Origin of the sequence: Streptomyces sp. NPDC057877, from assembly GCF_042796855.1 — a bacterium.
Taxonomy (GTDB): Bacteria; Actinomycetota; Actinomycetes; order Streptomycetales; family Streptomycetaceae; genus Streptomyces.
Map to the genome: position 1 here is coordinate 112,636 of NZ_JBHVMS010000007.1, position 43,976 is coordinate 156,611.

Consider the following 43,976-nt stretch of genomic DNA (forward strand, 5'->3'; position numbering starts at 1 on the left):
GAGGGGCGGGCCGTGGGGCTCGCGGTTTTCGGACCGGTACGGCGGGCGCCTCAGCGCAGCGCGGACGGCTCCAGGCCCAGCAGTGCGCCGAGCGCCCGCTCACCGTCCGCCGTCACCCTCACCGCCCGCTCCGAGCCGACCCGTACGCACCACCCGGCGTCCAGCGCGTGGCGGCACAGGGCCGCGCCCGCCGCGCCCGCGAGATGCGGGCGGCGCTCGGTCCAGTCGAGGCAGGCGCGGGCCAGCGGGCGGCGGCCACGGCGGTCGAGGGCGATGCCGGTGGCGTCGAACCACCGCAGGCCCGCGTCCGTCAGCGCGAAGCCGGTGTCCTGCACGAGCAGGCCGCGGGTGGTGAGCGCGTCGGTGACCGCGATGCCGAGCCGTCCGGCCAGGTGGTCGTAGCAGGTGCGGGCGCGGGCCATGGCCGACCCGGCGCTTGACTCCCGCAGGGTGCGCGGCGGTGCCACGGACTCCGGCGCGACCTGCGCGGCGAGTTCCTCGACCAGTTGGGCCACGCGCGCGTCGGCCAGCCGTACGTACCGGTGCCGCCCCTGCCGTTCCTCGGTGAGCAGTCCGCCCGCGACCAGCTTGCCCAGGTGCTCGCTGAGCGTGGAGGGGGCCACGCGCGCGTGCCGGGCCAGTTCACCGGCGGTCCAGGCCCGCCCGTCGAGCAGGGCCAGCAGACAGGCGGCCCGGGTCTCGTCGGCGAGCAGCCCGGCGAGCGCGGCGAGGCCGGGCGCGCGTACGTCCCTGGTGGTCATGGCTCCAGCATGCGACAGCGACACTTCGGCGCCCGCCGAAGCATCCCTAACCGAGCCGCGCGTACTGCTGCGCCAGCCCGTCGAGCAGCGCCGCGAGCCCGGTCTCGAAGGCCCGCTCGTCGACCTTCTCCTGCCGCTCGGCGAGCCGGTGGGCCTGGCCGAGGTGCGGGTAGTCGGCGGGGTCGTAGGCACTGGCGTCGTCCACGAAGCCCCCGGCGAAGGAGCCCAGCGCGGAGCCCATGATGAAGTACCGCATCAGCGCGCCGATCGAGGTGGCCTGCGCCGGTGGCCAGCCCGCCGCGACCATCGCGCCGTAGACCGCGTCGGCGAGGCGCAGCGCGGCGGGGCGGCGGCCGGGGCCGCGGGCCAGCACGGGGACGATGTTGGGGTGGTCGCGCAGGGCGGTCCGGTAGGACAGGGCCCAGTCGTGCAGCGCGGTCCGCCACTCCCGGCCGTCCTCGAACATCGACAGGTCGACCTGGGCGCTCACCGAGTCGGCGACCGCCTCCAGGATCTCGTCCTTGGTGCGGAAGTGGTTGTACAGGGACGGCCCGCTGACGCCCAGTTCGGCGGCGAGACGGCGGGTGGACACGGCCGCCAGGCCCTCGGCGTCCACGAGTTCCCGGGCCGTGTCCACGATCCGGTCGGTGCTGAGCAGGGGCTTGCGCGGTCGGGCCATGGCGCACATAGTAGGGCTGCGCAAGTAAACTAGCAGTGCTAATTTTCGGTTCTCGTGTGAGGTGACCCGGCATGGACCTGGAGCTGAGCGAGGAGCAGACCGCCGTCCGGCGACTGGCCCGGGACTTCGTGGAGCGCGAGATCGCCCCCCATGTCGTCGCCTGGGACCGCGCCGAGGAGGTCGACCGCTCCGTGGTGAAGAAGCTCGGCGAGGTCGGCTTCCTCGGGCTGACCGTCGACGAGGAGTACGGCGGCTCGGGCGGCGACCATCTCGCGTACTGCCTGGTGACCGAGGAACTGGGGCGCGGTGACTCCTCCGTGCGCGGCATCGTCTCCGTCTCCCTCGGCCTGGTCGCCAAGACCATCGCCGCCTGGGGGAGCGAGGAGCACAAGCGCCGCTGGCTGCCCGGGCTCACCTCCGGCGCGTACGTGGGCTGCTTCGGCCTCACCGAGCCGGGCACCGGCTCCGACGCCGGGAACCTGGCCACGCGCGCGGTCCGCGACGGCGACCACTACGTCATCAACGGCACCAAGACGTTCATCACCAACGGCACGTGGGCCGACGTGGTGCTGCTGTTCGCCCGCTCCACCGACGCCCCCGGCCACAAGGGCGTCTCCGCCTTCCTGGTCCCGGCCGACACCCCAGGGCTGACCCGCCGCACCATCCACGGCAAGCTCGGGCTGCGTGGCCAGGCCACCGCCGAGCTGGTCCTGGAGGACGTCCGCGTCCCGGCCGACGCGATGCTGGCGCCCGAGGGCAAGGGCTTCTCGGTCGCCATGTCCGCGCTGGCCAAGGGGCGGATGTCGGTCGCGGCGGGCTGCGTCGGGATAGCGCAGGCCGCGCTGGACGCGGCCGTGAAGTACGCGGCCGAGCGCGAGCAGTTCGGCAAGACCATCGCCCACCACCAGCTCGTCCAGGAGCTGCTCAGCGACATCGCCGTGGACGTCGACGCCGCCCGGCTGCTCACCTGGCGGGTCGCCGACCTGATCGACCGCGGGCTGCCCTTCACCACCGAGGCGTCCAAGGCCAAGCTGTTCGCCTCCGAGGCCGCCGTGCGCGCCGCCAACAACGCCCTCCAGGTCTTCGGCGGCTACGGCTACATCGACGAGTACCCGGCGGGCAAGCTGCTGCGCGACGCCCGCGTGATGACCCTGTACGAGGGCACCAGCCAGATCCAGAAGCTGGTCATCGGGCGGGCGCTCACCGGGGTGTCGGCGTTCTGAGTACCTGCTGAGTATCTCGGCGGATGTGGCGTCGGCCACGTCCGCCGATGCTGTTCCCCATGAGTGACACACCGGTCAAGCAGCAGAGCACGGCCGCCTTCTACGGACAGGCCGTCGCGTCCTTCGGTCTCGCCCTCGCGGCCACCGCGATCGGCATCTACAACCTCAAGGCCGACGCGTGGGTGCGCGGCTTCCTCGGTATCGCCGTGCTCTACCTCGTCACGTCCGCCTTCACCCTCGCCAAGGTGATCCGGGACCGCCAGGAGGCCGGGCAGATCGTGAGCCGGGTCGACCAGGCGCGCCTGGAGAAGCTCCTCGCCGACCACGACCCGTTCGAGAAGCTCTGAGCCGCCGGGTCCTCCCTCCGGCGGCCCCACTAAGCGCCCGCTCACCAGCGGCGGTATGGTGGGGGCCCGGAACGAGAGGGGCGAGTGAGCGATGAGTACGGCGGAGGAGACGGCCGGGGGCGAGGCACAGCCGTGGGGCGAGGTCACCCCGGACGCGGCCCGGCGGCTGTTGATCGCCGCGGTGGAGGCCTTCGCCGAGCGTGGCTACCACGCCACGACCACCCGCGACATCGCGGGCCGGGCCGGAATGAGCCCGGCGGCGCTCTACATCCACTACAAGACCAAAGAGGAGCTGCTGCACCGCATCAGCCGCATCGGCCATGAGAAGGCCCTGGAGATCCTGCGGACGGCGGCGCGTGGCGAGGGCGGCCCCACCGAGCGCCTCGCCGACGCCGTCAGCTCCTTCGTCCGCTGGCATGCCGGGGGCCGCACCACCGCACGGGTCGTGCAGTACGAACTCGACTCCCTCGGCCCCGACGCCCGCGCCGAGATCCTCGGGCTGCGGCGCCGGGTCGACGCGGAGGTGCGCCAGATCATCGAGGAGGGCGTGCGGTCCGGCGAGTTCGACGTGATCGACGTCAAGGGCACCACGCTCGCGGTGCTCTCGCTCTGCATCGACGTCGCCCGCTGGTTCAGCCTGGACGGTCCCCGTACCCCGGAGGAGGTCGGCGCGCTCTACGCCGACCTCGTGCTGCGGATGGTGGGCGTCATGGACGCGACGCCCGCCCCGCGTCAGACGTAGTACCGGGACACCGACTCCGCGACGCAGACCGGCTTGTCGCCGCCCTCGCGCTCCACGGTGAAGGCGATGGTCACCTGGACGCCGCCCGCGACATCGTCGACTCCGGTGATCGTCGCGGTGGCGCGCAGCCGGGAGCCGACCGGGACGGGGGCGGGGAAGCGGACCTTGTTGGTGCCGTAGTTGACGCCCATCTTCACGCCCTCGACGCCGATCAGCTGCGGGCCGAAGAGGGGCAGCAGGGAGAGGGTCAGATAGCCGTGCGCGATCGTGGTCCCGAAGGGGCCCTTGGCGGCCTTCTCCGGGTCCACGTGGATCCACTGGTGGTCGCCGGTCGCCTCCGCGAACAGGTCGATCCGCTTCTGGTCGACCTCCAGCCAGTCGGTGTACCCCAGCTGCTCGCCCACCGCCGCCTTCAGCTCGTCGGTCGTCGCGAAGATCCTCGGCTGTGCCATGTCCCGGCCTCCAGAAAACTCATCCCTAAGCGACTGCTTAGCATGGTCGGGTTCCGGACGTCTGTCAACGGACCGGTAGGGTCGGAGGAGTGCCGCAGATTCCAGAGAAGATCCATGAGCTGACCGTCGGCCAGCTCGCCGCGCGCAGCGGCGCGGCGGTCTCCGCCCTGCACTTCTACGAGTCCAAGGGCCTGATCACCAGCCGCCGGACCTCGGGCAACCAGCGCCGGTACTCGCGTGACGCGCTGCGCCGGGTGGCCTTCGTGCGGGCCGCGCAGCGCGTCGGCATCCCGCTGGCCACCATCGGCGAGGCGCTCGCCGAACTCCCCGAGGGCCGCACGCCCACCCGCGAGGACTGGGCGCGGCTCTCCGAGGCCTGGCGCTCCGAACTCGACGAGCGCATCCAGCAGCTCAGCCGACTGCGCGACCACCTCACCGACTGCATCGGATGCGGCTGTCTCTCCCTCGACACCTGCGTGCTGTCCAACCCGGACGACATCTACGGCGAACGCCGGGGAGCGGGCTCCCGCCTCCTCGTCGAACACCACGGCACGCCGGTCCGGAAGCGCTCACCGTAGGAGCCCGCGCCAAGTTACCCGTGCGTTCCGCACACCGGAGTGATGACAGCGGTGACTGTCCAGGGGCCCGCGCCCCGTGACAGCGTCGTCGTCGTCACCCACCGGTCGGAGGGAGCGGGCGTGAACAAGGGCTATGCCGTGTACTGCGACGCGGACCCGTACTTCTACGATGCTCCGCACCGCACGGCATCCGGTCCCGGCACCGGTCGGTCCCGGTACGCCGCGGCCTCGCTCCCCGTCCCGGAAGGCTGGCAGCGGCACGAGAGCGGCGACTGGCTCGCCCTGCGGCCGGTGGACGCCGACCTGCCGGACCAGGGCTGGAAGATCCATGTCTCCGCCTGTCTCGACAACGCCGAGGCGGTGCTGGAGCGGGTGCGGCGCTACTGCCTGGACAGCGGCACCGCGTTCAAGTTCGTACCCAGCCGTTACCTGCTGCACCAGCGCAACGCCAAGTACGCGGACCGGGCGGGCAGCGGCAAGTTCATCACCGTCTACCCGGCGGACGAGACCCGGTTCGAGCACGTCGTGGGGGAGCTGGCGCGGCTGCTGGCCGGGGAGCCCGGGCCGCAGATCCTGAGCGACCTGCGCATCGGCGACGGCCCGGTGCACGTCCGGTACGGCGGCTTCACCCGCCGCGAGTGCCACGACGAGCACGGTGAGCTGCGGCCCGCCGTGACCGGCCCCGACGGAACCCTGGTGCCCGACACACGCGGCCCCGTCTTCCGGACGCCGCACTGGGTGCGCCCGCCCGCGTTCCTGCGCCCGCACCTGGACGCCCGCGCCGCGGTGACCCTGGCCGACCTGCCGTACACCGTCGAGTCGGCGCTGCACTTCTCCAACGGCGGCGGCGTCTATCTCGGCCGCGACACCCGCACCGGCGCCCAGGTGGTGCTGAAGGAGGCCCGCCCGCACGCCGGGCTGGCCGCCGACGGCGCCGACGCGGTGACCCGGCTGGAGCGGGAACGCCGGGCGCTCGAACGGCTGTCGGGCCTGGACTGCACGCCCGAGGTGCTCGACCACCTGGTGGTCGGCGACCACCACTTCCTGGTCCTGGAACACATCGACGGCAAGCCCCTCAACACCTTCTTCGCCCGCCGCCATCCGCTGATCGAGGCGGACCCGGGCGAGGCGCGGCTGGCCGAGTACACCGCCTGGGCGCTCGACATCCACGCGCGCGTGGAGCGCGCCGTCTCGGAGGTGCATGCGCGCGGGGTGGTCTTCAACGACCTGCACCTGTTCAACATCATGGTCCGCGAGGACGGCACCGTCGCCCTGCTGGACTTCGAGGCGGCCCACGCCGTCGGGGAACCGGGCAGGCAGACCGTCGCCAACCCGGGGTTCGTGGCCCCGCCCGGGCGCCGCGGGACCGCCGTGGACCGCTATGCGCTGGCCTGTCTGCGGCTCGCGCTGTTCCTGCCGCTGACCAGCCTGCTCGCCGTGGACCGGCGCAAGGCGGCGCACCTCGCGGACGTGGTGGCGCGTCAGTTCCCGGTCGACCGGGCGCTGCTGGACGCGGCGGTCAAGGAGATCACCGACGGCATGACGGGCACCTCGGCGGCCGGTCCCGTGGTCCCGGTGGCGCCGGGCGACTGGCCGGACAGCCGGGACTCGATGGCCGCGGCGATCCACGCCTCGGCGACCCTCGAACGCACCGACCGCCTCTTCCCCGGTGACATCGCGCAGTTCGGCACGGCGGGCGGCGGCCTGGCGTTCGGGTACGGCGCCGCGGGCGTGCTGTACGCGCTGGCGGCGAGCGGGGCGGGGTGCGCCGAGGACGAGGTGCGGTGGCTGCTTGAGCGGACCGGGAGGCTGCCGTCCGGCATGCCGCCCGGATTCCACGACGGAGTCGCCGGGATCGCCTGGACGCTGGAGTACCTCGGGCATCGCGACCGGGCCCTGGACCTCGTAGGACCGCTGCTCGACCAGCCCCACGACCGCCTCGCCACCGATCTGCACAGCGGTACCGCGGGCCTGGGCCTGGCCCTGGACTCGCTGGCCGCCGCCACCGGGGACGCCGCGCTCGCCTCGGCGGCCCTGCGCTGCGCCGAGCTGACCGCCCGCGCCGTGTCCGCACCGGCCGGGGGCTCCACCGCGGCCCGGCCGCCCCGCGCGGGACTGCTGCACGGCGCGGCCGGGCGCGCGCTGTTCTTCCTGCGGCTGTACGAACGCACCGGCGACACCGGGCTGCTGGACCTCGCGGGCGACGCGCTGCGCCAGGACCTCGCCCGCTGCGTGCGCGGCGCGGGCGGCGCCCTCCAGGTCGACGAGGGCTGGCGCACCATGCCCTACCTGGGCGCGGGCAGCGTGGGCATCGGCATGGTGCTCGACGACTACCTCGCGCACCGCGACGACGAGGAGCTGGCGCGGGCGCGGGACGAGATCGTCGCCGCGGCGCGGGCGATGTTCTACGCGCAGCCCGGGCTGTACCGGGGCGTGGCCGGGATGCTGCTGTTCCTCGGCCGCACCCGGGCCACCGGCCCCGGCACCGGGCCCGCGGACATCCGCCGCCAGCTCGACGCGCTGTCCTGGCACGCCATGTCCTACCGGGGCCGTCTCGCCTTCCCCGGCGAGCAGATGATGCGGCTGTCGATGGACCTGTCCACCGGTACGGCCGGATGCCTGCTGGCCGTGGCCTCCCTGTACGGCGACCCGCCCGCCGGGCTGCCGTTCCTCCCGCCGCCGTCCGCGCGACGGCGGCCCCAAGAGCCGGTCCCCACCGGGGCCGTGAAATGAGCACCACTGCCGAACGAAGGGAAGATGTCATGAACCTGCTCGAACTGCAGTCACTGGAAACTCCGAAGGAAGAGGCCATGGGCGACGTGGAGTCCGGCAGCCGCGCGAGCCTGCTGCTCTGCGGCGACAGCAGCCTGAGCGTCACGACCTGCAACTGACGCCGAGCGGCCTGCCCGCACCGGGCCGTACCTCTCGGCCCCCGGCGTCCCGGGCCCCAGGCCCGGGACGCCGTCCGTGCGCACGGTGCCTTCGAGCGAAGGGACGACGCGACAGGTGACAGCCCGCGACACCGGACCGGGGCGCGTCCCCCAACTGCTGGTGCTGCTCTGCTCGGCGGCGGCGGCCCTCACCGCCGTGGCCCAGCCGTTCGTCCTCGGCCGCACCCTCGACCTGCTGCTGCGTGACGGCGACGCCGGACCCTGGCTCGCCCTGAGCGCCGCACTGCTCCTCGGTGAACTGCTCCTCGACAGCCTCACCGCACTGTTCACCGGCTACTGCAACGCCGCCTGGACGGCCTTCGTCCGCACCCGCGCCTACGCCGGTCTCCTGCGCGCCGTCCCCGACCGCGCCCGGCCCTACCCGCCCGGAGACGTCGCCACCCGGATCACCCTCAACGCCACCGACGCGGGCGGCGCCCCGGCGGCCCGGGCCGCGCTGGCGGTCTCGCTCGTCACTCCGGTGGGCGCGCTGGTCGTTCTCGCCGTCGTCGACCTGTGGGTGGCCGCGTGCGTGCTCGCCGGGCTGCCCGCCCTGGCGCTGGTCCTGCGCGCCTTCGCCCGCGACACCGGCACCTCGGTGGCGGCGTACCAGCGGGTGCAGGCGCTGATCGCCGCCCGGCTGCTGGAGGCCCTGGGCGGCGCGGCGACCATCGCCGCCGCGGGGACGGCACCGCGCGAACGCGCCCGTGTGCTCGCGCCGCTGCCCGAACTCACCGCCCTGGGCAGCCGGATGTGGGCCCTGCACGGGCGTGCGCTCGCCCGCGGCGGGGTCCTGGTGCCGCTGCTGACCACCGCCGCCACCGCCGTCGGCGGACTGCGCCTGGCGGCGGGCGCCCTGAGCGTGGGCGGCCTGCTCGCCGCCTGCCGCTACGCCCAGCTCGCCGCCGGGATCGGCGGCGCGGCGACCCCGCTGGGCGCGGTCGTGCGCGGTCGCCGGGCACGGGACCGCACCCGCGAGCTGGAACGGCTGCCCGCCCTGCCGTACGGGACGCGGAGCCTGCCCGCCGACGGGCCGGGCGACCTCGAACTGCGCGGGGTGCGGGTGCTGCGCGACGGGCGGACCGTCCTCGGCGTGGACGGCCTGCGGGTGCCCGGCGGCAGCACGGTCGCGGTGGTCGGCCGCAGCGGGGCGGGCAAGTCCCTCCTGGCGGCCGTCGTGGGGCGGCTCGTCGACCCCGACGAGGGCCAGGTGCTGCTCGACGGCGTCCGCGTCGACGAACTGACGCGCGAGGCGCTGCGCACCGAGGTCGCGTTCGCCTTCGAGCGCCCGGTGCTGGACGGGGGCACGGTCGCCGAGGCCGTTGCCGCCGGGCCCCGGTCCCTGACACCCGACCAGGTCCGGGACGCCGTACGCGCCGCGGGCGCCGACACCTTCGTGCGCCGGTTGCCGCACGGCTACGACACCCCGCTGCCGTCGGCCCCCCTGTCCGGGGGCGAGTACCAGCGCCTCGGGCTGGCGCGGGCGTTCGCGCACGCCGGACGGCTGCTGGTCATGGACGACGCGACCTCCAGCCTCGACACCGCCACGGAGTACGCCGTGGACACCGCGCTGCGCCGCGCGGTGCGGCCCGGAACCCGGCTGATCGTGGCCCACCGCCCGGCCGCCGCGGCCCGCGCGGACCTGGTCGTCTGGCTGGAGGACGGCCGGGTACGGGCGGTCGCGCCCCACCACGAGCTGTGGCGGCGGGCACCGTACCGGGCGGTGTTCGGCGCGGAGGAAGCGGCGCGGTGCGGGGACTCTCCTCCTGTCGAGGAAGCGGCGCGGTGCGGGGACTCTCCTCCTGTCGAGGAAGCGGCGCGCTGCGGGGACTCTCCGCCCGTCGAGGAAGCGGCGCCGTGCAGGGACTCTCCGCCCGGCGAGAAAGCGGCGCCCTTCAAGGGCTCCCCGCCCGTCGAGGAAGCGGCGACGCGCGGGGACCTCCCGGCCGCGGAGGCACGGACATGACCGGTGATGCCGCCCGCGAGCCGGACGCCGGGGCCGGGGCGCTGCGCCGGATCGCGCCCCCGGCCCGGCGCTTCCTCACCCGCCGCAAGGCGGTGCTGGCCCGGCTCGCCGTCTGGTCGCTGGCGGAGGCGGGCCAGGCGTTCGTGGTGGGGTACGGCGTCGCGCACGCCGTCGACGAGGGCTTCCTCGCCGGGGACACCCGCCGCGGGCTGCTGTGGCTCGGCGCCGCGGCGGTGGGCGTGCTGCTCGGCGCGCCGGTGATCCGTGGCGTGTTCGCCCAGTTGGCGGGCCTGACGGAGCCGCTGCGCGACGGGCTGGTACGGCGGGTGGTCGACCGTTCCCTGACCCGCGCCCTGAGCGGTCCCGGCGGGACGGACCCGGCGGCGGTGTCCCGGCTGACGAACCAGGTGGAGATCGCCCGCGACAGCTTCGCCGGACTGGTCCTCACCCTGCGCTCGTTCGTCTTCACGGCGGCCGGTGCGCTGCTGGGGCTGCTGTCCCTGCACCCCGCGCTGCTCGTGGTGGTGCTGCCGCCGCTGACGGCGGGGCTGGCGCTGTTCCTGGCCACCCTGCGGCCCATGGCCGCGGCCCAGCGGCGTGCCCTGGCCGCCGACGAGGAACTCGGCGACCACGCCGCCCGGACCCGGGCGGCACTGCGCGACCTCACCGCCTGCGCGACCGGCCCCCGGGCGCAGCGGCGGGGCACGGAACTCGTCACCGTGGCCGCCGCCACCTCCCGCACCCTGGCCCGCTGGAGCGCCGTACGCACCACGGCACTCGGCGTATCCGGTCAACTGCCCGTCCTCGCCCTGCTGTTGTGCGTCCCCTGGCTCCGCGACCGCGGCGTGACGGCGGGCGCGCTGCTGGGCGCCTTCACCTACCTCGTCCAGTCACTGCTGCCCGCCCTGCACACCCTGATGAGCGCGCTGGGGGTGGCGGGGGCGCGGCTGGTGGTGGTCCTGGACCGTATCGCCGTGGGGGAGACCGGGGAGGGGGCGGGTGGCGCGGGGCCGAAGTCCGCGTCCCCGACGGCTCCCGCGCACGTCGCGCCGGTGCGGGAGCGTGACCGGGCGCGTCCCGCGGCCGTCGAGCTTCGGGGGGTGACGCTGGCCTACGGGGCCCGCGCCGAACCCGTGCTCGACGCCCTCGACCTCACGGTCGGCTTCGGTGAGCATCTCGCCGTGGTCGGGCCGAGCGGTATCGGCAAGTCGACGCTGACCCGGCTCGTCGCCGGGACGCTGGCGCCGAGCGGCGGTGAGGTGTGGGTGGCGGGGCGGCCGGTGGCCGGGCGCGCCCCGGCCGAACTGGCCGGTGCGCGCGTGCTGGTGCCCCAGGAGGCGTACGTGTTCACCGGCACCGTGGGCGAGAACCTCACCTACCTCCGTGCGGACGCGCCGTCGCCCGCCGTCGAGGCCGCCGTCCGGGCCCTCGGTCTGGGCCCGCTCGTCGACCGGCTGGGCGGACTCGACGCGCCGGTGCGGCCGGACGACCTCTCGCCGGGCGAGCGGCAGCTCGTCGCGCTGGCGCGCGCCCACTTGTCGCCCGCGCCCCTGCTGCTGCTCGACGAGGCCACCTGCCATCTGGACCCGGCGGCGGAGGCCCGCGCGGAGCGGGCGCTCGCACGGCGGCCGGGGACGCTGCTCGTGGTCGCGCACCGCCTGTCGTCCGCCGTGCGGGCCGACCGCGTCCTGGTCCTGGACGGGGTACGGGCGGACTGCGGCACCCACCGGGAGATGCTGGCCCGCTCCCCGCTCTACCGCGATCTGACGGGCCACTGGAACGACCGGCCGCACACCCCCGCGGCCCGCCCGTGACCCCGGGCCGTCAGGTCCACCCGGCGTTCTGCACGATGCGGATCGCGTCCACCCGGTTGCGCGCCCCCACCTTCCGGATCGCCGTGGCCAGGTAGTTGCGGACGGTGCCCCGCGACAGATGCAGACGGGCCGCGATCTCGGCCACCGGCGACCCCTGCGCGGCCAGCGACAGCACGCTCAGTTCACGGCTCGTGAGCGGCATCCTCGTCCCCTCCAGCAGGGCCACGGTCAGCGGCTCGTCCAGGAACCGCTCACCCTTGGCGACCGTGCGCACCGCCGTGATCAGCCGCTCGGCCGAGGCGTCCTTGTCGACCAGTCCGAGCGCACCGCCCTCGAACGCCCGGCGGAGCACCCCGGGGCGCTCGGGCGTCGTGAGCACGACCAGCCGCTCTCCCCAGCGGGCCCGGAACGGCGCGCCGGGTTCCGCATCCGGCCCCTCCAGGCAGTCTCCGTCGACGACGCACACATCCGTCCGCGAGGCGTCCTGATCCGGTGCGTCGGCACGCGGGGACAGCGACGTGACCTCCAGTCCGTCACCGGATCCGAGCAACTGCACCAGCGCGGACCGCAGTAACCCCTCGTCATGCACCACCAGAACACGAACCATGCCTACCCCCACCCTTTCCCGTGGCTACCATCGCGGCCAGCCGGAAGCGCTCCCAGGGCCACGGGCCATGTGCCCTCATCCGCTCATTCGGAACACCGGGCCCACCGTCCTCGCGGGCCCACCGGAACCAACACGCCGTTCTCACCGCCCCCGACGGGCGCCTGAGCGGCCCCGGGAACGGGGGAGAAAGGCGAAGACACGTCCCCGCCCGACGGCCGCGCACCGGCGGGCCACGGTCGCTCGGTCGGTGCCCGGCCCACGGCCGGGGTGGAGATCCTGGCCACGGCGTTCGGCGGGCGGTGGCGGCGGGTCAGGGGCGCGAGCGGGGGGAAGCGGACCAGGACATCCCGCCGGGGGCTCCCGGCCGGAAACCGTCGTCCGTCAATCTGGCGCGAACTTAGCGGTGCGGGTGAGCCGGTCGTATGCCCCGGTCAGGTGCCAGGCGCTTGGGCAGGTGTCGTCCAGTGCCCGGCCAGGCATCAGGTGCCCGGACGTGTGTGCGGCGCTCAAGCAGGCACCCGGGTAGGTGTGCGGCGCTCAAGCAGGCGCCCGGGCAGACGTCCGGCCAAGCAGGCGCCCAGGCAGGTGTCCGGCGCTCCGCGGGCACCTGGGCCGACCGCCTCACCGCACCCGGCGCCACGGGCTCGGCGCGCCCGCGCGGTGGGGGCGCGGCATCCCCTCGCGCACCCCCGGTGCGTTCCCCGCCTCGGTCTCAGGCGTCTCCCGTCGGGTTCGTGCGGCGTCTCCCGTCGGGTTCGTGCGCGTCCCCCGTCGGGTTCGTGCGGCGTCCCCCGTTCCTTCGTGCCGCATCCGTGGCGCTACGCCGACACCAGCAGGCGGTGTCCGCGCCGCGCGTAGGCCAGGGCCTCCGGGGTGAGCACGGGGCGCGGGACGAGGATTCCGCAGTCCGTGCAGACGGGACCCGAGGACGGGTCGTGATCCAGGTCGTACTTCCAGACGAGCCGCGCCCCGCCGCACACCGGGCAGCCCGAACCGGGTTCGCGCTCCAACGCGGCGATCAGGCGGCGCAGTACTTCGGCCAGCGGCTCACGGGGATGAAGCCGCGGGTCGTCGCACCAGGCGACGCCGAAGCCGCCCCAGGTCATACGGTGCCAGTCGTCCACACTGCCCGGGCTGCGCAGCCCGTCGTGCTTCTCCTTCCTGCGGCGCTCGGCGAACTCGACCTCGTAGGCCAGCCACACCGCGCGCGCCTCCTCCAGTTCCTCCAGTGCGGCCACGAGCCGCGCCGGGTCGGGGGAGCGGTCCTCCGGGCCGAACCCGGCCCGGGAGCAGAGATGGTTCCAGGTCGCCCTGTGTCCATAAGGGGCGAACCGCTCAAGGCACTTGCGCAGTGAGTAGCGCCGCAGCGCCAGATCGCACCGTGGATCGCGTACCTGTCTCGCCAGACTCCGAAAACCGGCCATCGCCCTGCACCTCCGTCACACCTGCACCTGTACTTCGGTCACTTCGGCGTCGTCGTACGGACGTCGCCGAATAGACGTATCGACAACCGATTCGGCTCCCTTCCGATCCATTCGATTCGCGATGACCGCCATAAGCGGCGGCCGTCACCTCAAAAAGTGACGCATGTTCATCTTCAAACGCGGGGATAACCGCCGGTAACATCCGGGCCCACCCCACGTCCGTCAGGAGGTGCCATGCCTCGGCGCACCCCACGTAACGCGCTCGACAGACTGAGAACTCCCCGCGGATTCCACGGGTTCCTGAAGACGGCATCCGTATGCGTTCTCATGACCGGTCTTTTGTCGCCGCTTTCCCGGGCGACGGCCGCCGAACCCGCTGCCCCGCAGGTCGCGGCGGTCGCCGACCACTGCGGCAGCCAGTGCTCCGACATCCTGCCGCCAGGCCAGAACGGCAACGCCACGCTCGCCCAGATCCTCCTCCACCAGGCCTTCGGCACCCGCCCCGCGCACGCCGCCGACCAGCTCGGCCCCTATGCGAACCTGGCCACCGGCTACCCGGCCGTCACCGACGCCACCCTCAACTCCTTCTTCAACGACGCCTCGTTCGGGGTCCCCGCCGACCAGGTCGCCTCCACCGTCCGCCCCGCCGGGCGCACGGACGTCACGATCGTCCGCGACAAGAAGACGGGCGTTCCGCACATAACGGGCACCACCCGCTACGGCACCGAGTTCGGCGCCGGTTACGCCGCCGCGCAGGACCGGCTCTGGCTGATGGACGTCTTCCGCCATGTCGGCCGCGGCCAGCTCACCTCCTTCGCCGGGGGCGCGCCCTCCAACCAGGGCCTGGAACAGGACTTCTGGCGCAACGCCCCGTACACCGAGGCGGACCTCCAGGCGCAGATCGACAGCGCCGCCGCGAAGAACGGCGAGCGCGGACAGCAGGCCCTCGCCGACGTCAAGGCCTACGTCGACGGCATCAACGCCTACATAGACGCCTCCGACTCCGGCCGCTACTTCCCCGGCGAGTACGTCCTCACCGGCCACAAGGACTCCATCACCAACGCCGGGACGATCGAGCGCTTCAAGCCCACCGACCTGGTCGCGCTGGCCTCCGTGATCGGCGCCCTCTTCGGCTCCGGGGGCGGCGGCGAGGTCAACAACGCGCTGTCGCTGCTGGCCGCCCAGTCCAAGTACGGCGTCGAGGAGGGCACCCGGGTGTGGGAGTCCTTCCGGATGCGCAACGACCCCGAGGCCGTCCTCACCGTCCACGACGGCGCCTTCCCGTACGGCACCAAGCCCGCCGCCCCGCAGGGCACCGCCCTGCCCGACCCCGGCTCGGTGGTCCGCGAACCGCTCGTGTACGACCGTACCGGCGCCGCGGCCACCAGCTCGGCGACCGCTGCCTCGACCGGCACCGCCGCGCGGGCGGTCAGTTCGGCCCGGCGCGGGATGTCCAACGCGCTGGTCGTCAGCGGTGAGCACACCGCCAGCGGCCATCCGATCGCCGTGTTCGGCCCGCAGACCGGCTACTTCGCCCCGCAGCTGCTGATGCTCCAGGAGATCCAGGGTCCCGGCATCAGCGCCCGCGGCGCCTCCTTCGCGGGCCTGAGCTTCTACGTCGAACTGGGCCGCGGCCAGGACTACGCGTGGAGCGCGACCACCTCCGGCCAGGACATCATCGACACCTACGCCGTCGAACTGTGCCAGGACGACTACCACTACCTCTACCGGGGCACCTGCACCCCGATGGAGAAGGTCGAGCAGAGGAACGCCTGGAAGCCGACCGTCGCCGACGGCACCGCCGCCGGTTCCTACACGATGCGGGTCTGGCGGACCAAGTACGGCCCCGTCGAGTACCGCGCCACCGTCGGCGGCAAGAAGGTCGCCTACACCTCCCTGCGCTCCTCGTTCCTGCACGAGGCCGACTCGATCATCGGCTTCCAGATGCTGAACGACCCCGACTACGTCAAGGGCCCGGCGGACTTCCAGCGGGCGACCCAGCACATCAACTACACCTTCAACTGGTTCTACGCCGACTCCGAGCACACCGCGTACTACAACAGCGGCGACAACCCGGTGCGCGCGGCCGGGGTGGACGCCGAGTTCCCGGTGTGGGCGCGGTCCGCGTACGAGTGGCGGAACTGGACCCCGGAGACCAACACCGCCTCCTACACCCCGCCCTCCGCGCACCCCAGCTCCACGGACCAGGACTACTACATCTCCTGGAACAACGCCCAGGCCAAGGAGTACGCGGTCGCGCCCTGGGGCAACGGCTCGGTGCACCGCGGCAACCTGCTGGACGACCGGGTGAAACGGCTGGTCGCCCAGGGCGGGGTCACCCGCGCCGCGCTGGTGAAGGCGATGGCGGAGGCCGGACTCGCCGACCTGCGCGCCGAGGACGTGGTGCCGAAGCTGCTCCGGGTGATCAACAGCGCGCCGGTGACCGACCCGGCCGCCGCGGACGCCGTGCAGAAGCTCTCCGCGTGGGTGGCCTCCGGGTCCAAGCGCACGGAGACCTCCGCCGGTTCGAAGCGGTACGCCCACGCGGACGCCATCCGCGTCCTGGACGCCTGGTGGCCGCTGCTGGTGAAGGCCGAGTTCGAACCCGGCCTCGGCAGCGACCTGTTCGGCGCCTTCACCCGCAACCTGCCCGTCGACGAGTCGCCGTCGGCCGCCCACGGCCCGACCGGCGCACACGCCGGAAGCTCCTTCCAGTACGGCTGGTGGAGCTATGTCGACAAGGACATCCGGACCGTCCTCGGGGAACAGGTGCGCGGTCCGCTGGCCCGGACCTACTGCGGTGACGGCACCGTCAGCGGCTGCCGGGACGTCCTGGTCAGCACCCTGAAACAGGCCGCGGGCCGGACCGCCGCCCAGGTCTACCCGGGCGACGAGCACTGCTCGGCCGGTGACCAGTGGTGCGCCGACGCGATCGTCCACCGGGCGCTCGGCGGCATCAACCAGGCCAAGATCGGTTGGCAGAACCGGCCGACGTACCAGCAGGTGGTGGAGTTCACCTCGCACCGGTGAGGTGACCGCGGGCCCGCCCGGCGGGTCATGTCACAGACGCGGGGCGCACCACGCCCATCTGCCGCGTTCTCGTCGTGCGGCCGACTTCCCGCGACCTGATCCGCCGGACAGGCCCGGGGCGGCGGGTCAGGTCACCCGGCCCGCCGCCAGCACCAGCCGGGCCAGTTCCCGGTGCACGATGTCACTGTGCGCGCCGGACGGTGGACCGCCCCGCCGGACCACCGCCGCCGCGTCCACGTTCACACAGCCCGAGCCGGGCAGCCGCCGCTCGAGCGCCTCGGCGAGCGACCACGCGCGCGTGCCCGGCACTTCCCTGATCCCGGCATAGCCGAGGGCACCCCACCGGGCGCCGAGCGCCCGGCCGACGTCGAAGCCCGCGACGACGCCCCGGTCGTCGCCCGCGGTGCGCGAGGCCAGCGGGTAGAAGGTGCCGAGCGCCGCGTCGTGCCGGGAGTGACAGCACACCACCGGGCCGTCGACCCGGTCCTGGCGGCCCGCCAGCGCGCCCTTCGCGCGCGTGTCGTGCGGCAGCCGGGCCGCGAAGGCGTAGTGCGAGAACGCCCCCTGGAGCAGCGTCACCGACTTCACCGTGTCCACCCCGGCGGGCAGCCCGCGCAGCGCGAACGCCACCAGCCGCGCCCCGAAGCTGTGCCCCACCAGGTGCACCCGCACCCCGGGTGCCGCCTCGGCGAGCCGCCCGAGCAGCCGCCCCAGCCCCCGCTCACCGACGGTCCCCGCCCGCCGCTTCATCGCGTGGTACGTCGCCTGCCGCAGCAACTCCCGCGCGCCCTCCCAGGGGTTGGGCAGGCCGAAGGCGGCGCTCCGCCCGTCCGGTGCCTGGACACGGGCGAGCGCCGCCGCGAACTCCTCGCACACCTCGGCGGCCGGGGCGGTGAACATACGGGGTTCGGGAGCGGTGTCCGCACCCGCGTCACCCTCCTCGTCCGCCCCGGGCCCCGCCCCCGCCACCAGCAGCCGCGCCAGCCGCCCGAACTCCTCGAGGCCGTCCCCGTCGCGGGGCCGCCGGTCCAGCAGCCCCGCCACCTGGTCCACCACCGTGGCCCGCTCCGGGAACGTCTCCAGGAGCGCCCGGCGCGTGGCCTTGTCGAGCCCCGGACCCCCGGTCTCCCCGGCGACCGCGGTCGGCGGGAAGTCGGGGATCGGCTCGTCGGAGAACCGCATCGAGGGCCACACCACGCCCACGTACCCGATCCGGGCCTTCGGCGCGAGGGACGGCATCGGCGCGAAGAACTCGCTGTAGAGCCGGGTCGCCGTCGAGCGGTCGTTGTTCCAGCCGTGCGCGAAGACCACCAGGTCCCGTACCCCCCGCGCGGCCACCCCGGCGAGCAGCCGGTCCCGGCGCCGGGCGTCCGGGTCCCCGCCCGCGTCGAAGGTCAGTTCCCAGTACGGCGTCACACTCATCGCCGGATCCGCCATGACCGGACCTCCTCGTCCCCACGGCATCGTCCTGCGACACGCGCGCGTTGACCAGACGCCCGGCTCGCGGTCAGCGGTACAGGAGGTACTCCGCGCGCGTGCGCCGGAACGCCGCCAGCTCCTCCCGCCAGCCCGCCACCACCTCGTCGGTGTCCGCGCCCGCGTCGATCATCGTGCGGACCAGCGTGGAACCGGTGAGCTTGTCGATCCAGTTGTCCGGGCGCCAGGCGAAGCCGCTCCACACCCGCTTGGCGGTGATCAGCAGGCCGATCCCGGTGCGCACCGGGTCGTACGCCGCCCGGTCGTGCACATGGAGCTGCACACCGCCGACCGTCTTGCCCTGGAACTTGGAGAACGTCGGCGCGAAGTACGCCTCCCGGAAGCGCACACCCCGCAGACCGAGTTCGTTGGCGGCGGCGGCCCAGCGCCCGTCGACGCCCTCCGCGCCCAGCAGTTCGAACGGCCTGGTCGTGCCGCGGCCCTCGGAGAGGTTGGTGCCCTCGAAGAGACAGGTGCCCGAGTAGACCAGGGCGGTGTCCGGGGTGGGCATGTTCGGGCTCGGCGGCACCCAGGGGAGCCCGGAGGCGTCGTAGAAGTCCGTGCGGCGCCAGCCGGTCATCCTGACCGTCTCCAGCGGCACCGGGGTCTCCAGGAACTCCCCGTTGAACAGCAGCGCCAGCTCCGCGACCGTCATGCCGTGCGCCTGCGCGATCGGCTTGCGGCCGACGAAGGTGGCGAACTCCGGGTGCAGCACCGGGCCCTCGGCGGACCGGCCGCCGATCGGGTTCGGGCGGTCCAGGACGACGAAGCGCTTGCCCGCGCGGGCGGCGGCCTCCATGCAGTCGTACAGGGTCCAGATGTAGGTGTAGAAGCGGGCGCCCACGTCCTGGATGTCGAAGACGATCGTGTCCACGCCGGACGCGGTGAAGATGTCGGCGAGGGGCTGGCCGCTCTTGAGGTACGTGTCGTAGACCGGGAGGCCGGTCGCGGGGTCGTCGTAGCGGCCCTCGGAGCCGCCTGCCTGGGCGGTGCCGCGGAAGCCGTGTTCCGGGCCGAAGACGGCCCTGAGGTCCACGTGGTCGTTGGCGTGCATGACGTCGACGATGTGGTGGACGTCGCGGGTGATGCCGGTGGGGTTGGTGACGATGCCGGTGCGCTGGCCGCTGAGCTGGGCGTAGTCCTGGCTGGCGAGGTTCTCGAAGCCGGTTCGCTGAGGCCTGTGGGCTTCGGCCGCGGTGGCTGTGGGGGCGGCGAGGGATGCGGTCGCTGTGGCTGCTGCGAGCAGCGTTCGTCTGGACAGGCGCATGAGGGCACGGTAGGGGGTGGTGCGGGTTGTGGGGAGGGTGCGGGTTCGTTGTGGCTTGTCGCGCCCACGCGGCGGAGCCGCACATGTATACAGCCCCGCGCCCCTTTCCGGCGTTGCTCGACCCTTCCTTTTGAACATACCGACTGGTTAGTCTGGCCGTCTCGGGGTCGGGCTCGGCCATGTTGGAGGAGAGCGAATGGTGGATGCCGTGCGGGGTTCCGGAGTCGTCGTCACCGGGGCGGGGGGTGGGATCGGGGCCGCCCTCGCGCGGCGGTTCGCCGCTGAAGGGGCCCGGGTCGTGGTCAACGATCTTGATGCGGGGAAGGCCAAGGCGGTCGCCGCGGAGGTCGGTGGGATCGCCGTGGTCGGGGACGCCTCCGGGATCGTCGAGGAGGCGCGGGACGCGCTCGGTGGCTCCATCGACGTGTACTGCGCCAACGCCGGGGTCGCCTCCGGGGGGACCGAGGCGGCCGAGGAGAGTGTGTGGGCGCTCGCCTGGGACGTGAACGTGATGGCCCACGTGCGCGCGGCGCACGCGCTGCTGCCGGAGTGGCTGGAACGCGGTTCCGGGCGGTTCGTGTCGACCGTCTCCGCCGCCGGGCTGCTCACCATGATCGGTGCCGCGCCCTACAGCGTCACCAAGCACGGGGCGTACGCCTTCGCCGAGTGGCTGTCGCTGACGTACCGGCACCGGGGGGTGAAGGTGCACGCCATCTGTCCGCAGGGCGTGCGCACCGACATGCTGACCGGGAGCGGCAGCGCGGGCGACCTGGTGCTGGCGCCGACCGCGATCGAGCCGGAGGCGGTCGCCGACGCCCTGTTCGCGGGGATCGCCGAGGACCGGTTCCTGATTCTGCCGCACCCCGAGGTCGGCCAGTACTACCAGGCGCGGGCCGCCGAGCCCGAACGCTGGCTGCGCGGGATGAACCGCATCCAGCGCACCTGGGAGGCCGAGCGGTGAGCGGCCCGGCCGACGGGAGCGTCCGGTACGCCGACCGGCCCTGGCTCGCCCTGCTCAACGACGCCCAGCGGGCACCGGTGCACCCCGACGAGTCCCTGGTGCACGCCCTGCGCCGGGTGGTGTGGGAGGCGCCGGAGCGGACCTTCCTCGCCTACTTCGACGGACGCCTCTCCTACCGCGAGGTCGACGAGCTGAGCGACTCCGTGGCCGGGCACCTCGCCGCGCGCGGGCTGGAGCGCGGTGACCGGGTCGCCGTGCTGCTGCAGAACTCGCCGCAGTTCGTGGTGGCCGTGCTGGGCGCCTGGAAGGCGGGCGCGATCGTGGTGCCGGTCAACCCCATGTACAAGGCGGGGGAGGTCGGGCACGTCCTGCGGGACGGGGAGGTCGCCGCGCTGATCTGTGCCGACCGGGCCTGGGAGTCGTATCTGCGCGCCACGGCCGCCGAATCGCCGGTGCGGATCGTGCTCACCGGCAGCGAGCTGGACCACCAGACCGAGGACGACGCGCGGGTGCTCGGCTTCGAGCGGCTGCCGCGGGCCGCCGACGCCGACGATCTCACCGCGGTCGCGCGGGCGGGGCACCCCGCGCCGCCGGGGCGCGACCTCGGGCCCGACGACATCGCGCTGATCAGCTACACGTCCGGCACCAGCGGCGCCCCCAAGGGGGCCACCAACACGCACGGCAACATCATGCACAACGCCGAGCGGCAGCGCGCCGGTCTCGAACTGCCCGCGCCGCCGGTCTACTTCGCGCTGGCGCCGCTGTTCCACATCACCGGCATGGTCTGCCAGTTCGGCGCCTGTCTGAACAGCGCGGGCACGCTGGTGCTGGCCTACCGCTTCGAGGCGGGAGTCGTCCTCGACGCCTTCGCCACGCACCGGCCGCACTACACCGTGGGACCCGCGACCGCCTTCATGGCGCTGGCCGCCCACCCGGACGTCACGCCGGACCACTTCTCCTCCTTCGAGGTGATCTCGTCCGGGGGCGCCCCGCTGCCGCCCGCCCTGGTGGAGAAGTTCCGCGCCGGGTTCGGGCCGTACATCCGCAACGGCTACGGGCTGACCGAGTGCACCGCGCCCTGCGCCGCCGTACCGCCGGGACATGAGGCGCCCGTCGACCCGGCGTCGGGGACGCTGGCGGTGGGGGTGCCGGGGCCCGACACCGTCGTACGCATCGTCGACGAGGACGGGGCCGAGGTGCCGTTCGGGGAGCAGGGCGAGATCGTGGTGCGCGGGCCGCAGGTCGTGCCCGGCTACTGGCGGCGCCCCGACGCGAGCGCCGAGACCTTCCCGGACGGGGAACTGCGCACCGGCGACATCGGCTTCATGGACCCGCGGGGCTGGCTCTACGTCGTCGACCGCAAGAAGGACATGATCAACGCCTCCGGCTTCAAGGTGTGGCCCCGCGAGGTCGAGGACGTGCTCTACACCCACCCGGCGGTGCGCGAGGCGGCCGTCGTCGGGGTGCCGGACGGGTATCGCGGTGAGACCGTCAAGGCCTGCATCAGCCTGCGCCCGGGGGCGGCGGCGGACCCCGCCGAGCTGGCCGCGTACTGCGCGGAGAGACTGGCCGCCTACAAGTACCCGCGGCAGGTCGAGATCCTGCCCGACTTGCCGAAGACGGCTAGTGGGAAGATCCTCCGTCGGGAGTTGCGTTCGCGTTCCCAGGCGAGTCGGTAACACCTCTCACGTCAGTAGGACCACATGGAAAGGCAGGTGGCGGCAGTGCCCAGGACAACCGGAGAGGGAGCCCCAGTTCCACAGCGGCTCCTGGCCGCCGCCACCCGGCTTTTCGCCGAACAGGGCTACGACCGCACCTCGGTGCAGGAGATCGTCGAGGCGGCGGGCGTCACCAAGGGGGCGCTGTACCACTACTTCGGGTCCAAGGACGATCTGCTGCACGAGGTCTACGCGCGCGTGCTGCGCGTCCAGCAGGTGCGCCTCGACGGCTTCGCGCAGGCGGACGAGCCGATCGAGAAGCGGGTGCGGGACGCCGCCGCCGACGTGGTGGTCACCACCATCGAGAACCTCGACGACGCGTCGATCTTCTTCCGCTCCATGCACCACCTCAGCCCGGAGAAGAACAAGCAGGTGCGCGCCGAGCGGCGGCGCTACCACGAACGCTTCCGGGCGCTGATCGAGGAGGGCCAGGAGGCGGGCGTCTTCACCAAGGAGACCCCGGCCGACCTGGTCGTGGACTACCACTTCGGGTCCGTGCACCACCTGTCGACCTGGTACCGCCCGGACGGCCCGCTCAGCCCGCAGCAGGTCGCCGACCACCTGGCCGACCTGCTGCTGCGGGCGCTGCGGCCGTAGCGGTGACAACGATGTGCCCGTAGCCCATGACAACGATGTGCCCGTAGCCGATGACAACGATGTGCAAGGGGCGGTCGCCATGGCGCGCCGCCCCTTACCCATGCCGCTCACAGGTACTTCTTCAGCTCCCGCCGCGCCAGCGACCGCTGGTGCACCTCGTCGGGGCCGTCGGCGAGCATCAGGGTGCGCGCGCCCGCGTACAGCTCGGCCAGCGGGAAGTCCTGGCTGACCCCGCCCGCGCCGTGCAGCTGGATCGCCCGGTCGAGGATGCCCACGACCGTGCGCGGGGTGGCGATCTTGATGGCCTGGATCTCGGTGTGGGCGCCGCGGTTGCCGACCGTGTCCATCATCCACGCCGTCTTCAGCACCAGCAGCCGCAACTGCTCCACGGCCACCCGGGCGTCCGCGATCCAGTTCTGCACCACGCCCTGCTGGGCCAGCGCCTTGCCGAACGCCGTACGGGACACCGCTCGCTGGCACATCAGCTCGATCGCCCGCTCGGCCATGCCGATCAGCCGCATGCAGTGGTGGATGCGGCCGGGACCGAGCCGGGCCTGCGCGATGGCGAAGCCGCCGCCCTCCTCGCCGATCAGGTTCGACACCGGCACGCGCGCGTCCTCGAAGAACACCTCCGCGTGACCGCCGTGGTAGTGGTCCTCGTAGCCGAACACCTGCATGGCCCGCTCCACCCGGACGCCCGGGGTGTCGCGCGGCACCAGCACCATGGACTGCTGACGGCGGATGTCGGGACCGTCCGGGTCCGTCTTGCCCATCACGATGAAGATCTCGCAGCGCGGGTCCATCGCCCCGGAGATGTACCACTTCCGCCCGTTGATGACGTACTCGTCGCCGTCCCGCCGGATGTGCGTGGTGATGTTGGTGGCGTCCGAGGAGGCCACCTCCGGCTCGGTCATCGCGAACGCCGAGCGGATCTCACCGGCGAGCAGCGGCTCCAGCCACCGCTTCCTCTGCTCGTCGTTCCCGAACTGGGCCAGCACCTCCATGTTCCCGGTGTCCGGGGCCGCGCAGTTGGTCGCGGTCGGCGCCAGCTGCGGGGAGCGGCCGGTGATCTCGGCGAGCGGCGCGTACTGGAGGTTCGTCAGCCCGGCGCCGTACTCGGCGTCCGGCAGGAAGAGGTTCCACAGGCCCTGCCGCCGCGCCTCGGCCTTCAGCTCCTCCACCACCGCCGGGGTGTCCCACGGCGACGCCAGCCGGGCCCGCTGCTCGTGCGCGACCGGCTCGGCCGGGTAGACGTACTCGTCCATGAAGGCGAGCAGCTTGGCGCGCAGCTCCTCGGTGCGCGCGTCGAACGCGAAGTCCATGTGCGGTCAGCCTTCCTGGTCGCGGGTCAGAGTGGTCAGGCCGTGCTCGATGAAGACCGGGACCAGGTCGCCGATGCGGTCGAAGCCGCGGCCGACGGTCTGGCCCAGGGTGTAGCGGTAGTGGATGCCCTCCAGGATCACGGCGAGCTTGAACCAGGCGAACGCCGTGTACCAGGAGACCTCGGAGACATCGCGCCCCGAGCGGGCGGCGTAGCGCTCGATCAGCTCGGCGGGGCGCGGGTGGCCGGGGGCCTCGGCGGTGGTGGAGACGGGGGAGTGGGGCATGCCGAGCGGCATGCTGTACATCACCAGCAGCCCCAGGTCGGTCAGCGGGTCGCCGAGGGTGGACATCTCCCAGTCGAGGATCGCCTTGATCCGGTCGTCGGACCCGATGAGCACGTTGTCGAGGCGGTAGTCGCCGTGCACCACCGCCGGGGCGGGGGAGTGCGGCAGGTCGCGGCCGAGGGTGGCGTGCAGTTCGTCGATGCCGGGCAGGTCGCGGTTGCGGGAGGCGTCCAGCTGCTTGCCCCAGCGGCGCAGCTGGCGGTCCAGGAAGCCCTCCGGGCGGCCGAAGTCGCCGAGGCCCACCTCGGCGGGGTCCACGGCGTGCAGGTCGACGAGCGTGTCCACCAGCGACAGCGCCACCGCGCGGGTGCGCTCCGGGCCCAGCGGGGCGAGCTGGTCGGCGGTGCGGTAGGGGGTGCCCTCGACGAACTCCATGACGTAGAACGGCGCTCCGAGCACCTCCTCGTCCTCGCACAGCAGCACCGGCCGGGGCACCGGCACGTTCGTCGGGTGCAGGGCGCTGATGACGCGGTGCTCGCGCCGCATGTCGTGCGCGGTGGCCAGGACGTGGCCCAGCGGGGGGCGCCGGACGACCCACCGGGAGGTCCCGTCGGTGACGTCGTAGGTGAGGTTCGACCGTCCGCCCTCGATCAGCCGGCCGGTCAGGGGGCCGTGCGTCAGGCCGGGCCGCTCGCGGTCGAGCAGGCCGCGCAGCCGGTCGGGATCGAGGCCTGGCGGGTGGTCGGGGCTCATTCGTCGCTCCTACGGACGCGTTGACGGGACGTGACCATGATGCCGACCGGTCGGTATGCCGTCCAGAGGCGGGGCCCAACGTGATCGGTGCCACCGTACGCCGACGGCTCCCCGCGGCAGAGCGGGGAGCCGTCGGCGTACGGGTCGGTCAGTGGTCGTCCCAGTGGTCCGCGTGCTCGGCGTGCCGGTGGCCGTCGTGGAGGTAGTCGACGTGGTCGCCGTGGCGCACGCGCGCGTGCCCGCATCCTTCGCCGTGCCGGTGCTCGTGGCCGCCGTGGGCGGTGTGCCCGCCGGGCTCGCACTCGTCCCAGTGGCCGCCGTGCTCCCGGTGCAGATGGCCGTCGTGCGCGTAGTCGACGTGGTCGCCGTGCGGGACCTCGGTGTGCCCGCAGCCGGGGCCGTGGGCGTGGGAGTGGGCGGTGTGTTCCTGGTGCTGCATCGTGGTCATGGTGCTCACCTTCGGTGCGGGTGCGGTCAGGACGATCCTGGGCCGGGTGCGGCCTGGCCGCCACGCGAACGGCCCGTATCGGGTCGTCCCGGTTGCGTGGCGTCCGGGTACCCCGGAGGGTCGGTGGCATGAAGGCGATCAGCTACAGCCGGTACGGCGGACCCGAGGTGCTGGAGTACGGCGTGCGGCCCGAGCCCAAGGTCGGCCCGGACGCCGTCCTGGTGAAGGTGCGGGCCGCGGGCGTCAACCCCGTCGACTGGAAGTGCCGCGAGGGGTACATGGACGGCCTCCTCGACACCGTCTTCCCCGTCATCCCCGGCTGGGACGTGTCGGGCGTGGTGGTGCGGCCGGGTGTGGCCGTCACCGAGTTCGGCGTCGGGGACGAGGTCATCGGCTACGTCCGCGAGGACTTCCTGTCCCGCGGCACCCTCGCCGAGTACGTCGCCGCCCCCGTGCGCACCCTCGCCCGCAAGCCGCGCAACCTCGGCTTCGAGGAGGCCGCCGGGCTGCCGCTGACCGGCCTCACCGCCTACCAGGTGCTGGTCAAGCGGCTCGAGGTCAAGCGCGGCGAGACGGTGCTCGTGCACGCCGCCGCCGGTGGCGTCGGCTCCCTCGCCGTGCAGCTCGGCCGCCATCTCGGCGCCCGGGTGATCGGCACCGCCAGCGAGGCCAACCACGACTTCGTCCGCGCGCTGGGCGGGGAGCCGGTGACCTACGGCGAGGGGCTCGCGGAGCGGGTGCGCGGACTGGCGCCGGAGGGCGTGGACGCCGCCTTCGACACCGTCGGCGGCGACACGACCAAGGTCTCCGCGAACCTGCTGGCCCCGGAGGGACGGCTGGTCTCCGTCGCCGACCCGGAGGTGGTCGACTACGGCGGCCACTACTACTTCGTCCGCCCCGACGCCGGGGACCTGCGGCACCTCACGGAACTCGCCGAGCAGGGCGCGATCTCCGTCCATGTGTCGCAGACGTATCCCCTGGAGCGCGCGGCCGACGCCTACCGCAGCATCCAGGAAGGGCGGACGCGGGGGAAGCTGGTGGTGACGGTGGACTGGGAGGAGGCGGGGCTCTGAGGGACGTCAGAAAAGCAGCGCCGCCGCACACACCGCCAGCGCCACCGTGCACAGCGCGGCCACCGCGGCGTGCCGGGGGCTGAGCGGGGCCGGGCGGGCGGTCGCGGACAGGGTCCGGATACGGCGGTGCGCGACCAGCAGCAGTCCCAGCCACAGCGCCAGGCACAGGGCCGCGGCCACCGCCCCGACGGCGGTGGAGCCGCCGTTCAGCGAGGTCCGTACGGCGAGGACGGCGGCGACGGTGCCCGCCAGCGTCGTACGCCGCCACGCGAGCCTGGTGCGCTCCGGCTGGAGCCCCGGGTCGCGCGCGTCGGCGGTGGTGCCGCTCACCCTTCCCATCCGACGAGCACGATCACGACCATCGCGAGGGCCACCACCGCCACCACGACGCTGAGCAGCGCCGGGAACCGGGACACCGGCAGGTCCTCGCCCCGGCGCATGGCCCGCTCACAGCGCAGCCAGTGGTTGACCGCGCGCAGCGAGCACAGCACGCCCGCCGCGAGCAGGGCCAGGGCCAGCCCGATCCGCCAGCCCCGGTTGAGGTCCGGCAGGAACTGGTCCACCGCGAACCCGCCGCCGATCAGCGCGAGCGAGGTCCGCAGCCAGGCCAGGAACGTACGCTCGTTCGCGAGCGAGAACCGGTAGTCGGGCGTGGCGCCCTCGTCCCGGATCCGCTCGGGCGCGAACCACAGCCGGACGTTCCGTACGAATGCGATCACGCTCAGGACCCTACCCGCCCGTGGTCCGGGCCCTCAGTCGCCGGTACGCCGCCAGGCCGTCGGGCACCCACTCCCACTGCGGCAGCCGCCGCTCCAGCTCCTCCTCGGGCAGGAAGGCGTGCCAGGCCACCTCCTCCACCTGCGGACTGACCGGCAGGTCGCAGCGGACCTCGTACACCGCCGACCACCAGGCGCGCCCGGCGCCGCCGTCGTAGAGGAACTTGAACAGGAACTCCGGCTCCGGCAGCCCGGACACCCCCAGTTCCTCCTCGGCCTCGCGCAGGGCGGCGTCGTCGTAGGTCTCGCCCGCGCCCACGACACCGCCCACGAACATGTCGTAGAGGGCCGGGAAGACCAGCTTGGTCGCGGTGCGGCGGTGCACGAAGACGTGGCCCCGCGCGTTGCGGGCCTGGATGAAGACACAGCGGTGGCGCAGTCCCTCGGAGTAGACCCGGCCGCGCGGCGCCCGCCCGATGACGCGGTCCTGCTCGTCGACGACGTCGAGGATCTCGTCGGCGGGGTTCGTGGGCGGCGTGGCGTTCATGGGCTCCATCCAACCAGGAGTGGTACAGCCGTTCATCAACTCCCGCTGCTCACAGTCAGGTTGACGCGTGTCATGTCTCGATGGCACTTGACGCTGGGCATGGGGTGGGGGTTGGCTGTGCGTGATCGATCGATGGCGGCCCGGTGACCACGTGGCCCGCCGTCGTCTCCGCAGATGCCGAGCACAGTCCCGAGGCAAGTCCCGAGGTAGTACCGAGGTGCCCCCACCCCCGCCCCTCGGCCGCGGCCGCAGACGCGCGGCCCAGGCCTTCGACGCGGCTCTCGACGACGCCGAACTCGGCGCCGCGCGCACCGCACTCGCCCAGGGCCGGTGGCAGCCCGTCCGCGCACTGCTCGCCCGCACCGGCGACGACTGGGACCGCCGCGGCCACCGCGTCACCGTCCTCGCCCAGGAGCCGTACACCGTCGCCTGGGCGCGTGAGTGGCTGCTCGCCGAACCCGACTCCGCCGACGCCACCGTGCTGCTCGCCGTGGCCCAGGCGGAGCGCGCCCTGCGCGGCAAGGAGAAGCCGGACCGCGCCCGCGAGGCCTGCCGGGCCGCCGCCGCCCTGGCCCCCGCCGACCCGACGCCCCTGCTGGGCCTGCTGATGCTGGAGCGCGCCCTCGGCGGACAGGACGTCGTCGTGCGCACCTTCGAGCAGGTGCGGGCCCGCTACCCCGACCACCACCACGCCCACCACCTGCTGGTCGCCCGCCTCGCCGAACACCGTGCGGACGCCGGGCCCGACCCGCTGCACGAGGCCTACGACTTCGCCGCCTGGGCCGCCGAACAGGCCCCCGCCGACTCGCCGCTGGCGATCCTCCCGGTGATCGCGCACGCCGAGCGCTACCGGGTGCTCGCGGGCGCCGGGTTCGAGCCCGCCGACCCGGTCGCCTCCGGGCACTGGACCGGCCGCCGCGCCCGGCAGGTGATGAAGGCCGCCTTCGACTGGTGGCTGGAGTGGGAGCACGAGGGCCACCCCCGCCGCCTGGTCGACCTCAACTACCTCGCCCACGCCAAGGTCTGCGAGGGCCGCGGCGCCGAGGCCGCCGCCCTGTTCCACCGCATCGGCGACCACCTGACGCCGCAACCCTGGTCCTACCCCGACCGGGACCCCCTCGCCGCCTTCCGTGCCGCCCGCGACCGCGCGCTCGGCACGGCCTGACCCCGCACGTGCCAGGAAAGCCCCACCCCAGCCCCCGACAGCCGCCTCCCGAAAGGACCGACCCCTCATGACGACGGGCAGTTCGAGTACGAGCAGACCCACCGCCGAACGCGACGGCATCAGCACCTTCAAGGGACAGGACCGCGCCCTGCGCGCCGACCGGCTGGGCACCTGGGGCCTGCTGCTGTCGGTGCTCGCCGCGACCGCGCCCCTGATGGTGGTCGCTGGTGTCATGCCCACGACGTTCGGGGTGATGGGCATCGTCGGGCAGCCGCTGCTGTTCGTGATCCTCGCCGCCGTGCTCGCCCTCTTCAGCGTCGGCTACGCCGAGATGAGCCGCCACGTCCACAACGCGGGCGCCTTCTACGCGTACATCTCCCGCGGCCTCGGCGGCACCGCGGGCGCGGGCGCCGCCCTGGTCGCGCTGGTCGCCTACAGCGCCCTCCAGGTCGGCATCTACGGCATCTTCGGCTTCGAGGTGTCCGGACTCTCCGCCACCTACCTGGACACCGAACTGGCCTGGTGGATACCGGCGCTGCTGGCCGCGCTCGCCGTCGGCGCGCTCGGCTGGCTGAAGATCGACCTCAACGCGCGCGTGCTGGGCGTCCTGCTGCTCATCGAGGTCGTCCTCGTCGTCATCTTCGACGTCGCCGCCCTCTCGGACCCGGGCCCCGAGGGCCTGTCCCTGCACGCCTTCAACCCCGACACCCTCACCGGCGCGGGCATCGGCACCGCCCTGTGCTTCTGCGTCGCCGCCTTCCTCGGCTTCGAACAGGCCCCCGTCTACGCCGAGGAGACCAGCCGCCCCGACGTGCTGGTGCCCCGGGTGATGTTCCTCGCCATCGGCGGCATCGCCGTCTTCTACACCATCAGCTGCTGGGCGCTCACCGTCGCCACCGGCCCCGCCGCCATCGTCGGCACCGCCCAGGACCAGAGCGCCGGACTGCTGTTCTTCCTCACCGGCGACCTGCTCGGCGAGACCTTCACCGACGTCCTGCACATCCTGTTCGTGACCGGCATGTTCGCGGCGATGCTCAGCTTCCACAACGTCGTCGCCCGCTACGCCTTCGCGATGGGCCGCGAGGGCCTGCTGCCCGCCGCGTTCGGCCGCACCAGCAGCGCCAGCGGCGCACCCGGCACCGGCTCCCTGCTGCAGACGGTGATCTCCGTCGTGGTGATCGCAGCCTTCGCGGTCACCGACGACGGCCCGGTGGGCGACCCGACCGCGCCCGTGCTGCGGCTGTTCACCTGGATGGGCAACCTGGGCGCGCTCGGCGTGGCCGTCCTGATGGCCATCGCGTCCGTCTCCGTGATCGTCTTCTTCGTCCGGCGCGGCGCCGCGGGCGCCCAGCTGTGGCGGCTGGCCGCCTCCGGACTCGCCCTCGTCGGGCTGCTGTTCATCATCGGCTACACCGTCAGGGACTTCGACGTGCTGATCGGCGCGGGCGGCGACTCCGTCCTGAACTGGCTGCTCCCCGCCGTCATCGGCGCCGCCCTCGTCACGGGCCTGGCCCAGGGCGCGCTGCTGCGCTCCCGCCGACCCGAGGTGCACGCCCGGATCGGGCTCGGCAACGAGGCGTTCCAGCTGGAGAAGGCGGCGGAGACCGCCGACTGACCGAAACGGCGCGACTGCTTACGGAACGCTGACGGGCACCCGCGGACCCTGGCCCTCCCGGGGCCGCGGGTGCTCGAATGAACGCGTGAACCCCGAACAGCCGGAGACCGGCGGCCCACCGGTCGGCCGCCGCGTCCTCCTCGGCACCCTCGGCCTGGGCGCGCTGACCGTGCTCGCCGCGCCCACCCTGCAACGCGGCCTGGATTCCTTCCTCGGCGCCGCCGCCGACAAGGACCCCACCGGCCTGACCGGCCTGCTGCCGGGCGGCGGCGGCTTCCGCTACTACTCGGTGACCTCCTCCGTGCCCCGCAAGGACGCCACCAGCTACCGCCTCACCGTGGACGGCCTGGTCGACCGCCCCACCACCTACACCCTGGCCGACCTCAGGGCCCTGCCCCAGACCCGCCTGGTCCGCGACGTGCAGTGCGTGACCGGCTGGCGGGTGCCCGGCACCCCCTTCGAAGGGGTACGCCTGTCCCGGCTGTTGGACGCCGCGGGGGTGCGGCCGACAGCCGGGGCGGTGCGCTTCACCTGCTTCGACGGCACCTACTCCGAGAGCCTCACCCTCGACCAGGCCCGCCGCGCGGACGTCCTGGTCGCCCTGCGCATGCAGGACGAGGACCTCGGCCACGCCCACGGCGGCCCCGTACGCCTCTACGTGGCCCCCATGTACTTCTACAAGTCCGCCAAGTGGCTCTCCGGCATCACCCTCACCGAGGACGTCCGCCCCGGCTACTGGGAGGAACGCGGCTACGACGTCGACGCCTGGGTGGGCCGCTCGAACGGACGGGACGATGAGCCCACCACCTGACACCCGCGTCCGCCGCTTCGGCCGCACCCCACGCTGGGTCCACCGCACGACCGCCACGCTGATGATCGTGTGCGTGGTGACGGCCGCCTGCCTCTACGTCCCCCAGCTCGCCCAACTCGTCGGCCGCCGCGCCCTGGTGGTGGCGCTGCACGAGTGGTCCGGGCTTGCCCTGCCGGTGCCCGTCCTGCTGGGCCTGGCCTCCCGCGCCCTGCGGGCCGACCTCGGCCTGCTGAACCGCTTCGGACGGCACGACCGGGTCTGGCTGCGCGCGGTCCTGCGCCGCGACCGGCGCGCCGAGGCACGGCCCGCCGGCAAGTTCAACGCCGGGCAGAAGCTCTACGCGTCCTGGATCGCCGGGGCCGCGATCGTCATGCTCGGCACCGGCCTCGTCATGTGGTTCACCCATCTCACCCCGCTGGTCTGGCGCACCAGCGCGACCTTCGTGCACGACTGGCTGGCCCTCGTCATGGGCATCGTCCTCGCCGGTCACATCACCCTGGCCGTCGCCGACCCGGAGGCCCGCCGCGGGATGCGCACGGGCTCGGTGAGCCGGGCGTGGGCCGAGCGGGAGCACGGGCTGTGGCGCCCCGCGGACGACGGGAGCGGCCCACCCGAGGGTGAACCGCTCCCGAAGGCCGTACCGCGCCGCTAGATGACCAACGACAGCAGCAGGACGAACGCGCCCGCGACCACCGAGATGATCGTCTCCATCACCGACCAGGTCTTGATGGTCTGGCCGACGTTCAGGCCGAAGTACTCCTTCACCAGCCAGAACCCGGCGTCGTTCACATGGCTGAAGAAAAGCGAACCGGCGCCGATGGCCAGCACCAGCAGGGCGGCGTGCGTGGTCGACATGTCGGCCGCGAGGGGCGCGACCAGACCGGCCGCCGAGACGGTGGCCACGGTCGCCGAACCGGTCGCCAGCCGGATCGCCACCGCGATCAGCCAGGCCAGCAGCAGCGCCGGGATCGACCAGTCCTCGGAGATCTCCAGGATCATCTGACCCACGCCGGAGTCGATCAGCGTCTGCTTGAAGCCGCCGCCCGCGCCGACGATCAGCAGGATGCCCGCGATCGGCGCGAGGCCCTTCTCGACCAGCTGCGAGACCCGCTCCTTGGCGAACCCGGCGGGCCGCAGCAGCGTGAAGATGCCGAGCAGCACGGCGGCGAGCAGGGCGATCATCGGGGAGCCGATGACGTCGAAGACCCGCTGCACGGTGTTCTCGGGGTCGTCTATGACGATGTCCACGAGCGCCTTGGACAGCATCAGGATGACCGGCAGCATGATGGTGATCAGCGTGGCGCCGAAGCCCGGACGCTTCTCCAGCTCCTCGGAGGCGCGCTGGGGAATCATCTTGTCGGGCGCGGGGACGTCCACCCAGCGGGCGGCGTACCGGGAGAACACCGGTCCGGCGATGACCACGGTCGGGATGGCGACCAGCACACCCAGCGCCAGCGTCACGCCCAGGTCGGCGCCGACCGCGTCGATGGCGACCAGCGGGCCGGGGTGCGGCGGCACCAGGCCGTGCATCACGGACAGGCCCGCGAGGGCCGGGATGCCGATCCGCATGAGGGAGTAGTTGCCACGCTTGGCGACCATCAGCACGACGGGGATCAGCAGGACGACGCCGACCTCGAAGAACAGCGGCAGACCGATCACCGAGGCGATCAGGACCATCGCCCAGGGCATCGCACGGCCGCTCGCCCTGGCGAGGATCGTGTCGACGACCTGGTCGGCGCCGCCGGAGTCGGCGAGCATCTTGCCGAGGATCGCGCCCAGCGCGATCAGCACGCCGACGCCCGCGACGGTGGAGCCGAGTCCGGTGGTGAAGCTGGCGATGACCTTGTCCAGCGGGGCACCCGCGAACGCGCCGAGCGCCAGGGACCCGATGGTCAGCGACAGGAAGGCGTGGAGCTTGAACTTGGTGATGAGCAGGACGATGACGGCGATGCCCGCGAGGACGGCGATGCCCAGCTGGGCATGACCGGCCGAGGTGATCGGCTCGACGGGGTCCGCTGCCAGCATCTCGACGCTGAGTCTGGACACGGGGGTTCCTTGGGAGTGGGGAGGGGAGGGAGAGATGTGGGGGGTGGGGTGTGGGGGTGGGGGGCGGGGGGAATCCGGCTTACGGAGCGAGGGCTTCCAGCGCGGCCATGGCCCGGGCGGTGATCTCCTCGGGGGCGCCGGAGACGTCCACCGCGACACCCGCCTCGTCGGCCTGCAGGGGCTGGAGCGTGGCGAACTGCGAGTCGAGGAGGGCGGTGGGCATGAAGTGGCCCTGACGCTGCCGCATCCGCTCCTCGATCAGCTCCCGGTCGCCGGTGAGGTGCACGAACACCACGCCGGGGGCGGCGGCCCGCAGCCGGTCGCGGTAGGCGCGCTTGAGCGCGGAACTGCTGACCACTCCGCCGAGCCCGGTCCGCCCGTGCGCCCAGGCGCCGATGGCGTCCAGCCAGGGCCACCTGTCCTCGTCGTCGAGCGGGGTGCCGGCCGTCATCTTGGCGATGTTGGCGGGCGGGTGGAAGTCGTCACCCTCGGCATAGGGGACACCCAGCCGGGCGGCGAGCAGGGGACCGATGGTGGTCTTGCCCGTTCCGGCGACGCCCATGACCACGACGACGTGGGGGGTACGCATCACTGCCTCGCTGTCTTCCTCGACATCCGACGCCGACATCTGACGTCGGCCACACTGAAACGCATTAGGTACGACGAATTCAAGACCCTGTGACATATAAGTCTGACTTTTTATTCCGGTGACGTCCCCCGTACGCTGAGTGCATGAGCACAATGGGCCGGGGGCTGCACGGCCAGGTACTGGACACCCTCGGCCCCGAGATCACCGCGGGGGAGTACCCACCGGGCAGCGTGTTGCGTACCGACGAACTCGCCCAGCGCTTCGATGTGTCACGGTCCGTGATGCGCGAGGCGGTGCGGGTGCTGGAGTCCATGCACCTGGTCGAATCCCGCCGCCGCGTCGGCGTCACCGTCCTGCCCGCCCGCGAGTGGAACGTCTACGACCCCCAGGTCATCCGCTGGCGCCTGGCCGGAGCCGACCGCCCCCGCCAGTTGCGCTCGCTCACCGTGCTGCGCTCGGCGGTCGAACCGGTCGCCGCCGCACTCGCCGCGCGGAACGCCACCGCCGAGCAGTGCGCGGAACTCACCGAATGCGCCCTCGGCATGGTCGCCAACTCACGCGGCCACCGGCTGGAGGGCTACCTCTTCCACGACGTGGCGTTCCACCGGGTGATCCTCAACGCCTCCGGCAACGAGATGTTCGCCCGGCTCGGCGACGTCGTCGCCGAGGTCCTCGCGGGCCGCACCCATCACGACGTCATGTTCGAGGACCCCGACCCGGCCGCCGTCACCCTGCACGTCCAGGTCGCCGAGGCCGTCCGCGCCCGCGACGCGGTCCGCGCCGAGGAGCTGACCCGTCAGATCACGCTGGGCGCCCTGGAGGAACTGGACATCCTGGCGCCGTAGCGGCCCTCACTCCAGGAAGTCGCCGTCCACGTACACCCACGCCCCGTCCACCCGCTCGAAGCGGCTGCGCTCGTGCAGGGCGCCGCCGCGGAAGGACGCGCGGAAGGTCACCGTGCCCGTGGTGTGGAAGGCGGAACCGTCGCCGGTGTCCAGGATCTCCAGCCCCGTCCACCGCGTCCCGGGGTCGAGGTCGAGCTGCCCGGGACGGGTGCGCGGGTGCCAGGTCCGCAGCAGATACGCCGTGTCGCCGCGTACGAAGGCGGTGTACCGCGACCGCATCAGCGCCTCGGCGGTCGGCGCGGCGGCACCCGAGTGGTAGCGGGCGCAGCACTTCTCGTACGGCTCGGGGAGTCCGCACGGGCAGGCGGCGGTGGTGCGTGCGGGGGTACGGCGACGGGACATGCCCCGCATTATTCCGGGCGCCGGACCGCCAGCAGCGTCCAGGCCAGCACGGCGGCGGCGCAGGCGACGCCCGCGACCACCCACAGGGCGCTGTGCACGCCGGTGGTGAAGGCGTCCCGTACGGCGTCGGTGATCGGCGCGGGGGAGGCGGTGGCGCCGGTGCCGCCCCCGTCCCGGGCCACGTCCACCACCCGGTCGGCCACCGGACCGGCCACGCCCTCGGCGTCGAGCCTGCCCGGCAGCGTGCCGAGGAAGCGCAGGGCGAGGACGGCGCCCAGTACCGAGGTCGCGAGGACGGAGCCGATCTGCCGGAACGCCGTCACCGCCGAGGACGCCTGACCCATCCGCGCCCCGTCGACGACCTCGAAGGCCGCGTTCGTGGACGGTGCGACGACCAGCCCGCTGCCCGTGCCCACCAGCGCCAGACCCAGCGCGGTCACCGCGTAGGAGCCGTCCGGCCGCTGGAGCAGCAGCACCAGGGCGGCGCCGGTGGTGACCAGCGAACCGGCGGCCAGCAGCCGTCCCGCGCGCACCCGGCCCGCCAGGCGCTGCGCGAGGAACGTGGCCGCCACGAAGCCGAGCATCGCGGGCAGCAGCCGTATGCCGGTGCCGAGCGGTCCGAGGCCCCGCACCCGTTGCAGGAACAGCACCTCCACGAAGACCACGCCGACGAACACGAACAGCGAGGCCGCCGCGACGCACAGGGCCGCCGCGTACCGGACGTCGCGCATCATCCGGACGTCCAGCATCGGGACGGCCGTACGGCGCTCGGTGCGCACCAGCGCGGCCAGGGCGACGGCGGCCACCGCGAGGACCGCGATCACCCGCGGGTCGTCGTAGCCGTTCCGGCCGCCCACCGCGATGCCGTAGACCAGCGTCGACAGCCCGAGCACCGCCCAGAGCTGGCCCGCCAGGTCCAGCGGGCGGTCCGGCACCCGGGACTCGGTCACCGCGCGCAGGGTGACCAGCACGGTGACGACCGCGAGCGGGGTGTTCACCAGGTACACCGCCCGCCAGCCCGACACCTCGAGCAGCAGCCCGCCGAGCAGCGGGCCCACGGCCAGGCCGATGCCGGAGACCGACACCCACACGGCGATGAACCGCAGCATGCGCGGCAGGTCCACGAAGAACGTGGTCGTGATCAGGGCCAGCGAGGTCGGCAGCACCAGGGCGCCGCCCAGCCCGCTGATGCCCCGGCCGAGCAGCACCTGCGGATAGCCGTCCGCCACCGCCACCACCAGCGAACCCGCCGCGAGCAGGACGACCCCGGTCAGGAACACCCGGCGCCGCCCGTACCGTTCGCCCAGCGCACCGCCCGACAGCACACAGGCCGCGACCACGAGCGTGTACGTGCTGGACACCCAGCTCAGGTCGGCGGGCGCCACACCCATGTCGACCTGGAGGGCGCGCAGTGTGGAGATGGCCGCCGTGACCTCGACGAACGACATGAACAGCCCGAGGCAGGCGGCCAGCAGCACCAGCCGGGCGTGCGGAACGACCGGTGTGGCGGGGGAGGCGGCGGTCTCGGTCATGCGGCCGGGGCCTCCCGCTCGGCCTGCTCGGCGAGGCGACGGCGGGCGTCGTCCCAGCTGACCGGCAACTGGTCGTGCCCGGTGCGCCAGAAGACGAACAGCGCGCGCTTCATGCCGGGCCGCAGCCGCCGCACGCTCACCGCGTGCGGGTCGGTCCGGGCGAAGGCGTCCAGGGACCGCTGGTCCCGCCAGGCCGACAGCGTCCAGAACGTCCGCTTCAGCGGCTCCGCCCGCAGGGACACCCCGATCGACCCCTCGGCCGCGCGCACCTGCCGCAGGATGACCAGCGACAGCACGAAGAACCGCGGCACGCTCAGCAGCGACCTCAGCTCCAGCCGGGACGCCATCACCACCGCCGTGGCGGAGCCGCCGGGTGCCGGGGCCGTGGCCTTGTCGGCACCGGGCAGCCAGGGAATCGTGGGCATGGAGGTGCTCCCCTCGTAGACGGTCCCAGGGGGTAAGAGTCGGCGCGGAAGGCGATCCGGACACCCGCGGGGGACCGAAAGGCCTGACGGGTCGTCAGTTCCCGGCAGGGCCGGGCTCACGGAGGCCCCGGATGGCCGGATCCGGACACCCGCGCCCCAGCGCATCGAAGCCTTCGATCGGCCAAGTCGCCCCGCCGATGGGCCGATTGACCACGATTTCGCGCCGACCCTACGTTTCTCGAGCGCCGTCCGCCGGATGAGTGGCGGGCCAGAACCCTTCGAGGCCGTTCGAGACCGTTCGAGTCGAGGTGCAGCCCTGCCATGACCACCCGTGTCGCAGTCGTCGGAGCCGGAATCGCCGGACTCTCCGCCGCGTACCACCTGCCGGACGACGCCGAGGTCACCGTGTACGAGAGCCAGGACCGGCCCGGCGGCCACGCCCACACCGTCGAGGTCGACGAGGACGGCCGGACCATCGGCGTCGACACGGCCTTCGTGGTGTTCAACTCCCGGACCTACCCCGAACTCACCGCGTTCTTCGAGAAGCTCGGGGTGAGGGCCCTCGACCACACCGGCGGCTTCGACTTCTTCGACCTGGACCGCGGGCTCGACTACGGCACCGCCGAGTTCGAACTCACCGAGGACGAGATCGCCGCCCGCTACCCGGCCGACTTCCTCACCCTGTGGCGGGACGCCGAACGCTTCCACCGCGAGGCCCCCCGTGACTTCCTGCGCAAACGCACCGACCTCTCCCTGGGCGAGTACCTGGACCGCGGCGGCTACAGCGACGCCTTCAAGTACGGGTACGTCGTCCTGCTCGCCACCGCCGTCTGGTCGGTGCCCGCGGAACTGATCTGGGAGATGCCCGCCACCACGGTCATCGCCTTCTTCATGTCCCACGACCCCGGCGGACTCGGCGGGCGCTCGGTGGCCTGGAAGACGGTGGGCGGCGGCAGCGTCGAGTACGTCCGCCGGGTCGTCGCCGGTCTCCACGGCACCGTGCGTACCTCCAGCCCCGTCACCCGCGTACGGCAGGACCCGGACGGCACGGTCCTCGTCGCCACCGCCGACGGCGAGGAGCGCTACGACCACGCCGTACTCGCCACGCACGCCGACCAGTCCCTCGCCCTGCTGGCGGACCCCACCCCGCTCCAGGCCGAGATCCTCGGCAAGGTCCGCTACAGCTCCACCCGGGCCGTCCTGCACACCGACCCCGCCGCGATGCCGCCGCGCCGGGAGCGCTGGCAGAGCTGGAACTACGGCCTGAAGACCGTCGACGGCCGTCCCCGCACCTGGGTCGCCTACTACATGAACGCCCTCCAGGGCTTCACCGCCCGGCACGACTACTTCGTCACCCTGGACTCACCGATCGTCCCCCGGGACGAACTCGTCGTGCGCGAGCTGCCGTTCACGCACCCCGTCATCGACCTCGGCGTGCGCGCCATGCAGCGCACCGTCTACGACGTCAACGCCCCGGGCGGCCGGATCAAACTGGCCGGTTCCTACTTCCACGCCCCGCGCATCGGCGTCGACCTCATCGGCTCCCACGAGGCCGGATTCGTCTCCGGGCGCAAGGCGGCCGAGGCCGTCACCCGCGAGATGCGGGCCACGCAGCACTGACGTACCGACCGAACTGAGAGGAACCCTCCATGCAGCGCGTCACCGCCGAAGAGGCCAGGGCCTGGCTGGTCGAGAAGCTCGCCATCCGGCTCGGGGTCGACCAGGACCAGATCGACGCGGAGCGCTACTTCGACGAGTTCGACCTCGACTCGACGGAGGCGCTGATCCTCGCGGGCGAGCTGGAGAAATGGCTCGGCTTCGAACTGGAGGCCACCGCCCTCTGGTACCACCCCACCATCGCCGCCCTGTCCGAGCACATCGCCGAGGAGAGCGACCGGCATGTCACCCCGGCCTGACACGACACCCCGCAGGCCCGCGCCACGGGCCTTGCTGACCGCGCTGCGGTCGGCGCAGGAGGGGGGCACCCGGCTGGCGGAGGAGCCGGGTGCCCGGGTCGTCGTCGCCGTGCACCCCGGCGCGCTGCCCGCGACCGTCTGGCAGCCGCTGGCCGAACGGCTGCCCACGGGGCTGTCCCTGTGCGACCTCGGGTCCGTGCCCGAGTACGTCACCGCGGGCCTCGACCCGACGGCGCCCGTGCCCAGTGTCCGGCAGCTCGCCGACCGCTGTCTGCTCGAACTGACCGCGGCCGGACTGACCGAGCGGCCCTTCGCGCTGGTCGGCTGGTCCTTCGGCGGGGTCGTCGGCTACGAGATCGCCGCCCGGCTCGACACCGAAGGGCGCGGCGACCGGCTGGAGGCGCTCGTCGTGCTCGACTCCATCGCACCCGTCGCCGCCTTCCAGCGGCCCGACGACGCGCTCACGCCCGCCATGCTGCTCGACTGGTTCGCGATGTACCTGGGCGCCCGGCGCGGCCACCGCCTGCGCACTGACGCCGCCGCGCTGAAGGACCTGGACGCCCTGCTCGCCGCCGCCGTCGCGCAGGGCGTGCTGCCCGCCGGTACCGAACCGGCCGGGATGCGCAAGCTCTACGGCGCCTTCCACGCCGGGCTCGTCCGCAACAACCGGTGCACCGCCGGTTATCTGCCCGCCCCGCTGGACCGCACCGTCACCGTCGTCGCCCCCGAGCGCTCCCTCCTGCCCGACAGCCACGACCTCGGCTGGGGCGAACTCAGCGGGCGCCCACTGCGGCACCTGGCCGTCCCCGGCGACCACTACACGATGCTCCAGCAACCGCGGACCACGGCCGCCCTCGCCGACCTGCTCACCGCGGTCCCGCACGGCAACTGACCCGACGCGCAGCACCGCAAGGACATCCGGAGGACCATCGTGCAGCACTCACGTCTGGCCGAGACACCGATCGCGATCGTCGGGTTGGCAGGCCTCTTCCCCAAGTCACGCGACCTGCGCGAGTTCTGGGACAACATCGTCCGGGCCGCGGACTGCATCGAGGACGTCCCCGCCTCCCACTGGAACCCCGACGACTACTACGACCCCGACCCCGCCGCCGAGGACAGGACCTACGTCCGGCGCGGCGGCTTCCTCCCCGAGACCGCCTTCAACCCGATGGAGTTCGGGCTGCCGCCCAACACCCTCGAGGTCACCGACATCCTCCAACTGCTCTCCCTCACCGTCGCCCGCGACGTCCTGCGCGACGCCGGAGCCGACGGCGCGAGCTGGTACGACGCCTCCCGCACCGGCGTCGTCCTCGGCGTCACCGGCGCCAACTCCCTCACCCAGCCGCTGTCCGCCCGCCTCCAGACACCCGTCCTCAAAGAGGTCGTGCGCAGTGTCGGCCTGAGCGAGCAGGACGCCGAGGAGATCGCCGAACGGTTCAAGAAGGCGTACATCCCCTGGGAGGAGAACAGCTTCCCCGGCATGCTCGGCAACGTCGTCGCCGGACGCATCGCCAACCGCCTCGACCTCGGCGGCACCAACTGCACCGTCGACGCCGCCTGCGCCAGCTCCCTCGCCGCCGTCAAGCTCGCCGTCAGCGAACTCATCGAGGGCCGCGCCGACCTCATGCTCACCGGCGGCTGCGACGCCGAGAACACCATCCTGATGTACCTGTGCTTCAGCAAGACACCGGCGTTCTCCAGGAGCCAGCTCATCCGGCCCTTCGACGAGTCCGCCGACGGCACCCTCATCGGCGAGGGCATCGGCATGCTCGCCCTCAAACGCCTCGCCGACGCCGAACGCGACGGCGACCGGATCTACTCCGTCCTGCGCGGCATCGGCAGCTCCAGCGACGGCCGCTTCAAGAGCATCTACGCCCCCCGAGCCGAGGGCCAGCAACTCGCCCTGCGCCGCGCCTACGAGGACGCGGACGTCCCCGTCGGCGCCATCGAACTCTTCGAGGCCCACGGCACCGGCACCGCGGTCGGCGACCACACCGAACTGACCGCCCTGTCCTCGGTCGTCTCGGAAGGCACCGACGACCACGGCTACGCCGCCATCGGCAGCGTCAAGTCCCAGATCGGGCACACCAAGGCCGCCGCGGGCGCCGCCAGCCTCATCAAGCTCTCCCTCGCCCTGCACCAGAAGGTGCTGCCGCCCACCATCAACGTCGACGCCCCCAGCGCCGCCGTCGACCCCGCCAGCACCCCCTTCTACGTCAACACCGAGGCCCGCCCCTGGATCCTCGACCCCGACCGCGGCACCCGCCGCGCCGCCGTGTCCTCCTTCGGCTTCGGCGGCACCAACTTCCACATGGTCCTCGAGGAGCACGACCCCACCACCACCGAGATCCTCGGTCCCACCGCCCACTGGGGCCTGTGGCACGCCGCCGGACCCGAGGCGCTCGCCGCCCGCATCGACAACGGCGCCGCCCCCGCCGACTCCGGCCCGATACCCGAGGGCGACGCCCGCGTCGGCATCGTCGCCCGCACCGCCGAGGAGTTCACCGAACTACGCCACACCGCCGTCGAACTGCTGCGCGCCCGCACCGACGCCGACGCCTGGCAGCACCCCAAGGGCATCACCTACCGCCGTACCGCCCTCCCCAAGGACGCGAAGACCGCCGCCGTCTTCGCCGGACAGGGCAGCCAGTACGTCGGAATGGGCCGCCAGGCGGCACTGGCCGTGCCCCCGCTGCGCGCCGCCTTCGACCGCGCCAACCGGCTCACCCACGGCCCCGGCACCCTCGCCCGTACGGTCTTCCCGCCGCCGCCGTTCACCGACGCCACCCGCCGCGAACAGGAGGCGGCGCTGCGCCGCACCGACTTCGCCCAGCCCGCCATCGGCGCGCTCGCCTCCGGCCAGTACACCTGGCTGCACGGGCTCGGCTTCCGCCCGGACGGCGCCATCGGCCACAGCTTCGGCGAACTCACCGCCCTGTGGGCCGCCGGTGCCCTCGACGACGACCGGTTCGCGGAACTCGCCCGCGCCCGCGGCCTCGCCATGGCCCCGCCCGAACACGCGCCCGCCGACTTCGACCCCGGCGCCATGGCCGCCATCCGGGCCTCCCTCACCGACGTCCAGGGCCTGGTCGCCACCTACCGCAACGTCGCCATCTGCAACATCAACGCCCCCGGCCAGATCGTCGTGGGCGGCCCCACCGAGGAGATCGAACGGCTCGTCGCCGACGCCTCCGGCCGCCGCGTGCCCGCCAAGCGGCTGCCCGTCTCCGCCGCCTTCCACACCGGCTTCGTCGCCCACGCCGCCGACGCCTTCCGCGACGCGGTCGAGCGCACCGGCCTCGGCACTCCGACGATCCCCGTCTACGCCAACACCCCCGGCGCCGCCTACGGCACCGACGCCGCCGCCAACCGGCGCACCCTCGTCGACCAGCTCCTCCAGCCCGTCGACTTCGTCTCCGGCATCGAGCGCATGTACGCCGACGGGTTCCGCGTCTTCGTCGAGTTCGGCCCCAGGCGGGTGCTGACCGACCTGATCGACCGCATCCTCGAAGGCCGCGCCGACGTGGTGACCCTCGCCGTCGACGGTGGCCCCTCCAAGGACAGCGAGATCGCCCTGAAACGCGCGGCCGTGGAACTCGCCGTCCTGGGCCTCCCCGTCACCGGCATCGACACCTACACCGCCCCGCGCCCGGCACCCCCGGCCCGCAAGGGCCTCAACATCCCCCTGCGCGGCATCAACTACGTCACCGACGAACGCCGTTCCGCCTACCGCGCGGCACTCGCGGAGCCCGTGACCCTGACCAGCGCGAGCCCCAACGGCTCCGACCCCGTCGAGTCCGTCCTCCGCGAGGGCCTCGGCCTCCAGGCGGAAATCCTCACCGCCCACGCCGACACCGTCCACGCCTCCCTCCGCGCCCTGGAGGACTCCCTGCGCTCCGGCACCCACCCCGACACCGAGGCGGCCCTGCGCATCATCCGGGAGCACGGCACGCGGATCGGGGCGGCGCACGAGCGGTCGACGCGGTTGTTGGTGGATGCGTTACGGGGGGACGAGCGGGTGGAGCGGGAGGAGCGGGTGGAGCGGGTGGAGCGGGAGGAGCGGGAGGAGCGGGAGGAGCGGGTGACTGTGGCGGTGCCTGAGTCTGCCCCCGAGCCTGCCCCTGAGCCCGCCCCTGAGCTTGAGCCTGCTCCTGCTCCCGCTCCCGCCTCCGCCTCCGCTGAGGTGATGGGTGCGTTGCTGGGTGCGGTGGCGGAGAAGACCGGCTATCCGGTGGAGATGCTGGAGCCGTCGATGGATGTGGAGGCGGATCTCGGGATCGACTCGATCAAGCGGGTGCAGATTCTTGGTGCGTTGCAGGAGTCGTATCCGGTGTCGGAGGACGTGGATCCGGAGCGGCTGGCGGAGTTGCGGACGTTGGAGGACATCGCGGGCTTCCTCGCGTCGACGGTGTCCGTCGAGTCCGCACCCGAGCCTGCGCCGGAGCCCGCCCCTGAGCCCGCCCCTGAGCTTGAGCCTGCCCCCGCTCCCGCCTCTGCCTCCGCCTCCGCTGAGGTGATGGACGCGTTGCTGGGTGCGGTGGCGGAGAAGACCGGCTATCCGGTGGAGATGCTGGAGCCGTCGATGGACGTGGAGGCGGACCTCGGGATCGACTCGATCAAGCGGGTGCAGATCCTTGGAGCCTTGCAGGAGTCGTATCCGGTGTCCGAGGACGTGGACCCGGAGCGGCTGGCCGAGTTGCGGACGTTGGAGGACATCGCGGGCTTCCTCGCGTCGACGGTGTCCGTCGAGTCCGCACCCGCCCCTGCGCCGGAGCCCGCCCCTGAGCTTGAGCCTGCCCCCGCTCCCGCCTCCGCCTCCGCCTCCGCCTCCGCTGAGGTGATGGACGCGTTGCTGGGTGCGGTGGCGGAGAAGACCGGCTATCCGGTGGAGATGCTGGAGCCGTCGATGGACGT

Annotated in this window: 40 protein-coding genes; 22 read left to right on the forward strand and 18 right to left on the reverse strand. The window is 73.1% G+C overall.

What is annotated here, in order from left to right:
- Nucleotides 1-50: 50 nt before the first annotated feature.
- Both ACFVQG_RS22075 and ACFVQG_RS22080 read right to left on the reverse strand, forming a co-directional pair.
- Nucleotides 51-761 carry an ArsR/SmtB family transcription factor gene (locus tag ACFVQG_RS22075; protein WP_383385913.1) on the reverse strand — a complete coding sequence of 237 codons (711 nt, stop codon included), beginning with the start codon at nucleotides 759-761 and terminating at the stop codon, nucleotides 51-53.
- A 46-nt stretch (nucleotides 762-807) separates the two neighbouring features.
- Nucleotides 808-1,440, reverse strand: coding sequence for a TetR/AcrR family transcriptional regulator (locus ACFVQG_RS22080; RefSeq protein ID WP_383385916.1), 633 nt, complete (start codon nucleotides 1,438-1,440; stop codon nucleotides 808-810).
- A 71-nt stretch (nucleotides 1,441-1,511) separates the two neighbouring features.
- On the opposite strand from ACFVQG_RS22080, the gene ACFVQG_RS22085 reads away from it, so the two are divergent.
- The 3 genes from ACFVQG_RS22085 to ACFVQG_RS22095 all read left to right on the forward strand — a co-directional run bounded on the left by ACFVQG_RS22085 (nucleotide 1,512) and on the right by ACFVQG_RS22095 (nucleotide 3,752).
- Nucleotides 1,512-2,663 carry an acyl-CoA dehydrogenase family protein gene (locus ACFVQG_RS22085; RefSeq protein WP_383385918.1) on the forward strand — a complete coding sequence of 384 codons (1,152 nt, stop codon included), beginning with the start codon at nucleotides 1,512-1,514 and terminating at the stop codon, nucleotides 2,661-2,663.
- 59 nt (nucleotides 2,664-2,722) lie between these two features.
- Nucleotides 2,723-3,010 (forward strand): YiaA/YiaB family inner membrane protein, encoded by a 288-nt coding sequence (locus tag ACFVQG_RS22090; protein ID WP_383385921.1) that lies wholly within the window; start codon nucleotides 2,723-2,725, stop codon nucleotides 3,008-3,010.
- Nucleotides 3,011-3,101: 91 nt separating this feature from the next.
- Entirely contained in the window at nucleotides 3,102-3,752 is a 651-nt protein-coding gene (locus tag ACFVQG_RS22095) for a TetR/AcrR family transcriptional regulator (RefSeq protein ID WP_383385924.1), read from the forward strand.
- Here ACFVQG_RS22095 and ACFVQG_RS22100 read toward each other — a convergent pair.
- A complete protein-coding gene (locus ACFVQG_RS22100) occupies nucleotides 3,743-4,204 on the reverse strand; it encodes a MaoC family dehydratase (protein WP_383385926.1) in 462 nt (153 codons plus the stop codon). The genes ACFVQG_RS22095 and ACFVQG_RS22100 overlap by 10 nt on opposite strands.
- Before the next feature lie 89 nt (nucleotides 4,205-4,293).
- Between ACFVQG_RS22100 and soxR the strand changes: the two genes are divergently transcribed.
- The 5 genes from soxR to ACFVQG_RS22125 all read left to right on the forward strand — a co-directional run bounded on the left by soxR (nucleotide 4,294) and on the right by ACFVQG_RS22125 (nucleotide 11,492).
- The gene (soxR, locus tag ACFVQG_RS22105; RefSeq protein WP_383385929.1) at nucleotides 4,294-4,782 is read left to right on the forward strand and encodes a redox-sensitive transcriptional activator SoxR; all 489 of its coding nucleotides are present in this window, start codon (nucleotides 4,294-4,296) and stop codon (nucleotides 4,780-4,782) included.
- Between the two features lie 120 nt (nucleotides 4,783-4,902).
- Entirely contained in the window at nucleotides 4,903-7,515 is a 2,613-nt protein-coding gene (gene lanKC / locus ACFVQG_RS22110; protein ID WP_383387038.1) for a class III lanthionine synthetase LanKC, read from the forward strand.
- Between the two features lie 29 nt (nucleotides 7,516-7,544).
- Entirely contained in the window at nucleotides 7,545-7,673 is a 129-nt protein-coding gene (locus ACFVQG_RS22115; protein WP_376731576.1) for a SapB/AmfS family lanthipeptide, read from the forward strand.
- Nucleotides 7,674-7,833: 160 nt separating this feature from the next.
- Entirely contained in the window at nucleotides 7,834-9,678 is a 1,845-nt protein-coding gene (locus tag ACFVQG_RS22120) for an ATP-binding cassette domain-containing protein (RefSeq protein ID WP_383387041.1), read from the forward strand.
- A complete protein-coding gene (locus ACFVQG_RS22125; protein WP_383385933.1) occupies nucleotides 9,675-11,492 on the forward strand; it encodes an ATP-binding cassette domain-containing protein in 1,818 nt (605 codons plus the stop codon). Before ACFVQG_RS22120 ends, ACFVQG_RS22125 begins: the two co-directional genes overlap by 4 nt.
- Before the next feature lie 10 nt (nucleotides 11,493-11,502).
- Here ACFVQG_RS22125 and ACFVQG_RS22130 read toward each other — a convergent pair whose 3' ends face one another.
- Both ACFVQG_RS22130 and ACFVQG_RS22135 read right to left on the reverse strand, forming a co-directional pair.
- The gene (locus ACFVQG_RS22130; protein WP_383385936.1) at nucleotides 11,503-12,099 is read right to left on the reverse strand and encodes a LuxR C-terminal-related transcriptional regulator; all 597 of its coding nucleotides are present in this window, start codon (nucleotides 12,097-12,099) and stop codon (nucleotides 11,503-11,505) included.
- An 818-nt stretch (nucleotides 12,100-12,917) separates the two neighbouring features.
- Nucleotides 12,918-13,523, reverse strand: coding sequence for a hypothetical protein (locus ACFVQG_RS22135; RefSeq protein ID WP_383385939.1), 606 nt, complete (start codon nucleotides 13,521-13,523; stop codon nucleotides 12,918-12,920).
- 234 nt (nucleotides 13,524-13,757) lie between these two features.
- Here ACFVQG_RS22135 and ACFVQG_RS22140 point away from each other — a divergent pair, with 234 nt between their 5' ends.
- A complete protein-coding gene (locus ACFVQG_RS22140) occupies nucleotides 13,758-16,553 on the forward strand; it encodes a penicillin acylase family protein (RefSeq protein ID WP_383385942.1) in 2,796 nt (931 codons plus the stop codon).
- A gap of 126 nt (nucleotides 16,554-16,679) precedes the next feature.
- Here ACFVQG_RS22140 and ACFVQG_RS22145 read toward each other — a convergent pair whose 3' ends face one another.
- A complete protein-coding gene (locus tag ACFVQG_RS22145) occupies nucleotides 16,680-17,990 on the reverse strand; it encodes a serine-threonine protein kinase (protein ID WP_383385945.1) in 1,311 nt (436 codons plus the stop codon).
- A gap of 70 nt (nucleotides 17,991-18,060) precedes the next feature.
- Entirely contained in the window at nucleotides 18,061-19,296 is a 1,236-nt protein-coding gene (locus ACFVQG_RS22150) for an exo-beta-N-acetylmuramidase NamZ domain-containing protein (protein WP_383385948.1), read from the reverse strand.
- A 196-nt stretch (nucleotides 19,297-19,492) separates the two neighbouring features.
- Between ACFVQG_RS22150 and ACFVQG_RS22155 the strand changes: the two genes are divergently transcribed.
- From ACFVQG_RS22155 to ACFVQG_RS22165, 3 genes are read left to right on the forward strand one after another with little or no spacing between them, the layout of a single operon-like run.
- Complete coding sequence (locus ACFVQG_RS22155) at nucleotides 19,493-20,257, forward strand: SDR family oxidoreductase (protein WP_383385951.1); 765 nt, start codon at nucleotides 19,493-19,495, stop codon at nucleotides 20,255-20,257.
- Nucleotides 20,254-21,936 (forward strand): class I adenylate-forming enzyme family protein, encoded by a 1,683-nt coding sequence (locus tag ACFVQG_RS22160; protein WP_383385954.1) that lies wholly within the window; start codon nucleotides 20,254-20,256, stop codon nucleotides 21,934-21,936. The genes ACFVQG_RS22155 and ACFVQG_RS22160 overlap by 4 nt, the downstream gene beginning before the upstream one ends.
- 45 nt (nucleotides 21,937-21,981) lie before the next feature.
- The gene (locus tag ACFVQG_RS22165) at nucleotides 21,982-22,572 is read left to right on the forward strand and encodes a TetR/AcrR family transcriptional regulator (RefSeq protein ID WP_383385957.1); all 591 of its coding nucleotides are present in this window, start codon (nucleotides 21,982-21,984) and stop codon (nucleotides 22,570-22,572) included.
- 107 nt (nucleotides 22,573-22,679) lie between these two features.
- Here the strand turns inward: ACFVQG_RS22165 and ACFVQG_RS22170 are convergent, their stop codons facing one another.
- The 3 genes from ACFVQG_RS22170 to ACFVQG_RS22180 form a co-directional block, all read right to left on the reverse strand.
- Nucleotides 22,680-23,894, reverse strand: coding sequence for an acyl-CoA dehydrogenase family protein (locus ACFVQG_RS22170; protein ID WP_383385960.1), 1,215 nt, complete (start codon nucleotides 23,892-23,894; stop codon nucleotides 22,680-22,682).
- A gap of 6 nt (nucleotides 23,895-23,900) precedes the next feature.
- Entirely contained in the window at nucleotides 23,901-24,932 is a 1,032-nt protein-coding gene (locus ACFVQG_RS22175) for a phosphotransferase family protein (RefSeq protein WP_383385963.1), read from the reverse strand.
- A gap of 148 nt (nucleotides 24,933-25,080) precedes the next feature.
- On the reverse strand, nucleotides 25,081-25,380 hold the full coding sequence (locus tag ACFVQG_RS22180) for a hypothetical protein (protein WP_383385966.1): 300 nt from the start codon (nucleotides 25,378-25,380) through the stop codon (nucleotides 25,081-25,083).
- Nucleotides 25,381-25,508: 128 nt separating this feature from the next.
- On the opposite strand from ACFVQG_RS22180, the gene ACFVQG_RS22185 reads away from it, so the two are divergent.
- A complete protein-coding gene (locus ACFVQG_RS22185) occupies nucleotides 25,509-26,453 on the forward strand; it encodes an NADP-dependent oxidoreductase (RefSeq protein WP_383385969.1) in 945 nt (314 codons plus the stop codon).
- 6 nt (nucleotides 26,454-26,459) lie between these two features.
- Here ACFVQG_RS22185 and ACFVQG_RS22190 read toward each other — a convergent pair whose 3' ends face one another.
- From ACFVQG_RS22190 to ACFVQG_RS22200, 3 genes are read right to left on the reverse strand one after another with little or no spacing between them, the layout of a single operon-like run.
- A complete protein-coding gene (locus ACFVQG_RS22190; RefSeq protein WP_383385971.1) occupies nucleotides 26,460-26,792 on the reverse strand; it encodes a DUF202 domain-containing protein in 333 nt (110 codons plus the stop codon).
- Complete coding sequence (locus tag ACFVQG_RS22195) at nucleotides 26,780-27,172, reverse strand: YidH family protein (protein WP_383385974.1); 393 nt, start codon at nucleotides 27,170-27,172, stop codon at nucleotides 26,780-26,782. Before ACFVQG_RS22195 ends, ACFVQG_RS22190 begins: the two co-directional genes overlap by 13 nt.
- A 10-nt stretch (nucleotides 27,173-27,182) precedes the next feature.
- The gene (locus ACFVQG_RS22200) at nucleotides 27,183-27,716 is read right to left on the reverse strand and encodes an NUDIX hydrolase (RefSeq protein ID WP_383385979.1); all 534 of its coding nucleotides are present in this window, start codon (nucleotides 27,714-27,716) and stop codon (nucleotides 27,183-27,185) included.
- Between the two features lie 217 nt (nucleotides 27,717-27,933).
- Between ACFVQG_RS22200 and ACFVQG_RS22205 the strand changes: the two genes are divergently transcribed.
- The 4 genes from ACFVQG_RS22205 to ACFVQG_RS22220 all read left to right on the forward strand — a co-directional run bounded on the left by ACFVQG_RS22205 (nucleotide 27,934) and on the right by ACFVQG_RS22220 (nucleotide 31,959).
- Complete coding sequence (locus tag ACFVQG_RS22205; RefSeq protein ID WP_383385981.1) at nucleotides 27,934-28,881, forward strand: hypothetical protein; 948 nt, start codon at nucleotides 27,934-27,936, stop codon at nucleotides 28,879-28,881.
- A 67-nt stretch (nucleotides 28,882-28,948) separates the two neighbouring features.
- Nucleotides 28,949-30,496 (forward strand): APC family permease, encoded by a 1,548-nt coding sequence (locus ACFVQG_RS22210; protein ID WP_383385989.1) that lies wholly within the window; start codon nucleotides 28,949-28,951, stop codon nucleotides 30,494-30,496.
- An 85-nt stretch (nucleotides 30,497-30,581) separates the two neighbouring features.
- Nucleotides 30,582-31,307: a molybdopterin-dependent oxidoreductase gene (locus ACFVQG_RS22215; RefSeq protein ID WP_383385992.1), complete on the forward strand. Its 726-nt coding sequence runs from the start codon at nucleotides 30,582-30,584 to the stop codon at nucleotides 31,305-31,307.
- A complete protein-coding gene (locus tag ACFVQG_RS22220; RefSeq protein WP_383385995.1) occupies nucleotides 31,291-31,959 on the forward strand; it encodes a cytochrome b/b6 domain-containing protein in 669 nt (222 codons plus the stop codon). The genes ACFVQG_RS22215 and ACFVQG_RS22220 overlap by 17 nt, the downstream gene beginning before the upstream one ends.
- On the opposite strand, the gene ACFVQG_RS22225 is transcribed toward ACFVQG_RS22220, so the two are convergent.
- Both ACFVQG_RS22225 and ACFVQG_RS22230 read right to left on the reverse strand, forming a co-directional pair.
- Nucleotides 31,956-33,353, reverse strand: a complete 1,398-nt coding sequence (locus tag ACFVQG_RS22225; RefSeq protein WP_383385998.1) for a gluconate:H+ symporter — start codon at nucleotides 33,351-33,353, stop codon at nucleotides 31,956-31,958. The two genes, ACFVQG_RS22220 and ACFVQG_RS22225, sit on opposite strands and share 4 nt — an antisense overlap.
- 79 nt (nucleotides 33,354-33,432) lie before the next feature.
- Nucleotides 33,433-33,942: a gluconokinase gene (locus ACFVQG_RS22230; protein ID WP_383386001.1), complete on the reverse strand. Its 510-nt coding sequence runs from the start codon at nucleotides 33,940-33,942 to the stop codon at nucleotides 33,433-33,435.
- Nucleotides 33,943-34,085: 143 nt separating this feature from the next.
- Here ACFVQG_RS22230 and ACFVQG_RS22235 point away from each other — a divergent pair, with 143 nt between their 5' ends.
- Entirely contained in the window at nucleotides 34,086-34,787 is a 702-nt protein-coding gene (locus tag ACFVQG_RS22235) for a FadR/GntR family transcriptional regulator (RefSeq protein ID WP_383386004.1), read from the forward strand.
- 6 nt (nucleotides 34,788-34,793) lie between these two features.
- Here ACFVQG_RS22235 and ACFVQG_RS22240 read toward each other — a convergent pair whose 3' ends face one another.
- The 3 genes from ACFVQG_RS22240 to ACFVQG_RS22250 are packed head-to-tail and all read right to left on the reverse strand — an operon-like array spanning nucleotide 34,794 to nucleotide 37,146.
- Nucleotides 34,794-35,189 (reverse strand): YchJ family protein, encoded by a 396-nt coding sequence (locus tag ACFVQG_RS22240; protein WP_383386006.1) that lies wholly within the window; start codon nucleotides 35,187-35,189, stop codon nucleotides 34,794-34,796.
- 8 nt (nucleotides 35,190-35,197) lie between these two features.
- Complete coding sequence (locus tag ACFVQG_RS22245) at nucleotides 35,198-36,721, reverse strand: MFS transporter (protein ID WP_383386010.1); 1,524 nt, start codon at nucleotides 36,719-36,721, stop codon at nucleotides 35,198-35,200.
- On the reverse strand, nucleotides 36,718-37,146 hold the full coding sequence (locus tag ACFVQG_RS22250) for a DUF3291 domain-containing protein (protein WP_383386013.1): 429 nt from the start codon (nucleotides 37,144-37,146) through the stop codon (nucleotides 36,718-36,720). Before ACFVQG_RS22250 ends, ACFVQG_RS22245 begins: the two co-directional genes overlap by 4 nt.
- Before the next feature lie 321 nt (nucleotides 37,147-37,467).
- Between ACFVQG_RS22250 and ACFVQG_RS22255 the strand changes: the two genes are divergently transcribed.
- The 4 genes from ACFVQG_RS22255 to ACFVQG_RS22270 all read left to right on the forward strand — a co-directional run.
- Nucleotides 37,468-38,766 (forward strand): NAD(P)/FAD-dependent oxidoreductase, encoded by a 1,299-nt coding sequence (locus ACFVQG_RS22255; RefSeq protein WP_383386016.1) that lies wholly within the window; start codon nucleotides 37,468-37,470, stop codon nucleotides 38,764-38,766.
- A 29-nt stretch (nucleotides 38,767-38,795) separates the two neighbouring features.
- Nucleotides 38,796-39,062, forward strand: coding sequence for an acyl carrier protein (locus tag ACFVQG_RS22260; RefSeq protein ID WP_383386018.1), 267 nt, complete (start codon nucleotides 38,796-38,798; stop codon nucleotides 39,060-39,062).
- Nucleotides 39,046-39,954 (forward strand): alpha/beta fold hydrolase, encoded by a 909-nt coding sequence (locus ACFVQG_RS22265; protein ID WP_383386021.1) that lies wholly within the window; start codon nucleotides 39,046-39,048, stop codon nucleotides 39,952-39,954. The genes ACFVQG_RS22260 and ACFVQG_RS22265 overlap by 17 nt, the downstream gene beginning before the upstream one ends.
- A 39-nt stretch (nucleotides 39,955-39,993) precedes the next feature.
- A partial coding sequence (locus tag ACFVQG_RS22270) for a beta-ketoacyl synthase N-terminal-like domain-containing protein (RefSeq protein ID WP_383386024.1) occupies nucleotides 39,994-43,976 on the forward strand: 3,983 nt, incomplete at its 3' end.

Bases quoted from the DNA above. Each gene is read 5' to 3' on its own strand.
- ACFVQG_RS22145 (WP_383385945.1), bottom strand. From the start codon at position 17,990: ATGGCGGATCCGGCGATGAGTGTGACGCCGTACTGGGAACTGACCTTC.
- ACFVQG_RS22220 (WP_383385995.1), top strand. From the start codon at position 31,291: ATGAGCCCACCACCTGACACCCGCGTCCGCCGCTTCGGCCGCACCCCA.
- ACFVQG_RS22265 (WP_383386021.1), top strand. From the start codon at position 39,046: ATGTCACCCCGGCCTGACACGACACCCCGCAGGCCCGCGCCACGGGCC.
- ACFVQG_RS22200 (WP_383385979.1), bottom strand. From the start codon at position 27,716: ATGAACGCCACGCCGCCCACGAACCCCGCCGACGAGATCCTCGACGTC.
- ACFVQG_RS22075 (WP_383385913.1), bottom strand. From the start codon at position 761: ATGACCACCAGGGACGTACGCGCGCCCGGCCTCGCCGCGCTCGCCGGG.
- ACFVQG_RS22170 (WP_383385960.1), bottom strand. From the start codon at position 23,894: ATGGACTTCGCGTTCGACGCGCGCACCGAGGAGCTGCGCGCCAAGCTG.
- ACFVQG_RS22175 (WP_383385963.1), bottom strand. From the start codon at position 24,932: ATGAGCCCCGACCACCCGCCAGGCCTCGATCCCGACCGGCTGCGCGGC.
- ACFVQG_RS22235 (WP_383386004.1), top strand. From the start codon at position 34,086: ATGAGCACAATGGGCCGGGGGCTGCACGGCCAGGTACTGGACACCCTC.
- ACFVQG_RS22125 (WP_383385933.1), top strand. From the start codon at position 9,675: ATGACCGGTGATGCCGCCCGCGAGCCGGACGCCGGGGCCGGGGCGCTG.
- ACFVQG_RS22080 (WP_383385916.1), bottom strand. From the start codon at position 1,440: ATGGCCCGACCGCGCAAGCCCCTGCTCAGCACCGACCGGATCGTGGAC.
- ACFVQG_RS22115 (WP_376731576.1), top strand. From the start codon at position 7,545: ATGAACCTGCTCGAACTGCAGTCACTGGAAACTCCGAAGGAAGAGGCC.
- ACFVQG_RS22100 (WP_383385926.1), bottom strand. From the start codon at position 4,204: ATGGCACAGCCGAGGATCTTCGCGACGACCGACGAGCTGAAGGCGGCG.
- ACFVQG_RS22155 (WP_383385951.1), top strand. From the start codon at position 19,493: ATGGTGGATGCCGTGCGGGGTTCCGGAGTCGTCGTCACCGGGGCGGGG.
- ACFVQG_RS22140 (WP_383385942.1), top strand. From the start codon at position 13,758: ATGCCTCGGCGCACCCCACGTAACGCGCTCGACAGACTGAGAACTCCC.
- ACFVQG_RS22180 (WP_383385966.1), bottom strand. From the start codon at position 25,380: ATGACCACGATGCAGCACCAGGAACACACCGCCCACTCCCACGCCCAC.
- ACFVQG_RS22090 (WP_383385921.1), top strand. From the start codon at position 2,723: ATGAGTGACACACCGGTCAAGCAGCAGAGCACGGCCGCCTTCTACGGA.
- ACFVQG_RS22210 (WP_383385989.1), top strand. From the start codon at position 28,949: ATGACGACGGGCAGTTCGAGTACGAGCAGACCCACCGCCGAACGCGAC.
- ACFVQG_RS22260 (WP_383386018.1), top strand. From the start codon at position 38,796: ATGCAGCGCGTCACCGCCGAAGAGGCCAGGGCCTGGCTGGTCGAGAAG.
- ACFVQG_RS22150 (WP_383385948.1), bottom strand. From the start codon at position 19,296: ATGCGCCTGTCCAGACGAACGCTGCTCGCAGCAGCCACAGCGACCGCA.
- ACFVQG_RS22245 (WP_383386010.1), bottom strand. From the start codon at position 36,721: ATGACCGAGACCGCCGCCTCCCCCGCCACACCGGTCGTTCCGCACGCC.
- ACFVQG_RS22240 (WP_383386006.1), bottom strand. From the start codon at position 35,189: ATGTCCCGTCGCCGTACCCCCGCACGCACCACCGCCGCCTGCCCGTGC.
- ACFVQG_RS22250 (WP_383386013.1), bottom strand. From the start codon at position 37,146: ATGCCCACGATTCCCTGGCTGCCCGGTGCCGACAAGGCCACGGCCCCG.
- ACFVQG_RS22190 (WP_383385971.1), bottom strand. From the start codon at position 26,792: ATGGGAAGGGTGAGCGGCACCACCGCCGACGCGCGCGACCCGGGGCTC.
- ACFVQG_RS22185 (WP_383385969.1), top strand. From the start codon at position 25,509: ATGAAGGCGATCAGCTACAGCCGGTACGGCGGACCCGAGGTGCTGGAG.
- ACFVQG_RS22095 (WP_383385924.1), top strand. From the start codon at position 3,102: ATGAGTACGGCGGAGGAGACGGCCGGGGGCGAGGCACAGCCGTGGGGC.
- ACFVQG_RS22135 (WP_383385939.1), bottom strand. From the start codon at position 13,523: ATGGCCGGTTTTCGGAGTCTGGCGAGACAGGTACGCGATCCACGGTGC.
- ACFVQG_RS22085 (WP_383385918.1), top strand. From the start codon at position 1,512: ATGGACCTGGAGCTGAGCGAGGAGCAGACCGCCGTCCGGCGACTGGCC.
- ACFVQG_RS22230 (WP_383386001.1), bottom strand. From the start codon at position 33,942: ATGCGTACCCCCCACGTCGTCGTGGTCATGGGCGTCGCCGGAACGGGC.
- ACFVQG_RS22255 (WP_383386016.1), top strand. From the start codon at position 37,468: ATGACCACCCGTGTCGCAGTCGTCGGAGCCGGAATCGCCGGACTCTCC.
- ACFVQG_RS22130 (WP_383385936.1), bottom strand. From the start codon at position 12,099: ATGGTTCGTGTTCTGGTGGTGCATGACGAGGGGTTACTGCGGTCCGCG.